The following is a 57671-nucleotide window of genomic DNA, read 5'->3' on the forward strand; positions in this document are numbered from 1 at the left end:
ACTGAGGTTCCTTTCGGCGGCCCATGCGTTGCGCCGCCGAGGAGAACAGAATGACTTTCCGATTTGCCGCGCTGACGATCGCCCTGGCCGGCGCGATGCTGGTTCCAACGAGCGCCTTTGCCCAGAGTGCGGGCGCATTCATGACCAATCCGGCCTATGCCGATCCGGCACCGGTCGAGTGCATCACTACCTTCGACATGCAGCATTGCGCCGCGCACGAACTGCGCACCGCCGATGCGCGGATGTCCGCGCTCTACGCCAAGCTGCGCGCACGGCTGAAGCCGGCCGCGCGCCAGCGGCTGCTCGCCGAACAGCGCAAATGGCTGGCCCAGCGCGACCGCGGCTGCATCGCCAAGGGCGATCGCTACCGCGGCGGGACCATGGCGGGGGTGGTGACGACGCAATGCTGGGTAGACGTCACCAAGGCGCGCGCGAAAGTGCTCGCCGGGCGCTGAGTGGGTCACATCCGGGACCCTTATTCTTTTTCGTCATCCCGGCGAAGGCCGGGACCCAGGGTCGCAGGCGACACGGCCTTTGGCTCTGGGCCCCGGCCTTCGCCGGGGTGACGGAGTAAATTTGCAGTCGAGGGGACTTGCTAAACCAGCAATTCCACCGCCATCGCAGTCGCCTCGCCGCCGCCGATGCACAACGACGCGAGGCCGCGCTTCTGGCCGTGCGTCTCCAGCGCCGACAGCAGAGTGGCGAGCACCCGTGCGCCGCTCGCGCCGATCGGATGGCCGAGCGCGCAGGCGCCGCCATGGACGTTGAGCACGTCATGCGAAATGCCGAGATCGTGCATCGCGATCATCGCGACGCAGGCGAACGCCTCGTTGACTTCGAACAAGTCGACATCGCCGATCTGCCAGCCGGCCCTGTCCAGCGCCTTGCGCATCGCGAACACCGGCGCAGTGGTGAAGCGGGCGGGGGCATGGGCGTGCGCGGCATGCGCCACGACGCGGGCGACCGGATTGAGCCCGAGCCGGTCGGCGACGCTCCGCCGCGTCATCACCAAAGCCGCGGCGCCGTCCGAGATCGACGAGGCATTGGCGGCGGTGATCGTGCCGTCCTTCGAGAAAGCCGGCTTGAGCGTCGGGATCTTCGCGATGTCGCCGCGGGCCGGCTGCTCGTCGAGGGTGACCGTGGTGACCCCCTTGCGACCCTTTACTTCCACTGGGACGATCTCGCGGTCGAATGCGCCCGATTGCTGCGCCTTTTGCGCGCGCTGGAGCGAGGCAATGGCGAAATCGTCCTGCGCTGCGCGCGTGAACTGATATTCCTGCGCCGTCTCCTCGGCGAAGCTGCCCATCAGCCGACCTGGCTCATAGGCGTCCTCGAGCCCGTCGAGATACATATGGTCCTTGATCACGTCGTGCCCGATCCGCGCGCCGGCGCGGTGGCGCAGCGAGAGATAGGGCGCGTTGGTCATGCTCTCCATGCCGCCGGCGACGAGCAGATCGACCGAGCCCGCGGCGAGCGCGTCGGCCGCCATGATCGCCGCCTGCATTCCCGATCCGCACATTTTGTTGATCGTCGTCGCTTCGATGTGGTTGGGCAGCCCGGCGTTGAGCGCCGCCTGCCGCGCCGGCGCCTGGCCGAGCCCGGCGGGGAGCACGCAGCCCATATAGATGCATTCGACGGCATCGCCCTTGAGCCCCGCGCGCTCGACCGCCGCGCCGACGGCGGTGGCGCCTAGATCGGTGGCGCTGGCATCGGTCAGGCAACCCTGGAAGCTGCCCATCGGGGTGCGCGCATAGGATACGATGACGATATCGTCGGCGGACATTGTTTTCCTCTCGATTGTTGGGGGCGATCTAGTGATCCTCGGCGCGGTTTGCAAAACCCCGCGCCCAGCCCCAAGGAAGCATCCGCATGGCGCTTGTCGACATCCTCAAATGGGCAGCCTCGATCAGCGGCATGATCGCCGCCTTCATGGTCTCGCTCGATTTCGGCCGGCGGATCACCGGCTGGGGCTTCGCCTTGTTCGTCGCCTCGAGCATCTGCTGGATCAGCGGCGCTTTGATGTCGGACGACGAGGCTCTCTGGACGCAGAACATCGTATTGTTCGGCATCAACATATTCGGAGTCTATCGCTACCTGATCCGCAAACGGCCGCCGCACGATGCCGACTGACGTCTGGCTCTGGCCGGTGCTGCTCGGCGTGCTGGGGCTGGTGTTCGGGAGCTTCATCGCGACGGTGGCGATCCGCTGGCCGCAGGGCCGCTCCCCGTTGCACGGGCGTTCGCAATGCGACGGCTGCGACAAGCCGCTCGCCGCGCGCGAACTGGTGCCGCTGGTCAGCTTCGTGTTCCAGCGCGGCAAATGTCGTGGGTGCGGCGCGCCGATCCACCCGAGCCATTTCGTCACCGAACTCCTCGGCCTGGCGATCGGCGTGACCGCGGGCGTGGCCATGCCGGGGATGGGCGGCGTGGCGGGGGCGGCGTTCGGCTGGCTGTTGCTCGCATTGGCCGCGCTCGATCTGACGGCGTTCTGGCTGCCCAATCTGCTCACCGGCGCATTGGCGGCGGCGGGGCTGGCGACCGGGCTGCTCGGCCTCTGGCCGCCGATCGAAGCGCGGCTGATCGGCGGGATCGGCGGCTATGCGGCGCTGGCGGCAGTCGCGGCCGGCTATCGGCTGGCGCGGGGGCGCCAGGGGCTGGGCGGCGGCGACCCCAAATTGTTCGGCGCGATCGGCTGCTGGCTCGGCTGGCAGGCATTGCCGCTGGTGCTGCTCGCCGCGGCGCTGATCGGGCTCGCGGCGGTGCTCGGCCTCTACATGGGCGGGCGAAAAGTCACCGCCACCGATCGGCTGCCGTTCGGCGTGATGCTTGCCGCCGCTGCATTCACGGTGTGGATCGGCCAAGCGTTGACGCCGCTGCCCGCGTCGGAACAGACTGTCGTCAGGGTTGAGCTTCCGGTGGAGGTCCGTTGATGCGCGAACTGCTCGATCGCCAGCGCGCCGCGTTCATGGCCGAACTTCCGGTGCCGCTGGCGGCGCGCAAGGACCGGCTCGCGCGCGCGATCGCGCTGGTCGCCGACAATGCCGATCGCTTCTGCGACGCGCTCAGCGAGGATTTCGGGCATCGCAGCCGCGAGCAATCGATGATCGCCGACATTGCCGCCTCGGTCGCACCGCTTCGTCACGCGCTCAAGCATGTCGCGCGCTGGTCGAAAAGCACGCGCAAACCGGTGATGTTCCCGCTCGGGCTGCTCGGCGGGCGCGCCTGGGTCGAATATCAGCCCAAGGGCGTGGTCGGGATCATCGCGCCGTGGAATTTCCCGGTGAACCTCGTGATGAGCCCGCTCGCCGGGGTGCTCGCCGCGGGCAATCGCGCGATGGTCAAGACCAGCGAATTCACCCCGGTGGTCGCCCTCTTGTTCGAGGAACTCGCGCCCCGATATTTCGCGGCCGAGGAAGTGGCGTTCGTCAGCGGCGGGCCCGAGATTGGCAAGGCCTTCGCCGGGCTCCCGTTCGATCACCTGCTGTTCACCGGCGCGACCGGGATCGCCAGGCACATCCTCCATGCCGCAGCGGACAATCTCGTGCCGGTGACGCTCGAGCTCGGCGGCAAGTCGCCGGTCGTGATCGGCCGCTCGGCGGACATAGCCCAGGCGACCGAGCGCGTGGTGATGGGCAAGATGCTCAACGCCGGGCAGATCTGCCTCGCGCCCGATTACCTGCTGGTGCCCGCAGAGAAGGAAGCGGAAGCCGTCGCCGGGCTGACCCGCGCGGCCTCGGCGATGTATCCGAATTTGCTCGCCAATCCCGACTACACTGCAGTGATCAACGATCGCCACCATGCCCGGTTGAACGATTGGATCGAGGACGCGCGGGTCAAAGGCGCCGAGGTGATCGCAGTCAATCCGGCGAACGAAGACTTCGCCGCGTCCAATTCGCGCAAGATGCCGCTCCACATCCTCCGCGGCGCGACCGACGAGATGACGGTGATGCAGGAGGAGATCTTCGGCCCGATCCTGCCGGTGCGGAGCTATCAACATATCGACGACGCGATCGCCGAAGTGAACCGCCGCGACCGGCCGCTGGCGCTCTATCATTTCGGCAGCGACCGCGAGGAGCGCCGCCGCGTGCTCGACCGGACGATCTCGGGCGGGGTGACGCTCGACGACGTGATCTTTCACGTCAGCCAGGAGGAATTGCCCTTTGGCGGCATCGGTCCGTCGGGGACCGGCGCCTATCATGGCGAAGCGGGCTTCCGCACGTTCAGCCACGCGCGCAGCATCTACCGGCAGCCGCGGCTCGACGTGGCCAAGTTCGCGGGGATGAAGCCGCCTTACGGCAAGGCGACCCGGGCGACGATCAGAAGGCAGATGAAGTAATCGGATTTGGCTTGGTCGTGGGGGAATGACGATGAGTACCGGTCTCTTGTTGGCGTTGGCGCTCCAGACGATTTCATACGATCCGGCGGTTCGCCGGCATATCCAGTGCATTCGGCTCGAATCGCGCGAACCGGATCGCCCGGGAGCGCCTCGCGAGGAGATGCCGCTTAAGGCTGGGCCTTCGCCGATGGTCGTCGAATATGGCCGCGTGATTCAATTTTGCCATCGCGAGCGGGCGCGTGCGATTTCCGCGCTTCATTCCGTCATCAAGGCCCGCCATCCGGATTGGAAGGACGAGGAAACGGCCCGTGTCGCCGAGCGCGTACTGAGTCGCGAGGAGCTCGAGATGCTTCACCACGGACTGGCGCGCACGTCGACGTCGCATGGGCCGCTGGATGATTTCTAGAATTTGCGGAAGCGCCAATCTTCTCCACGAAAGGACGAAAAAAAGGCCGCCCCGGAGGGCGGCCGTTTGAAAGTTTTAGGAGAGGATGCCTGAAAGGCCTGATCCTTCTGCAGCGAGACGGGTTATGCTGCAAGTGCGAAATGATAACGGTATCATTGCAGAAAATGCAATCGTACAGCGTTGTCGCTTGCAGCGACTGAAGGTTGGCAGCACGATGGCCGCATGCCCAACTCGCTGAAGCTCGACGAATTTCTGCCCTATCGGCTGTCGATCGCGTCGAACACGGTGTCGGACGCAGTGGCCAGCGCGTATCGCACCCTGTTCGGGCTGCGTATCCCCGAATGGCGGCTAGTGGCGGTGCTCGCCGAGGGCGGGGCGATGAGCCAGCAGGCGTTGTGCGGGCGAACGCGGATGGACAAGGTGACCGTCAGCCGCGCCGCGATCGCGCTGGCCGAACGCGGGCTGATCCAGCGCGCCGCCAATCCCGACGATCAGCGCTCGCATCTGCTGACCCTGTCGCAACAGGGCTGGGGCCTGTACGAGCAGGTCGCACCCAAGGCGCTCGAGTTCGAGAGGCGGATCTTTGAGACCTTGTCCGACGCCGAACGCGAGCAATTGCGCGCGATGCTCGAGCGGATTGAGGCCGCGGCGATCGCGCTTGATTAGCGGCGCGGCGCCCGATAGGTCGCGCAGGCCCTCCCCAGGCGTCGTACGATGCATGCCAAGGGAGTTGCTATGTCCGCTTATGTCGATCGCGCCGGGCTGAAGGTCGCCGAAACGCTCGCGCACTTCCTTGAGACGCGAGTGCTGCCCGAGCTTGCGATCGAAGCCGGGGACTTCTGGTCTGGCGCCGCGGATATCTTCGCACGCTTCGCTCCCGAAAACCGTGCGCTGCTGGCCAGGCGCGACGCATTGCAGGCGGAGATCGACGCATGGTGCGCGGCCGACCCCGATCGCTCGGCAGACCCTGCGGAGCAGAAGGCTTTCCTGCGAGAGATCGGCTATCTCGTTCCGGAGCCGGCGCCCTTCACGATCGGCACCGCGAATGTCGACGACGAGATCGCGCGGATGGCGGGGCCGCAGCTGGTGGTGCCGGCGCTCAATGCCCGCTTCGTGCTCAACGCCGCCAATGCGCGCTGGGGCAGTCTGTACGACGCCCTCTACGGCACCGATGCGCTGCCCGGCGCGGCGAAGCCCGGCGGTTATGATCGCGAACGCGGCGCGCAGGTGATTGCCTATGCCAAGGCGTTTCTCGCTGAAGCGGTGCCGCTGGCCGCCGGCAGCTGGACCGATCTGGCGGGGGCGCCGTTGCTTCGTGATCCGGCGCAGCAGATCGCGCCATGGATCTATTGCCACAATGGTCTGCGTATCGAAGTCCTGATCGACCGAAATCATCCGATCGGCCGCGACGATCCCGCGGGCATCGCCGATGTGCGGCTCGAGGCGGCGCTGACCACGATCGTCGATCTCGAGGATTCGATCGCCGCGGTCGACGCCGAGGACAAGGTCGCCGCTTATGCCAATTGGCTCGGGCTGATGCGCGGGGATCTGGAGGAGCAGTTCGACAAAGGCGGGCGGACGGTCATGCGAAAGCTCAACCCTGATCGCGGCAACCTGCCCGGCCGCGCGCTGCTGTTCGTCCGCAATGTCGGCCACCTGATGACCAATCCGGCGGTGCTGCTGGCCGACGGGCAGGAGGCGCCCGAAGGCGTGCTCGACGCGATCGTCACCAGCCTGATCGCGCTCTACGACCTGCGCGGGCTGGGCGCGGTCCGCAACAGCCGTGCCGGATCGATCTACATCGTCAAGCCCAAGATGCACGGCCCCGAGGAATGCGGCTTTACCGATCGGTTGTTCGACGCGGTCGAAGACCTGCTCGGCCTCGCGCGGCACACGATCAAGGTGGGGGTGATGGACGAGGAACGGCGCACTTCGGCCAATCTCGCGGCCTGCATCCATGCCGTGAAGGATCGGATCGCGTTCATCAACACCGGTTTCCTCGATCGCACCGGGGACGAGATCCACACCAGCATGCGCGCCGGCCCGATGGTCGCCAAGAGCGAGATGAAGGCGTCGGCCTGGATCAAGGCCTATGAGGATCGCAACGTCCGCGTCGGGCTTGCCTGCGGGCTGTCGGGCAGGGCGCAGATCGGCAAGGGGATGTGGGCCGCGCCGGACCGGATGGCCGACATGATGGTGCAGAAGAGCGCGCATCCGGAGGCGGGGGCCAACACCGCCTGGGTGCCGTCGCCGACTGCCGCGACGCTCCATGCGCTCCATTATCACCGCACAGATGTGTTCGCGCGCCAGCGGGAAATCGCGACCGAGGCCGTGCCCGGGCTGGCGCCATTGCTGACGGTCCCGGTGGTGCTTGGGCGCAACTGGTCGGCGGAAGAAGTCGCCCGGGAGCTGGACAACAATGCCCAGGGCATTCTCGGCTATGTCGTGCGCTGGATCGATCAGGGCGTCGGCTGCTCGAAGGTCCCCGACATCCACGATATCGGTCTGATGGAAGATCGCGCGACCTTGCGGATCTCGTCGCAGCACATCGCCAATTGGCTGCTCCACGGCGTGGCGAGCGCGGACGATGTCGAGGCCGCGCTTCGGCGCATGGCGGCCAAGGTCGATGCGCAGAATCAAAGCGATCCGCTCTATCGGCCGATGTCAGGCCGCGAGGCGCAGAGCCTGGCGTTCCAGGCGGCGCGTGCACTGATCTTCGAAGGCGCGGCCCAGCCGAGCGGCTATACCGAGCCGCTGCTTCATCGCTTCCGTGCCCGCGCGAAACTCGCTAGCTGCTGATTTTGTTCGCGAATCGCGCAATGGGGGAGCCAAAGCGCGAATGGGTCGTTACGGAAGCGAGAGGGCCGGGTTCGCGGCTCCCGAAGGAGGCGCGTGCGCATAGGGGTTGAAGCGGTGTGGCTTGCCGCGCTGGCAGGGACTGCGTTCCTGCCTGGCGTTGCGTATGCGCAAGTATCCGATCCCAAGCCGGGGCAGGGTGCGCCCGTTGCGCTGCCCAACCCCGATCCCGTCCAGATCGCGCCGCAGGACGAGACGATCGTGCCCGATGCGGAGTTCGAGGCGGCGCTCCCCAAATTGAGCGACGACATCAACGCGCCGCTCGAGCCGATCAAGGATTTCGGAAAGCCGGCGGTCACCCAGCCCGCAACCCCGGCCACGGTCGCCGATCAGATCGAGGGCTTTCCGCCACCCGCCGCGGAGGATCCCGCGCTCGCCGAGCCGCTGACTCCGCTCGCCCAGTTCAAGGTCGAGCCGGTCAAGATCGAAGGCCTGGACGACGAGAAGGTCGCTTCGATCCGCTATACCACCGCCGTCGAAGGGCTCGACAAGGTCGGACTCGAGAGCCGCTTCCGGGAGCTCTCGGCGCTGGAGGACGGCGACGGTAAGGCCGCGAACGCGACGATGGTCGCGGCACGCGCTCGCGAGGACGAGCGGCTGGCGATACGCCTGATGCAGTCGCTGGGCTATTATGACGGCACCGCGATCTCGACGCTCGAGCAGAGCCCGAAGAATTCGGGCAATGTCCGCGCGACGATCACTGCGACGCCGGGCAATCTCTATCGGCTCGGCCAGGTCAGGATCGTCGGCGATCCCACGGTTCCCGTCGGGCTGCTCGACAGGGAGCTCAACCTCAATCCCGGCGATCCGATCCAGGCGGAGCGCGTCCAGGGCGCCGAGGCCAATGTCAGCCTGCGCCTGCCGCAGCAGGGCTATCCGTTCATCAAGCTGGGCGAGCGCGACATCCTGCTCGACGAGGAGACCCAGCTCGGCGACTATACCTTGCCTGTCGATCTCGGCCCGCGCGCGTCGTTCGGCGCGATCGTCACCGAGGGCCGCCGTCCGGTATTCGATGTCGATCACCTCGAACTCCTTCGCCGCTACAAGCCCGGCCAGATTTACGACACGCGCGCGGTCGACGATCTGCGCGAGGCGCTGATCGCCACCAGCCTGTTCTCGACCGTCGCGGTCGAGCCGGTGCGCACCGGGCAACCGGGGCCCGAGGGCACCGAAGTCGTCAATCTGCTGGTCCGCCAGAATGCCGGACGCCCGCGCACGCTGGCCGGCGAGGTCGGCTACAGCACCGGCCAGGGCTTCCGCGCCGAGGGCAGCTGGACGCACCGCAACTTCTTCCCGCCCGAAGGCGCGCTGATCGGCAGCGCGGTGCTCGGCACGCAAGAGCAAGGTGTTTCGGCAACCTTCCGCCGCTCCAACGCTGGACAGCGCGACCGCACCTTCCAAGCCCAGGCGGCGGTAAACCATTCAGATTATGCTGCGTTCGAATCATACACCGGCACGCTCGCGGTGCGCTGGTCGCGCGATTCCACGCCGATCTGGCAGAAGCGCTGGACCTATTTCTACGGCGCCGAACTCGTCGGCTCGAACGAGGACCAGTTCAACTTCAACAAGGGCGCGCGCGATCGCGGCACTTGGCTGATCGCCGCGCTGCCGGGCTTTGTCGGCTATGACGTGTCGGACAATTTGCTCAATCCGACGCGCGGCTTCCGGATCAAGGCAAACGCCAGTCCTGAGACTTCGGTACGCGGGCGGGCGCGGCCTTATGCGCGGCTGATGCTGGAAGGCACGGTCTATTATCCGGCTTCGTCGAGCATCGTCGTCGCCGGCCGTGCGCGCATCGGCTCGATTCCCGGCATTGCGCGCAACGACTTGCCCCCTTCGCGGCGCTATTATGCCGGCGGCGGCGGATCGGTGCGCGGCTTCGGCTATCAGGAGCTCGGCCCCCGCTCCCCCGACGGGCGCCCGGTGGGCGGGCGCAGCCTCAACGAATTCGCGATCGAAGCGCGCTATCGCTTCGGCAATTACGGCATCGTGCCGTTCATCGACGCGGGCCAGGTCTATGAAGGGCTCTACCCGACGGGCAAGAACATGCGCTTCGGCGCCGGCATCGGCGGTCGGCTCTACACCAATTTCGGGCCGCTGCGCGTCGACGTGGCGACTCCGATCGCGCGCAAGCCGGGTGAGTCCAAGGTCGCGCTCTATATCTCGATCGGACAGGCATTCTGATGGCGTCCGACTTACCCGAGACCGAAATCGTCGACGATGGCCAGGCGCCGGTGACGCATGTCGTCGAGCGGCCGCCTTTGTGGCAGCGCGTCGTCAAATGGAGTGCGATCGCGGTCGGTTCGCTGGCGCTGCTCGCCGGCCTGCTGGTGATCGGAGTCAACACTCAGCCGGGCCGCAATTTCGTCGCGCAGCAGCTGGGCAAGCTGACGCTCGCCTCGGGACTCAATTTCCGCGTCGGCCGGATCGACGGATCGCTCTATGGCGCGTTGATCCTGCACGACGTCGAGGTGCGCGATACCAAGGGAATTTTCGCAACCTCGAAAGAGATCGCGATGGATTGGCGGCCGTTCGCCTATCTGCAGAACCATGTCGATATCCGCAGCCTGACCAGCCCCGAAGTGCGACTGCTGCGGCTGCCGGCGCTCAAACCCTCCACCGATCCGAGCGGACCTTTGCTCCCCGATCTCGATATCGACATCGCCCGGCTCGACATCGCCCGGATCGACATCGCGCCGGCGATCGACGGCCAGCGCCACATCGGCCGGCTGAAGGGAAGCGCGCATATCGCCGGCGGACGCGCGCAGCTCGCGCTGGACGGCGGGACGATTTCGGCGCCCGGCGTGGCGGGCGGCGACGCGTTGGTGCTCAAGCTCGACGCCGTGCCCGAAGCGAACAAGCTCGACATCGACGTGCGGCTCAATGCCCCGGCCAAGGGCTTCGTCACCGGCCTTGCCGGGCTCGACCGCCCGCTGGCAGTTAATGTCGGCGGGCGCGGCAGCTGGCAGAGCTGGCGCGGGCAGGCGACCGGAACGCTGGGCGGCCGGCGCCTCGCCGATCTGGCGGTGATCGCGCAGAACGGCCGCTTCCAGCTGCGCGGGCCGACCTGGCCCGGCGTCTACCTGCAGGGTCCGGTCGAGCGGCTGGCTTCGCCGCAGCTCGATGTCGAGGCCGACGCGGTCTGGAAGGACCGCACCGCGAACGGCGTGCTCAAGCTCCACTCGAAGGCATTGTCGGTCGAGGCCAAGGGGCTGGTCGATCTCGCGCGCAATCGCTTCGGCAATCTCAACGTCGACGCGATGCTGCTCACCCCGGGCGCGATCGCACCGAACCTCAACGGCCGCTCGGTGCGCGCTTCGCTGGCGCTCGACGGGCCGTTCAATGCGCCGGTCGTCGACTACAAGATCCGCGCCGCCTCGCTCGGTTTCGGCGAGACGGTGGTGGAGAATCTGTACGCGGAAGGCCGCGCGCGCGTCGATTCGGATCGGATCCTGATTCCGGTGCGCGCCCGCGCCGCGCGCGTTTCCGGCCTCAACGCCGCCGCCGGCGGGCTGGTCACCAACCTTACCGTCGCCGGCGATCTCGCCATCTCGGGCAGCCAGATCCTCTCCGACAATCTCCGCCTGCGCTCCGATCGTGTCGACGCCACCGCGATCATCGCCGCCGATATGCGCACCGGCCGCTACACCGGCGCGATCAAGGGCCGGATCAACGATTACGCGATCAACGGCGTTGGTGTCGTCAATCTCAAGACCGATGCCGAACTGTTCGCCGCGCCCGGCGGCGGCTGGGGGATTCGCGGCCACGTCGCCGCCGAGACACGCAAGCTGAGCAATACGAGCGTGCGCGATTTCCTCGGCGGCAATGCAGTGGCGTCGGCACGGGTCACGCTCGATCCCAAGGGCATCATCGCAGTCAACGACATCCGCATGCGCGCGCCGCAATTCCGCGTGCTGCGCGGCTCGGGGCGCTACGATCCCGCCGGCCCGATCCTGATCAACGCCGATGCGGTGTCCACGGTCTACGGCCCGCTCAGCGCGCGCGTGACCGGCACGATGACTGCGCCGCAAGTGCTGCTGCGCGCGGCGCGGCCCGGGCTCGGCGTCGGGCTGGTCAATCTCGAAGCGCGGGTGCGCGGGCGCGGCAACGCCTATGCGATCCTCGCCAGCGGCGGCACCGATTACGGCCCGTTCACTGCCGACGTGCTCGTCCGGAACGGCGCGGCGCTGGCGATCGACATCAATGCCGCCCGCTTTGCCGGAATGGACATCGCCGGCAAGCTCCAGCAGACCCGCGCCGGGCCGTTCGCCGGACGCCTGACCTTCGACGGCTCGGGCGTGACAGGCAGCGCCGCGCTCGCGGCGCAGGGCAGGTACCAGCGCGCCGACGTGCAGGCGCGCGCGCTCAACGCGGTGATTCCCGGCAATAGCGAGCTGACCATCGGCCGCGGGCTGGTGACCGCGAGCGTGGTGCTGACCGAAACCCCGCAGATCCTCGCCGACGTCCAGCTCGCCAATCTGCGCAGCGGGCAGTTCGTGCTCAAGACCGCGCGCGCGAAGATCGACTATCAGGGCGGCAGCGGCACCGCGCAGGCCGTCGCCACCGGATCGTCGGGGGTGCCGTTCCAGATCGCCGCCAATGCCCGTCTGTCGCCGAAGCAATGGCTGGTGGCGCTGCAGGGGCAGGGGAGCGGCATCCGCTTCCACAGCGTCAATCCCGCGCGGATCGACATTGCCAAGGGCGTCTACCGGCTCCAGCCGACTCAGATCGATTTCGACCAGGGCAGCGCCCGGCTGGCCGGCAGCTATGGCAACGGTATCGCGCTCCAGGCGCGGCTCGACAAGCTCGACCTCGCAGTGGTCAACGGCTTCGTGCCGGGCATCGGCATCGGCGGCACCGCGAGCGGCAGCCTCGATTTCGCCCAGCCCAATCCGAGCGCTTTCCCCAGCGCCGATGCCAGGCTCGAGATCGACGAGTTCACCCGCTCCAGCCTCGCGACGGTCTCGACGCCGGTCGATGTCAGCTTGGTCGGCAAGCTGCTTCCCGATGGCGGCGATGTGCGGGCACTGATCAAGCGCGGCACCACCACGATCGGCCGCGTCGTCGCGACGATGCGGCCGCTTGGGCCGGGTGCCGGCAGCTGGATGACGCGGCTGACCGGCGCGCCGCTCTCCGGCGGTATCCGCTATAACGGCCCTGCCGCGGTGCCCTTTTCGCTGGCCGGCCTGTCCAACCAGCATCTGACCGGGCCGGTCGGCATCGCCGCCGACTTTTCGGGCCGGGTGAACGATCCCCGGCTGGTCGGCGTCGTCCGCGGCGAGAATTTGACGTATGGCAACGAGACCTACGGCACCCAGATCACCAATCTGAAGATCGATGGCCGCTTCTCCGATAACGAACTGATCCTCGAGCAAGCCAGCGGACGCGCCGGCGACGGCACCGTCACTGCGCAGGGGCGTATCGGCCTGTCCGCGGTCAACGGCTATCCGATGAGCCTGACCGCCGACTTCAAGAATGCCCGGCTCGCGCGCAGTGACGCGCTGGGCGCGACCGCGACCGGCAAGATCACGATCACCAAGAACCCGGAGGTCTCGAAGATCGAAGGCCGGCTGACCATTCCCGAAGCCAAATACGAGATCATCCGCCAGGGTGCCGCCGAGATCCCCGAGCTGACCGGGATCCGCCGCAAGAGCCAGCTCGTCGACAATGCCCAGGCGGCGGCCAAGCCGGCGCGCGCGGCGGGATTGTTCGACTTGGATCTGCGCCTCGTCGCCGATAACCGGATCTTCGTGAACGGCATGGGCCTGGAGTCCGAATGGCGCGCGCGGATCACGGTGGGCGGCACCACTGCCGCACCCCAGGTACGCGGCACGATGGAAATCGAGCGCGGCACCTACAGCTTTGCCAGCCGCCGCTTCGAGATCACCCGCGGCACGATCAGTTTCCAGGGGAATCAGGTCTCCAATCCCTCGATCGACATCGCCGCGACGACGACGGCGGAGGGCGTGACTGCGATCCTCAACGTGTCGGGCACCGCGCAGCGCCCGCAGATTTCATTCACGTCAAACCCCAGCCTGCCGCAGGAGGAAGTGCTGGCGCGGCTGTTCTTCGGCACGAACGTGACCAATTTGTCCGCCACCGAGGCGATCCAGCTCGCGGCGGCAGTCAATTCGCTCAGCGGGTCGGGGGGTGGATTGAATCCGCTCGGCAAGCTCAAATCGGCCACTGGGATCGATCGGCTGCGTATTCTCGGCGCCGACGACGCCAGCGGCCGCGGCACGTCGCTCGCCGCCGGCAAATACATCACCGACGACATCTATATCGAGATCATCACCGATGCCCGGGGTTTCACCGCGACTCAGCTCGAGATCGCGTTGACCCGAGCTTTGAGCCTGCTCTCGCAGACCGGCTCGTTCGGCGGATCGAGCGTCAGTCTTCGCTATTCGCGCGATTATTGAGGGACTGGCCGAGTTACTTACATTAGTGTAAGCAGCGCACCAGGAGGGCCCTGATGAGCGAGCATTTCGACGTCGTGGTGGTGGGAGCTGGGATTTCCGGCATCGGTGCGGGCTATCACCTCCAGGCGAACAACCCGGACCGCAGCTATGTGGTTCTGGAACGTCGCGATCGGCTGGGCGGGACCTGGGACCTGTTCCGGTATCCCGGAATCCGCTCGGATTCGGATATGTACACGCTGGGGTTTTCGTTCAAGCCGTGGACGGAGGACGAGGCGATCGCCGCCGGGCCGGCGATCCTCCGCTATCTCGACGAGACTGCACGCGAATATGGCGTGGATCGCCACATCCGCTATGGCCATGGCGTCAAAAGCGCCGACTGGTCGAGCGCCGATGCGCGCTGGACGATCGTGGCGGACCGCGGCGGCGAGGAAGTCAGCTTCACTTGCGGCTTCCTGTTCATGTGCACCGGCTATTACAATTACGCCCGCGGCTACACGCCCGACTTTGCCGGAATCGAGGACTTCCGTGGCCGCATCGTCCATCCGCAATTCTGGAGCGACGATGTCGACTATGCCGGAAAGCGCGTCGTCGTGATCGGCAGCGGCGCGACGGCGGTGACCCTGGTCCCCGAACTCGCCAGGCAGGCGGCGTCGGTGACGATGCTCCAGCGTTCGCCCACCTATATCGTCGCGCGGCCGTCGCAGGACGGCATCGCCAACTGGCTGCGAGGCAAGCTGCCGGCCAAGACCGTTTATGGCCTGACCCGCTGGAAGAACGTGCTGCTGCAGCAATATTTCTTCCGGGCGATGCGCAAACACCCCGACAAGGCGAAGAAGACGTTGGTCGACATGGTGCGCAAGGAGCTGCCCGGGCACGACGTCGATACCCACTTCACCCCGCGTTACAATCCCTGGGACCAGCGGCTGTGCCTCGTGCCCGACGCCGACCTGTTCGCCGTGCTTCGGGAGGGCCGGGCCAGCGTCGTGACCGACACGATCGACCGCTTCACCGAGGCCGGCATCCGCCTCGCTTCGGGCAAGGAGCTCGAGGCGGATCTCGTCGTCACCGCCACCGGGCTCGAGATCCAGTTGCTCAGCGGGATGCCGATCAGAGTCGACGGCAAGCTGTTCGAGCCGGCGAAGCACCTGACCTACAAGGGCATGATGTTTTCCGACGTGCCCAATTTCGCGATTTCGTTCGGCTACACCAATGCGAGCTGGACGCTGAAGGCGGATCTGACTGCGAATTACGTGACCCGGCTGCTCAACGCGATGCGTAAGCGCGGCATGCGGCAAGTGACGCCGCGGCTGGCGGCGCCGGTCGAGGAAGTGCCGTTCCTCGAATTCACCTCCGGCTATGTCCAGCGCGCCGCGGCGCAATTGCCGTGCCAGGGTGCGCGCAAGCCATGGCGCTTGCACCAGAATTACACGCTCGACCTGATGGCGCTGAAATATGGCGGAATCGATCAGGAGATGGAGTTCTCCAATCCCGCGCCTGCCAAGCGCGCGGCCTAAGGTCTGTACTCAATACCGTCATCGAGCTGTCCGGGATCCACCGTGCAGCAAGCCCCCCGTGGAGAGGTGGATCCCGGACTGAAGACTGTCCAGCGGAAAACCTGCGGTTCTCCGGGAAAGCCTAACATCCGGGATGACGAAAACGGCTAATTGACTCCGGAGCATAGCGTTCCGCCAGCAGCGCCCGGGCGGCGTCCACCCCGGTCAGATAAGCACCGTGCGCGGTCGAGAAATTGTTCGGCGAGCATGCCTCGCCGGCGAAGCGGATGCGCGGATCGACCGGGGTGGCAAGCGTGCCGCGTGCCGCCGCCGCACTAGGCAAAGCGTGGCTGTAGCTGCCGAGGATGAAGTCGTCGCGGCCCCAGGCCGAGCCGGCGAGCAGCCGCAGCCGCTTGCGCCACGCGCTGCCGAGCAGCGCGCAGAGCTCGTCCAGCGCGAAGGCGGCGGCGCCGTCCAGCCCTTCGGCCTCCATCGAGCGCGCGCCTTCGCCGCCGAACATTGCCTCGATCACCGGCCGCCCCATTGGGCGCAAAGTATAGGTCGCGGTGATCGCCTCTCGCGGATTGCCGAGCAGATGCGCGTCGGCATCGATCTCGTCGTCGCCGTCGAGCGCGAAAAATAATTTGTCAGCGAGCCCGAGGGGCAATTGCGCTGCAGCGTGCAGCACCGGATCGAGCGCAGCATCGAAGCGGATCGCGCCGCGCGCCAACACATTGGTGGACACCGTGACGATCGCGGCGTCGGCCTCGACCGTGCCGCCGCGGGTTTCGATCCGCAGCCGTGTGCCGCTGCCGTCGACTGCGGTGACCGGCGTGGCAAGCGACACCCGCAGCCGCGCCCCATGCGCCGCGACGAGCGCGCCATAGCCTTCGGCCACGCGCCAGTCGGTCTCGGTCGCGGCGTCGTCATAAGCGAGATAATCGGCGATCGAGACCTCGGCGTTGCCGGCGCCGTTGATATAGCCGCTCAGCGCGTCGAGATAGCCGTTCCACTCGCATCGCGGGAGCAGCGCGTCGGCGGCGCGGTCGCTGACAGGCGGGTCCGCGCGCATGCGCTCGACGAACGCGGCGAATGCGGCTCCGGCGGCGGCCTGCTCGGCCTTGCCGAACCCCAATGCGCGCCATTGCTCGCGCCAGCGCGGCAGGGTGCGATCGACGGTGAAGCCGCTCGCCTCGGCGACGCCGACCCAGGGATTATGCTCGGCGGAATGCAGCCAGCCCGCGCCCAGATCGAGCGGCATGCCTGCAATGTGGATCGTATGCGCACGGCCGCCGAGACGGTCGCTCGCCTCGAGGGTCAGCGTGTCCACGCCGGCGTCGGCGAGCGTCCGGGCGGCGGCCACGCCCGCCGCGCCCCCGCCGATGATGGCAACTGGGACGTGATTCACTCGGCCACGCCCAAAACAACGAATTTCATATCGATACCGTCCACGCCGAGCGACTTATCAACACTGATCCTGGGGCTCAATCATTCTCCCGCGGCGCGGGCGGCGCAGGCGTCATTCTGTTTCTCTTCATGGACGTGGGCCGCGATGACGGCGGGACGGACGCGCACCGATCGCACCGCCTCGGCGCTGGCGACTGCGATTGGATCCGGCGCGGTTCGGCAGATTTCAGGCAAGTCACGGTCCGTCTTTTCGTCAACAATCCGGTTAAACATCCGATCCGGAGCTAACGTCATATTGGGCGGCGTTCCCGTTTGTCGAAGATGATGATACGACAACAAATGGAAGTTACTCCAGTGCCTGTTGCAGGTATCACGATAATAAAGTGAACGAGCGCTGTTGGCCTAGCAACTCTCCAAAGAGCTTGTTTGGCGCTGCATCGTCTACTTGCGATTGCGCGACACTGTTAAAAATTGTGACAGGAGTTGCTATGCGCATACGTGACAATGTCTTCGAGCGGTCGCCGCTTGACAGCATCTCCGGGCCGGTACCGAATGACGCCGTATTGGACGGGGCGCAAAGTGCGCCCGTCCAGGCGCGATGGAAGCCCTCCCGCTTCAACGTCCAGGCAACCACGGCCGAAGGCTGGCTGCTGCTGTGGAACACCTATACCGGCGCGATGAACGCGTTTCGGCCGGCGAAGCGCGAAACAATTCTGGGGTTGATCAGTCGGAAAGGCACGGCGGGTTCCGGCGGCATAAGCGGCTATTTCGCGCAACGCGGCTATCTCGTTCCGGCGGAGGCCGACGAACTGCGCCGGGTGCAATATGCCTTCGGGCAGGAAAATCATCGCAGCGACCGCCTTGAGCTGATCCTGCTGCCCTCCGAAGACTGTAACTTCCGCTGCACCTATTGCTACGAGAGCTTCCGGCGGGGCACCATGCGCCCGGAAGTGCGCGAGGGGATCAAGAAACTGGTCGAGAGCCGCGCGGGCTCGCTGCGCGAGCTGACGGTGGGCTGGTTCGGCGGCGAGCCATTGTACGGCATGGAAGCGATCGACGATCTCGCTCCCTATTTTGCCGAGATCGCCGAGCGCGCGGGCATCGACTATTTCAGTCACATCACCACCAATGCGTATCTGCTCACCGGCGAGGTGGTGGATCGTCTGCTGGCCTGGCGCATCACCGATTTCCAGATCACGCTCGACGGGCTGCCCGAGGACCATGACCGGCATCGGCCGAGGCGCGACGGCGGCACTACCTTTCAGACGATATACGACAATCTGGCCAGGATGAGCGAGCGCGACGACGAGTTTTCGGTCGTCATTCGAGTCAATTTCGCGCAATCCAATGTCCCGGGCCTGGAGAAATTCCTCGAGCTTCTGCGGGCGAGGTTCAGCGGCGACGACCGGTTCACGCTCTCGTTCCACGCGGTCGGCCGATGGGGCGGCGACAACGACGCCAATCTCGACGTCTGCGGCACCGGCGAAGCGCAAGCCGTGCGGATGCGGCTCAAGGCGGCCGCCCGCGCGCTGGGGCTGCGGGTCACCAGCGGCTGGCGGCCGGGCGCCGCGCTCGGCACCCAGGTCTGCTACGCGGTGCGGCCCTATAATTTCATCATCGGCGCGCACGGCGACCTGATGAAATGCACCGTCGATCTCGACAAGAAGGATCGCAATCTCGTCGGCAAGCTGCGTCCCGACGGCACGCTCGATCTGGACGTCGACAAGATGGCGCTGTGGACCGAGCCAGCCTTCGAGCGCGATACCGGCTGCCAGAGCTGTCACATGCTGCCGGCCTGCCAGGGTGTCCATTGCCCGCAGATCCGGATGGATCACGACAAGGCGCCGTGTCCTGGCGTCCGTCGCACCGCCAAGCGCGAAATGATCGATTATTTTCAGGCCAAGCAGGCGGCGGAGGCCGGGCCGGGGTCGGCGTTGCCGGGGGCGGGTATCGAAACCGCGGACGCGGCGCTCCGGTAATCGGTTCGAGACAGGGGAGGCAGGGGCTTGTGAATGCAATACCGCACTTCGCTGCAGACGCCATCGATTGCGACGACGATCCTGCTGGCCGCATGCCCCTGGCGCAGCTGCTCGCGCGGGGAGGCCGCGGCAAGCGCGAAGTCCTCGATGCGGTCCATGCGCTGAGCGATGCCGCGCTGATCCCGTTCGGGCTGCGCGCTTATCACATGAACCTGTTGTCGTTGTTCGGGGAAGACTGGCCTCTGGAAAAGATCGCGCGAACCGCGCGCGCCGCGGCGATCGGCAAGATGATCGGCGGCTGGGAATATCACCACCATTATCTTCCCGGCCTGACGCACACGGCGGAGGTCCCGCAACTCGAAGACTTGCCGCTCGGCCAGATAACCGAGATTTTGGCGCGCGGCCGCGGGCTGGCCATAGCCTCGTTTCATCTGGGGCCGATGCGCTACCTTCCCTCGGACCTGGCGCATGCCGGCATTCCGATCTGCGTCCCGCTGGCGCGCGACTCGCTCAACGATTATCAAACCGCGCGGACGGCAAACCCGGAGGCGGCGCTCTGGAAAAAGCTCCGGATCGTCAATGCCGAGGAGCATGGCGGCGCGCTTGCCCTGGCCAAAACCCTGGCGCGGGGCGGGTGCGTCCTGTCCACCATCGACGGCAATACCGGGCTGGACGGCCCACGCGGCGACCAGCGGCGCGCGACGGTACGGATCCTGGGGTCGACCGCGCGCGTCAAGACCGGCCTCATCGGCATGGCCGCGCGCTTCGGCGCGCCGATCCTGGTGATGATCGCCTATACAAGCGGCGAGAAGCGACATTGCCGGACGGCGCCGGTCATCGATCCCGGGCGCGCGCTCTGCGGCGACGCGCGCGGGCATTTCGTCGAGGCGGCGGTCCAGCGCGCATATTCGTTCTTCGGCGCCGCGTTGCGGGCACACGCGGAGGAATGGTCCGGCGGCGATCTCTTCCACCAGTGGCGCGTGCCCGGCAGCCTCCCCCAGCGCGATATCGCGGAGGTCGCGCAGATGCTCGGCCACAGTCTCGCGGCGGGTGGCCGCTTGACGATCAATCACCGTCGCATCGTTCCGCTGAGCGGCGAGGCCGACAGGATCTGGTCCGATGCGGTGAGCGGGCGATGCTATCGGCTGCCTGCGGAGATGGCGGCGTTGGCCGAGCAACTTTCCGCGCCGGACGGCATCGGCCGCGACTGGCTCGACCGACACGCCGGCACGGCGCGTTCGCGGATATGGGCGTTCCTGTGCCAGCTCGCATCCCGCGATGCGATCCGGCCAATGGAGCGCGCCGCCAATGACGGAACCAGACGCGAAAACCCGAAAGCAGTTCGAGAGATTGCTCATCCTCCGATGCATGGGACGGGCATGTAAGCAAGCAAGTGCATCACAGCGGGACGGGTAATTCGATCCGTTCCGAACAACTAGGGAGCTTTTGCCATGATTGAAAAAATCGAAACCAGCGATTCGCTGCTGATCGACGAGTTCGAGATCATCGAACTCGAAGACCGTCTGGAGCTGGCGGGCCGCTGCAACGGCCGCTGCGACGCGCCGACCGTGCCGATCAAGCCCGCCTGAGTTCTTCAGGTCGTCAAACGGCGGGATCGGGCAGTGTTCCGGTCCCGCCATTATCGCTCGCGCGATTACTGCAGCTTGCGGATCACCGTGCATGATTGAAGATCAACGCCCCTTCGCCAATCCTCTGCTGGAAGCGTCCGCCTTCGATTCGGACGCCGGCAAGCCGATGACGCTCTGCGTGGTGCCGAGCGCAAATGAGCCGGTCCGCTTCGCGATCCCCGCGCTCTACATGGATCTGGTGCGCCAGTTCGATGGCGAGCGCTCCGAGGAGGAGGCGATCCACGCCTTTCTCGGCCATCATCCCGGCAGCTTCGAGCCGGAGTGGCTGCGGCGGCTGATCCGGCAATCGCTGCTGCCCAAGGGCATCCTGATCTATGCGCATCAGGATCCGGCGCGCGTCGCGGTGAGCAGCCAGCCCAAGCGCGCTTTCCTGTTCCTCAAGCTGCCGATCTTCCCACCCAGCGTGGTCGATGTCGTGGCGCAATGGCTGAGTTTCATGTTCCAATGGCCGGCGCTGCTTTGCGGTGCCTTATTGTTCGTTGCTTCGCACGTCTATGTATACGGCGTGCTCATTCAGGAACGGCATGTCGACTTCAATCAGCTCAATGCGGCTGGCATTCTGCTGATAATGCTGCTCTCCACTCTGGGCACGATCTGCCATGAGTTTGGCCACGCCAGCGCCGCCGCCCATTACGGCTGCAGGAAAATGACGATCGGTTGGGGTCTGTACATCATCTATACGGTGCTGTGGACCAACGTGTCCGAAGCGTGGAAGCTGCCACGGCGCCAGAGGGCGATGATAGACATCGGAGGCGTGTACTTCGAATCCCTGTTCCTGCTGCTGACATTGGCGCTTTATTCCGAAACCGGCAATCTGGTCTTCCTTTTTGCATTCGTCATGATCGATTTGAACATCGTGATGACGCTCAATCCGTTTCTGCGCATGGACGGTTATTGGCTGATGAGCGACCTGTTCGGTATCGTCAATCTGCGCAAGCAGCAAACGGCGTGGCTGGAGGAGATCGCCGCGAAGCTCTTCGGAAACGGATCCGGCGCTCCGCGGAGCAGCCTGAGCGAAAGGGCCAAATGGGCGTTGGGCATCTATTCCGTGGCGGGCGCAATATTCCTGATCTACCTGCTTACGGTAATCTTCAAATTCGTGATCCTGAACGTGGCGGGCGCATATCCGGCGATGCTGCAGGCGTTCTGGCACGATGCCCTGGCGGGGATGACGGCGCTGGAGCTGCTCGGCGGCTTTTTCGAGATCTTCTGGCGCAGCCTGATGTTGCTCGGCGCCGCGGTTATGCTGCTGAGCCTGGGAAGGCGAGCCATCGGGATGGTGGCTCGAGTCGGCATGTTCAGAGCCGCCGCGCAGCAACGCGGCGTCTGACCGGAAATGGCTATTCTCGAGGCCTTTTGCGACGAAGCACCGGCGTCCGGGGGCGAATATCCGGCGGGCGACGCCAGGCATTCCGGTCCGCAGGGCGACCCCGCCGGCGCGGACCCGCTGCTGACGACGCGTCTCATGGTCTCCGACGACCTCGCGCTGGAAAGCCAGGACGACACCCATATCGTCGTCATCAACACGGCTTCATCCGCGCGGACGAAGCTGTCGCTTTCCGCTTATCGCTTGCTGAAGGCGTTCGCGCGCCCGTGTCGTATCGATCAGGTCGCGCCCGCGCAGGTCGCGGCTCAGATCCTGCCGCAGGTGCGAATGCTGGTCGACAAGCAGATGCTGGTCGACGCCGATGCGCCGGTGCCCGCGGATACAGTCAGGCTGCGCACTGCCGTCGCCTATAAATTCTGCGGCGCGCCGGCTTATGCAAAGTCGAAGATCCCGGATTTTGTCATACTCGGTGTTCCGTACGATCTAGCCGGGGAGACTGACAGTCGCCTGGCGCCCGCCCTGATCCGTCGGAAATCGCTCGATTATTCCTATCAACTGGATTTCGGCGATGGTCGTCCGCGCGGCTGGTTCGACGTGAACCGCGGTGTCTGGATGCTGCGGGGTGCGACGCTTGCCGACGCGGGCGATGTCCCGGTCGACTATGGCGAGAACCGGGCCTGCTGGGTCGAGCGGGTCGGGACCGCGCTCGCGGAATGCTGCACTGGTCACAGCGTGCCCCTCATTCTCGGCGGCGACCGTTCGGTAACCGGCGCCGCGCTTGGCGGGCTGCGCCACCCCGGCAAGCTGACGGTGGTGCAGATTACCGCTGATCCCGAACACGCGGCGGATGGTGCGGGCCGGCATCTGCTGCGGATGGACAAGGTCGAGCGCGTCGTCAGCCTCGGTGCCTGTCTGGACCGCCGACCGGAGACCGTTCGCGCGTGGGGCGACGCGCTTTCGATTTATTTGTCGATCGATCCGAGCATCGCCGGCGCGCGCTGGACGGCACCACCCGGACCGACGCTGCACGAACTGAAGGTGCTGATCGCCGCGATCGGCAAGGTCCATCGCATCGTCGGCATCGAGCTGGTCGGGCTCGACATGCGATCCCGCTCGCCGGAACTGGCTGCCATTACCGGATGCCACCTGGCCCTGGCCGCGATGAGCGCCGCGCATGACCGGTTCTGAGGCCCCGATGGACGTACCTGTCCCTCCCGCTTCGCTGTTCGGCTGGCCCGGCTGTCAACACGTCTCGCCGGAGATCGGAGCATTGTGCGCAATCGGGGCGCCGACCGATCACGGTAATGTGATATCGCGCGGCGCGTCGCGCGGCCCCGCCGCGATCCGTCGTGCCAGCCTGCAACTGCCTGAGCTGCGGCTCGATGGGCTGGACATCGGAGATGTGGACCGGTCGGATGGCCCCGATCCGCAACGGTATCTGGATCGCATCGCCGCCGTGACGCAGCGGATTCGTGAACGCGGCCTGTGCCCATTGCTTCTCGGCGGCGACCATTCGATCACCTACGCGCCGGTTTCGACGCTGCATCGCTCACGCGAACTGTGCCTGATCTGGTTCGACGCACACACCGATTTCAGTCCCTGGTCCGGACAGAATTTCCACAATCACAAGCAGGTTCTGCGTCGGATATCGAAACTGGGGGGCGTAAGCCGGATCGTGCAGATCGGGTATCGCGGGATCACTGCCGGCGACGAACGTTCGCTTGGTGCGAAATCGGTGGTGGTGACGACGAGCTGTGCGCGCGAACTCGACGCGCAGGCGCTGCTCGCGCTCGTTCCCTATGCGCTGCCTTGCTACATCTCGATCGACATCGATGTCATCGATCCGCTCTGGGCGCCGGGAACCAGTGCGCCGGTGCCCGACGGCCTGCTGCCGGATCAGTTGAAGGGCATGCTGCAGACATTGGTCCGGCATCGCGAGATATTGGGAGTCGACCTGGTCGAAGTGAATCCCGTTCTGGATCTGGAGGCGGCAACCAGCCGCGTCGCCGCCGACCTCCTCCACGGGATTGCGGAGCATTGGGTCCACCAGCGGTTGCGGCGATCGGCGCCGGCGGGAGATGCGGCTTTCGAGGCTTTCGCAGTAGCGCCCGTCGCTTGCGAAACGACCCGGCACGGCCACCCCGATCCGATTCAAGGCGCGCGCAATGCAATCTAGCGCGATCCCGGTCTACGAGCTCGACGCGTTCGAGCGGCTCGTGGCAACCTCTCCGAACGTGCTGGCCGAGCATCCCTGCGTGGTCCGTGGCTTTACCGCGCAATGGGCGGCCAGCCGAAGCTGGACCAGCCTGGAAAACCTGACCGGGGCCTTCGGCTCTTTCCCGGTCACCGCGGGCGCGCCGCAGTTCACCACGCACAAACACGCGAAGATGTGCCAGGTGAAAACCGATTTCGGCACCTATCTCCGCTACGTGCGGGATCCAGACCGGCTCGAGGAACTGTTCGAGGGGAAATGGTCCAAAGGCGACGCTTCGGTCCTGCGCGCGCTCGATCTGCCGCTCTATTGCGGAAACCTTCGCCTCGTCCGGCACTCCCGCGAGAAGGTGCTATCCCAGATCGATCCGCTGGTGCCCGATCCAATCGAGTATCTGAACGACGAAATTCCCTATTATTATCAGTCGGGCAACCATGTCTGGCTCTATGTCAGCCTGGCCGGCGCGCTTACGCCGCTGCATCAGGACAACAACGCCGTCATCGCCTATCTGGCGCAGCTTCAGGGGCACAAGGAGGCGATCCTCTACAGCCCCGCGGACAAACCGCATTATTGGCGCCGCGACCTTGGCTATATGGACCCGCTGAGCCCGAACGACGCGGAATTCCCGAGCTGGCGCGAGGCGCGGCCATGGACAGCCTCGCTCAATCCGGGCGAGTTGCTGATCTGGGGTCCGAACTGGGCGCACCACGTCGTGACACTCTCCAATTCGATCACCGTCAGCTTCGACATCGTCAACGCGCTGAATCTCGGCGCCTACACGCGATCGCATGATTGGCGTGTGGAATTGGGGCTGATCGCGCGCAAGAACGCCGATCTGTTCCGCGCCCGCATGCCGCACCCGCGCATCCGCGCAGCGTTCGACGACACCGAAGACGGGCACCTCGGGCGGGAAGTTATGCTTTGCGTGCTGCGGGATGCGCTCGCGGCGCCGTTGGCCGAGCGCTCTCGCCGGGTGAAGGCGGAAATGCTTCAGGTGCTGGAGAGCGCCTGAGCGATGGACCAACTCTCACCTTTGACCGACGAGCCATTTGGAGAGGCGGGCACCCCTGGCAGTCTCTCGGAGAAGCTGGTGATTTCTCCGTCGATGCAGATCGAACAGAGCGATCCACAGACCGTCACCATCTATCTGCGCTCCGCCGGAACGCGTCTTCGTATTCCGCGGGCACTCTACGAATTGCTTCTCAAATTCGAGATACCGCAGAGCCTGGCGTCGATCGCAGGGAGCAACTTGCGCGTGGCTTCGGCGATCGAAAGGCTGCGCGATAAGGGGTTTCTGCTTGGCGAAGGCGATGCTGAGCAGTCTCCGCACAGGCTCGTCACCGACCCCCCGGTGCGGCTGTTCGATTGCCCTGCTCATAAGCTGGCGCCCTCCGCCACCGATTTGGTCGTGGTCGGCATACCCTATGACCTGAGCGATCGCGCCGCGGCCGGTGCGCGGCAGGGCCCGTCCGCGCTTCGCGAGACGTCGCTGCAGCTCTTGTACGGGATCGACCGGCGTACCGGGCAGCCGCACGGCTGGTTCGACGCCGATCTCGCCCGGCCGATCCTGCGCGGCGTGACGATCGGCGACTGCGGCGACGTGTTCGTCGATCCCGGCGAACGCCAGGCGCAGTTGTTCGCGCGGATTGCCGCGATATTGGGCAAGGTGACCGGTGGGGGGAGCTTGCCGGTACTGCTGGGCGGCGACGCGGCGATCGGTTTTCCGGCGATCGAGCTGCTGCAAGCGCGCCTGCCGCTCGCGGTGATCCGGATCGGCGGCGCGGCTCCGCATATCGCCGCTCCGCACGCCTCTTTCGTATCGCCATCGACCTTGCCGGCGCGCGTCCTGGCGCTGCCGGGGGTGCGCCGCTACGTGCATGTCGGTGCCGGCGAACGGCCCGGCGGCATCCAATCCGGGCTGGCGACGGTTACCGCGCCGCGGTTCAGGCGCGAGGGCATGGCGGCGCTCGAACAATGTCTCGATGACGGCATGCGCGTCTATGTCGGCCTCGACCTCGACGCACTCGTCGCGCCCGGCGATGCCGACGGACCCGAAAGCGCGCATTTCGCTTATGCCGAGCTGCACGCGCTGCTGTGCGGTATCGGCGAGCGATACACGATTGCGGGCTTCGATCTGGTCGGAGCGAACCCGCTGAGGCCGGGCTGGGGCGCGACTGCCATGACCGCGGTCCATCTCCTGCTGACGGGGCTCAGCGCGGCGAAAGATCGACGGGGAGCGGAGGCGCGGTCATGACCGTCGCATCCTTGTTCGGATGGCCGAATGCGGCCGGGGAGCCGGCGGGAGACGCCATCGAGATCGTCGGGGTGCCGAGCGATTCCGGCAACAGCATCGCCTCAGGCGCGCGTTTCGGCCCCGATGCGATCCGCCGGGCCAGCCTGGTCCTGCGGCCCGACGCCAATGGAATCGATCGCGGCGACATCGGCGACGTCCATGACGGCGACTGGCAGGACGTGCTCGAGCGCGTCGAGAACGCCGTGAACGCCATCGTCCGCCGCGGGTCGCGGCCGGTGCTGCTGGGCGGCGACCACGCCATCTCCTATGCCGCGGTGGCGGCACTGCGCGAGTGCCGTCCGCTCAACATCCTGTGGTTCGATGCGCACACCGATTTCTGCGCGTGGCCGAACGCGCATTGGCACAACCACAAGCAGGTGCTCCGGCGGATCGCAGGGCTCGATCATGTCGCCCGGATCGTCCAGGTCGGGCATCGCGGCATCACCTATTTCGACGAGGCCAGCCGTTTCGATCGCATGACGGTGGTGACCGCCCGAGCGGCGCGCGAAGCACCCGCGGAAACCATTCTCGAACATCTCCCCCGGGACGAGCCGGTCTATATGTCGATCGACATCGACGCGGTCGACCCGCGCTGGGCGCCCGGGACGGGGCACCCGGTGCCCGGCGGATTGAGCGTGGCGCGATTGCGCCGATTGGCGCGCGTCGTCGCCGACAACCGGGAGGTCGTCGGCCTCGATATGATGGAGGTCAATCCTTTGCTCGATGATCGGGACAGGACCAGCGCCGCCGCGGCGGCGATCCTCGCCGAGCTGGTGCCCGCCTTGATGCGCCGCAGCCACCATTGACCCCGGAGCGAGGTATCGGCGCATGGAAACCAAACAGATCCCGATAGTGTCGAGCGCGGAGTTCGGGCGGATTGCGGATCGAAACCCCAATTTGCTGCACGAGAATCCCTGGGTGGTCGAAGGGTATATCCATAGCTGGCCCGGCTATCGGCAATGGCAGGATCTGGACTATCTGCGCGAACGCTTCGGCGATCTGCAGGCCTTCGCCAAGGCGCCCAATTTCATCACCAACCGAAACCAGAAGCTGGTCAGCGTGGAAACCAGCTTCGAGCAATATATCAGATACATCCGGCAACCGGACGACGTGCGGGAAATCTATCGGAATTGCTGGCTCGAAGGGGATCATGAGCAATTCGTCGCTCTGGGCATGCCGCTATATTGCGGCACGCTCCGGATCGTCCATCACGCGAACGACGCGATATTCGCGGATGTCGACCCGTTGCTTCCGGCACCCTTGCGCGCGTGGAATCACGCGCTTCCTTATTATTACTCGCTGTTCAACCATTTCTGGTTGCTGGTCAGCCTTCCCGGCGCATTGACGCCGCTGCACGTCGACAACAACGGCACGATCGCGACGATCGCCCAGCTCAGCGGCCGCAAGCGCGCGACGCTGTATTCGCCGGCGGACCTTTGCCACGTGCGCAATAGCGAAATCGGCTTTCTCGACCCCGAGCAGCCGGACGACCGCGATTTCCCGACTTGGCGGCGCGCCGTCAAATGGGTCGCCGATCTCCAGGTCGGCCAGGTGCTGTTCGTCGGCACCAACTGGGCGCATCACGTCAGGACGCTGGACACTTCGATCTCGGTCAGCTTCGACTTCGTCGACCACAGCAACCTCGCGGCCTACGCCACCTCGGCCGGCTGGGCCGCCGCGCTGGGTAATCGTTGCAAGCGCAACCCCGAGCTGGTCGCCGCCAGGACGCACGGGCAGATCAGGCGGGAAGACATCGACGAACTGTCGGCGGTGACGCTGGGCCGGTGCGTCATGGCGCATGTTCTGCGTTCGACATCCGCCGCCGCGGAAACGCCGGAACTGACGTCGATCCGCCGACTTTATTTGGCCCACCTGGAGCAATGCCTGGCGTCGAACGAAGAATTGGCGGCGTGATCGCGCTTCGGCGACAGTTTTTCGTTTGTCTTGCTTGGATTATCAATTCATCTTCGTGAAGGGTCGGGAAAGGGGGGCGTATGTGGCGCAATTACCTGATTGTGGGCCTGCGGGCACTGGCCAGGAACAAGACCTACGCCTTCATCACCATTGCCGGGCTGGCGATCGGCATGGCGGCGTGCCTGACGATCCTGATGTATGTGCGCCACGAAACCAGGTTCGACCGCGACACCCCCGGCGCCGAACGCGCGTTCCAGTTCCAGCTTCACGTCAAGGGAACCCAGACGGGCAACGCCTATTGGTCGCAGAACGCGCCGTACGTCGCCTTGCAATATCTCAAGGCCGACTTCGCGCAGGTCGATCAGATCCTCTACGTCGGCGAGAATGCGGCGCTCGTCCTCAAGGACGGCGCGCCGTACGCCCCCGAGCGCTCGGTTCAGGTCAGCGGCAATTTGTTCAGGATCGTCCGCTTTCCCTTCGCGCACGGCAATCGCGAGACGGCGCTCGACTCGGTCGGCGCGGTGGTCCTGACCGAGAGCGAGGCGCGGAAGCGGTTCGGCCGCACCGATGTCGTCGGCGAGACGATCACCCTGCTGGAGGGCGGCCGGCCCGAGGATCACCCTGTCACGGGAGTCGTCCGCGACCTGCCGGAGAATTCGCACCTCGCGCTCGGCATGATCACGCGGATCGATCCGCAATCCTATTTTGCCAGCTATCCCGCCTTTCTCGAATCCTGGGGCGAATTCAACGGCCACATCTATGTCTCGCTGAAGCCGGGTGCGGACGTGGAGAGCCTCAATCGGCAACTGCCCTCGTGGGAGCGGCGTCATCTTCCCGCCGAGATGCGCGATCAAGGCGAGTTCAAATTCGTCAACATTCGCGACATCCATCTCGGCACGGCCAAATGGGGCTTCAAGCCCGGCGGCGATGCCCGGACGATCGCCGTCTTCGCAGTCGTCGCACTGCTCATCCTCGTCATGGCCTGCGTCAATTTCATCAACCTCGCCACCGCGAGAGCCAGCCAGCGCGCGCGCGAAGTGGCGCTGCGCAAGGTGCTGGGGGCCAGCCGCAGGCAGCTTGTCGCGCAGTTCCTCGCCGAATTCCTGCTGATGGCCGGCGTCGCCATGCTGCTCGCGGTCGCGCTGTTCGAACTGGCAATGCCGCCGCTCGGCGCGTTTCTCGGCGCTGACCTGACGGTCGCCTATTTCGGCCGCGACGGCATCCTGTTGCCGCTTTTCCTGATCGTGCTCGCAGTCGGGCTGATCGGCGGGCTCTATCCGGCGCTTTTCCTGTCGCGCTTCCAGCCCGCGACCGTGCTCAAGGCGAACCAGTCGGCAAGCGACACGCCGGGTTCGGCGCGACTCCGCGGCCTGCTCGTCATCGGCCAGTTCGCCATCTCGATCGGCCTGACCGTCTGCACGGCGGTGGTCTATCAGCAGACGGTCTACGCACGCAGCGCCGATCCCGGCTACGCACGCGACGGCATCCTCCAGGTCCAGGAGATCGGTCGCGACGCGGTCAGGCCATCGATGGATGCGATGCTGCGCGAGATCGGGCAGGTCCCCGGTGTGACCGCCGTCGGCCGCACCGAAATCGGCGTGAACACCGACCAGAGCTCGAGCGCCGCGGTCAGGCTGACGGCCAATGCGGAACCGGTGCGCGTCGGCACGTACGCCGTCGACACCGGCTATTTCAGGGCGATGGGTATCGATCTTCTTGCCGGCGCCTTGTTCCGGGAAAACCAGCCCCTGAGCGACTCGATCCCGGGGGAGCAGAACACCAGCGCGCCGAGCATGCGCGACGTCGTGCTCAACGCGCTAGCAGCGCGCAGCCTCGGCTTCACTGAGCCGAGCCAGGCGGTCGGCAAGCGGCTTTTATCCGACGATATGTCCCTGACGATCATCGGCGTGGTCAGGGATTCGCGCTTCCGCTCGGTTCGCGAGCCGATCGAGCCGATCATGTTCCACCTGGACCCGGGCGACGCACGATGGATGATCGTGCGCTACAAGGCGGCGAATCCTTCCGCCGTGCGCGATCGAGTCGAGGCGATCTGGAAGCGGTTCGCGCCCGACGTGCCGTTCGAGGCGCGCTTCAGCGAAGAGATCGTCGGCAAGCTCTACGCAGCGGAGTCGGCGCGCGGGAAGATCTTCGCGGCGTTCGCCATGCTCGCCATCGTCATTGCCAGCCTCGGCCTGTTCGGCCTGGCCGCCTTCACTGCCGAGCGGCGCACCAAGGAAATCGGCATCAGGAAGGTGCTGGGCGCCCGCACGCACGACATCGTGCGGCTGCTCGTCTGGCAGTTTTCGAAGCCGGTGATCCTCGCCACTCTCATTGCCTGCCCGGTCGCCTGGTGGGTGATGCGCGACTGGCTCAACACGTTCGACGCGCGCGTCGATCTCGGCCCGGCTCCCTTCGTGTTGGCCGCCTTGATCGCGTTCGTCATCGCGCTGGGCACCGTCGCCGGGCACGCGATCAGGGTCGCGCGCACCAATCCCGTCCACGCCCTTCGCTACGAATAGCAGGCCGGTCCCCGAATCGTCGGCGAACGCGGCGCGGGTCATCTTCTCGGACAAATGGGTTCCCTGGCCGTCGATATTCGGTAGGCTGACCATCACCGGAGTCGTGCGCCTGCGAAAGCGGGGGCAAAGGGTCGCAGGCGAACCGGCCTGTAGCTCCGGGGGTCTGCTTCGGCAGGTGCACGCGATGGGAGAGCGAAGAATGAAGATCACGCCGAGGGACGCCATCATTGCGAGCATGGCGGCGCTATCGGGCTGGGCAGTCGCCGCGGCCGCGCAATCCGCACCCGCAAAGCTCGGCCCAGCCGTGTTCGACTGGGCCAGGATGGAGGCGAAGGTCACCGATGTCGGCGCGATCCGCAACCTTGTCCGCCAGCCGACCGCGACGCTCGACGAGCTCGAGATGCACGTCACCACGCTCAATCCCGGCCTGGCCTCGCACCCGCCGCACCAGCACCCCAATGAGGAGCTGATCGTCGTCCGCGAGGGCACCGTCGAAACGCTGAGCGGCGGCAGCTGGAAGCGGCTCGGCCCGGGGTCGGTGATCTTCAACGCGTCGAATTCGCCGCATGCGCTGCGCAACGTGGGCGCCACGCCGGCGACCTATCACGTGATCAACTGGAAGACCGCCGCGACCCCGGCGAACTGAGGAGACCGCCATGCACCGTCGCACGATGCTCACCGGCGCCGGACTGGCCGGAATCACCGCCGCGATACCGCCCGAGTTGCTCGCCGCGCAGTCGCAGAACCAGGGTAACGCCGTCGCCGCCGATGCCGCGCCCGCTGGTCCCGAGCCGACCGCGAAGCACCGCATCCAGTTCGGGGTGATCGGGCTGGATCACGCGCACATCTACGGCATGACCGACGCGATGATCCGCGGCGGTGGCACCCCCGTGGCCTTCTTCGCCACCGACCCCAAACAGATCGAGACCTTTGCCAGGCGCTACGGCAATGGCGTCCAGCTCGCCAGGAGCGAGGATGCGATACTCGGCGACAAGCGTATCCAGCTGATCATCGGCGCGCCGATCCCCGATCTGCGCGCGCCGCTCGGCATCCGTGCGATGCGCGCCGGCAAGGATTATCTCGGCGACAAGCCCGCGATCACCAGCCTCGAACAGCTCGCCCAGGTCCGCCGCGCAGTGAAGGAGACGGGGCGCAAGTTCGCGATCATGTATTCCGAGCGGCTCGAGGTCCGCGCCGCGGTCCATGCTGGCGAACTCGTTGCGCAGGGCGCGATTGGCAAGGTGATCCAGACGGTCAACCTCGCCCCACACCGGGTCAGTGCGCCGAGCCGTCCGGACTGGTTCTGGGACAAGGCCCGATATGGCGGCATCCTCACCGATATCGGCAGTCATCAGGCCGATCAGTTCCTGTTCTACACCGGCTCGACTTCGGCGCAGGTCGTCGCCTCGCAGACCGGCAACCTCCACTGGCCCGACAGGCCGAAGTTCGAGGATTTCGGCGACATGATCGCCACCGGCAACGGGGGGACAGGCTATATCCGCGTCGACTGGTTCACCCCCGACGGGCTGCCGACCTGGGGCGATGGCCGGCTGTTCCTCGTCGGCACCGAAGGTTCTATCGAACTGCGCAAATATGTCGACGTCGCCGGACGGCCGGGCGGCAATCACCTGTTCCTCACTGACAAAAAGGGCGTGCGCTACATCGACTGTTCGAAGGTGCCGCTGCCGTTCGGCCCGCAATTCGTCACCGACGTGGTCGAACGCTCGTCGATCGCGCAGGATCAGGCCCAGGCACTGCTCGCCGCCGAACTGGTGCTGACCGCGCAGAAGAACGCGACGCGGCCGGTGATCGGCTGACAAATCCTCCCTCGCGAAGCGGGGGAGGGGGACCACGAAGTGGTGGAGGGGGCTTGGCCGCGCGCCACGCATCTGCGGAGAGGCCCCCTCCGTCGCCTTCAGCGCCACCTCCCCCGCTTCGCGAGGGAGGAAAAATAGGAGAGAGACGATGGCCCAGCCAACCACCCGCCGCAACATCCTGAAGACCGCCGCCGCGCTCACCGCGCCGACGATCGTCCCCGCCAGCGTGTTCGGCCGGAACGCCCCTTCGAACCGAGTCGTGATCGGCGCAATCGGCGTTGGCCGCATCTCGCGCGGCCATGACATGAAGGAAATCCACAAGCACAAGGACGCGCAGATCGTCGCGGTGTGCGACGTCGACACGATCCGTCTCGGCGCGGGCAAGGAACTGGTCGACGCGCGCTATGCCGCCAGCACCGGCAAGCCCTATTCGGGCACGCGGATGTACCATGACTATCGCGAATTGCTCGCCAACAAGGAGATCGACGCGGTCCTGATCTCGACGCCCGATCACCAGCACGCCCCGCAGGCGGTGCACGCGGTGCGCGCCGGCAAGCATGTCTATCTGCAGAAGCCCGCTGCGCTCACCATCGCCGAAGGCCGCGCGATGGCCGATGCGGTCAAGGCGAGCGGGCGCGTCGTCCAGATCGGCTCGCAGCAGCGCGGGCAGGACCCCTGGCCGCAATTCCACCGCGCCTGCGAATTGGTCCGCAACGGCCGCGTCGGCGCGCTCCGCCGTGTCGAGGTCGGCCTGCCGGGCGACCCGTCGGGCCCGGAGGCGCCGCCGATGCCGGTGCCGCGCAACCTCAATTACGACGCCTGGCTCGGCACCACTCCCGAAATTCCCTATACCGAGATCGGGGTCCACCGGCAGGACTCGTTCGAGAACCGCCCCGGCTGGTTGCGCGTCGAGCAATTCGGCGCGGGCATGATCACCGGCTGGGGCTCGCACCATATCGATACCGCGCATTGGGGGATGGACATGGAACATTCGGGCCCGGTCGAGATTTGGGGCAAGGCCGAATTCCCCAAGAGCGGCCTGTGGAACGTCCACGGCGCTTTCGAGACCCACGCACGCTACGCCAATGGCGTGACGATGACCGTGTCGGGCGCCTTGCCCAACGGCGTGAAGTTCATCGGCGACAAGGGCTGGATCTTCGTCACGCGCAGCGGCGCCGTCACCCCTTCGGACCCGGGCGGCCCCCAGATCGACTCGCTTCAGGCGAGCGATCCGAAGATCCTCACCAGCGTTATCGGTCCCAATGAAGTGCATCTGCTCAAGGTCCCCGAGCAGCACCGCAACTGGCTCGACGCGATCCTGACCGGCGTGCCGGTGAGCGCGCCGGCCGAGATCGGTCACCGCGCTTGCTCGACCTGCCTGCTTCACTGGACCGCGATGAAGACCGGGCGGCGGTTGAAATGGGATCCCAAAGCCGAGCGCTTCGTTGGCGACGACGAGGCCAATGCGATGCTTTCCCGTCCGCAACGCGGAACATACGCGATCTAGCCGTTTTGCACTTGTTCCGCTTTTGGTGGAGAAGTGCGCAAACATGGGTACGGGCGGTGTCAACTTCGGCGTTAACATGTTCCGCGTTTTCTCTATGCCCGCCTGAATTGCATAACCGCCTAAAGGACCCCCATGATCCGCACCGGACTGATCGGCTACGGCCTCGGCGGCATGGCTTTTCACGCCCCGCTGATCGACGCCGTCCCCGAACTGGAACTCGCCGCGATCGTCACCTCGCGCGCCGCCTTGGTGCACGAACGCTACCCGCAGGTGCAGGTGGTGCCCGATGTCGCGACATTGCTCGCCGACCCGACCATCGAACTGGTCGTCGTCTCGACTCCCAACGACACGCACTTCTCCCTCGCCAAGGCGGCGCTCGAGGCGGGCAAGCATGTCGTGGTCGACAAGCCCTTCGCCAACACGGTGGCCGAGGCCGAGGCGCTGACTGCCCTGGCCGAGGCGCAGGGCAAGGTATTGAGCGTCTTCCACAACCGCCGCTGGGACAGTGACTTCCTCACCCTGCGAACCCTGCTCGATCAGGGAAGCCTCGGAGACATAACGCTTTATGAAGCGCGGTGGGATCGCTTCCGTCCCGGGCTGCGCGGCAATTGGCATGAAGATGCGGGTCCGGGCGGGGGCAATCTGATCGACCTGGGGCCGCATTTGATCGACCAGGCGCTCGCGCTGTTCGGACCCCCCGAATGGGTGACGGGAGACCTCATCGCCCAGCGCCAGGGTTCGCTGGTCGACGACTATTTCGAGCTGACGCTGCATTACGGCCGCATGCGCGCCGTGCTCTCCTCCGCTTCGATTGTTCCCGCCCCGCGGCCGCGCTTTGCCGTCCATGGCACGCTGGCGAGCTTCGTCAAGCACGGCCTCGATCCGCAGGAGGCACAGCTCCGCGCCGGGATGCGCGCCGACGATCGCGGCAGTGGTGTCGAGGAACCGGCGCAGCACGGCGTGCTGATCGCGAGCGACGGAACGAGACGACCGGTCCCGTCGGAACGGGGGGACTATCGCCGCTTCTATTCGGGCGTCGCGCAAGCGGTGGCGGAGCGGCGCCCGCCGCCGGTGTCGCCGACTGACGCGCTGGGCGTGTTGCGGATCATCGAACTGGCCCGCCAAAGCGCTGCGGAGCGCCGGTCGTTACCGTTATGATACCTGCATCCTCGGGCATTTCCCTTAGGTGGGCGGGGCGCTCGAAACGCCTATACCGAGCTGTTTCCGCGGCTCCAGATCGCAGGTTAGGAGTTTGAATGCTTAGCCTTTTGGCTGCGTTGTCGAACGGCGCCTACGTGCCGCATGGCGCGTCGATGGCTTGGCGTCCCGGTCTGCTATGGGCGAACGTCGCCACCGACGCGGTCCTCGCGATCGCCTATTTTTCGATCGCGCTGGGCTTGGCGTTGCTGATCCAGCGCCGCCGCGATTTCGCCTTCAGCTGGATATTCTGGTGCTTCGCGCTCTTCCTGACCGCGGACGGGCTTAATCACCTGATGAGCATCGTGACCTTGTGGTATCCAGTCTACGGCGTGCAGGTCACGATCAAGGCGTTGACCGCTGCCGCGTCGATCGCGACCGCAGCTGCCTTATGGCCTCTCGTCTCGAAAATGCTCTCGATGCCCTCGCGCGCCCAGCTCACCGCCGCAAATTCCAAACTCGAAGCCACGATCGAGGAGCGCGACGCGGCGCTCGCCCAGTTGCGTGAGCAGATGGCGCGGCGGCGCGACCTGGAAGCTGCATTGGTCCAGTCGCAAAAGCTGGAGGCGGTGGGCCAGCTGACCGGGGGGATCGCGCACGATTTCAACAACCTCCTGCAGGCGGTCGCCGGAAATCTCGAACTGATTGCGCGCAAGCCCGACGATATCGATCGCGTCGTGGGGTGGAGCGCCAGCGCGCTCAATGCGGTCGAACGGGGCCGGACGCTGACGGGCCAGCTTCTCGCTTTCTCGAGCAAGCAAGGTGTCGAACTCGATTCGGTACGGCTCGTCGAGCTGCTCGGCGGCGTGAAGGACCTCATCGAGCGTGCAGTCGCGCCGCTTGGTCAGGTACGCGTCGAGCGGATCGATCCCGGGCTCAATGTCGAAGTGGACGCGCTCCAGCTCGAGCTGGCGCTGCTCAACCTCGCGTTCAACGCGCGGGATGCCATGCCTCAAGGCGGGATGCTCACGATTGCCGCCGAGCATCGCAGCGGCGGCGTGGCGCCTGATCTTCCCGCGGGCGACTATGTCGCGCTCAGTTTGACGGATACCGGAACCGGCATGTCGCCCGAAGTACGCGCGCGCGCGACCGAGCCCTTCTTCACCACCAAGGGCGTGGGGAAAGGCACTGGCATGGGCCTGTCAATGGCGCTCGGCGTGGCACGACAGTCGGGCGGATCACTGGCGATCGAAAGCGAGGAAGGGCAGGGCACGGCGATCACGTTGTTCTTGCGCGTCGCGGCCGGCCAGCCGCGCCGGATTGTCGGCGACGATGCGCGCTCAGACGTGCGCGTCGATCTATCGGGCTGCACCATCGCCCTCGTCGACGACGATGCCCAGGTTCGCGGCTCGCTTGCGGATACGCTGACCTCGGCTGGCGCGACAGTCTGTCAGGCATCTGACGGCAGGGCCGGCATCGAGCTCGTCCGCAGCGCCCGCCCTGATCTGCTCGTGGTCGATTTCGCCATGCCGGGGATGACCGGCGCCGAGGTCGTCCAGCAAATGCGAGGGGATCACCCCGATCTGCCGGTCGTCATCGTCACTGGCTTTGCCGACACCGACAAGCTCAATGCGGTTACTGGCGCGAGTGTGGCGGTGTTGTGGAAACCGTTCGAGGCGCAGGAATTGCTTCGAAAGGTGGCCGGGCTGCTTCGCCGCTAGGGCAGCGCGCGGCGCAGCTCTTCGATCCACGTCGTCGCGACGCTGTCCGAGGGCGCACGCCAGTCGCCGCGCGGGCTGAGCGCGCCGCCGGCCGAGACCTTGGGACCATTGGGCAGCGCCGAGCGCTTGAACTGGCTGGTCTGAAAGAAGCGGAACAGAAACTCCTCCAGCCACTTGGCGATGGTCTCGAGATCGTATTCATTGCGCTCCGCCGCCGGAAAATCGATCGGCCACAAGCCTGCGCTGCGATCGCGCCAGGCGTGCCACGCCAGGAAAGCGATCTTCGACGGCCGCAGGCCGTGCCGGACGGTGTAGTGCAGGAAGAAGTCGTGGAGTTCGTACGGGCCGATGCGGTCCTGCGTGCTCTGGATATTGCCCGCCGCGTCGGCTGGGACGAGCTCGGGCGAAATCTCGGTGTCGAGGATCGACGTCAGGACGCGCGCGGCCTCGCCGGTGAACTGGCCGCTGCGCACCGTCCAGCGGATCAGATATTGCATCAGCGTCTTCGGGACGCCCGAATTGACATTGTAGTGACTCATGTGATCGCCGACGCCATAGGTGCACCAGCCGAGCGCGAGCTCGGACAGGTCGCCGGTACCGACGACGAAGCCCTGGCGCTGGTTGGCGAGGCGGAAGAGATAGTCGGTACGCAGGCCCGCCTGGACGTTCTCGAACGTCACGTCGTAGACCGGCTGGCCCTCGGCAAAGGGATGGCCGAGATCGCCGAGCATCTGCCGCGCGCTGGGCCGGATGTCGATCTCCTCGCCGGTGATGCCGAGCGCGCGCATCAGCGCCCAGGCGTTGGCCTTGGTCGCATCGCTGGTCGCGAAGCCGGGCATGGTGAAGCCGAGAATGTCCGAACGCGGCCGGCCGAGGCGATCCATCGCCTTGCATGCGACGATCAGCGCGTGGGTGGAATCGAGCCCACCCGAAATGCCGATGACGAGATGCTTGCTGCCGGTGGACTCGAGCCGTTTGCGTAGCCCCTCGACCTGGATGTTGAACGCTTCGTAGCAATCCTCCTCGAGCCGTGCCGGCGTGTTGGGGACGAACGGAAAGCGACGCAGGGGGCGAAGCAGCCCGCGGTCGGCCATGTCGGGCTGGTGCTCGAAGCCGATGCGGCGAAAGCGCGTCTCGGGATGATTGGCGTAGCGGGCGCTGTCGTTGAACGTGCCGTTGCGCATGCGCTCGAGCCGGAGCCGCTCGAGATCGACATCGGCGCAGACCACTTCCGTGGTCAGTTCGAAGCGTTCGGAGCGGGCGAGCAATTCGCCGAACTCATAGATCAGCCCCTGGCCGTCCCAGGCGAGATCGGTGGTGCTCTCGCCGGGGCCCGAGGCCGAGTACAGATAGGCGGAGAGCGTTCGCGCGGCCTGCGACGCGCAGAGCAATTCGCGCTCGCGGCCCTTGCCGATGACGATGTTCGAGGCCGAGAGGTTGCACAGCACCAGCGCGCCCGCCAGCGCGCCGTCGGTCGAAGGCGGAGTGGGCGCCCAATAATCCTCGCATATCTCGATGTGGAAGACGAAGTCCTCGAGGTCCGAAGCGGCGAAGATGAGGTCGGGCCCGAAAGGCGCGGATTGGCCGGCGACGGTGATGTCGAGACCAGTGAGCCCCAGTCCCGAGGCGAACCAGCGCTTCTCGTAATATTCGCGATAATTGGGCAGGAACTGCTTGGGCACCACGCCGAGAATGCGGCCGCGCGCGATCGCAACCGCGCAATTGTAAAGCCGGCCGTTGCGGCGCAGCGCCGCGCCGACCAGCAGGACCGGCGTGAGCTTCGCGCTCGCCGCAACGATCGCGGCGATGCCGGCTTCGGTTGCGTCGAGGATGGCCTCCTGCAGATGGAGGTCGTCGATCGCATAGGTCGTGACGTTGAGCTCGGGAAAGACGAGCAGATCTGCGCCCTCGGCGTCGCCTTGCTGCGCCAACGCGATCGTCGCGGCGGCGTTGGCGGCGGGATCGCCGACGACCACTGAGGGCGTGCACACCCCCGCACGGATCATTCCCTGGCGATGAAGCGAGAAAAAGGGATGAGTCTTGGCCATCAAAGCGACTCCGAACGCATTTCCGGGTCGAAGCGCACGACCCGCTCGGTCGCAATGACGTTTGCCTCAAGCGGGAGGGCCGGCGAAAGCGTTTCGATCATGAAAGGGTCGTAGTCGGCGGCGGGGGGTTAGCCAACCCGGCGCGGCAAGCACAGACGGTTGCTCGTAGCTTTGGTCTGAGGACGTCGCGCAATCAGACCTTGGCGGAGTAGATCATCCGGCCGGGCCCGAGCCGCTCGAACACCTTGGCGAGTTCGTTCTCGCCCACCGCGAAGCAGCCCTGGCTGCGGCCGAGCTTGCCGTGCTTAGCGATCATGTCGGCGTTCGAATACCAGGCCGAGTGGACGACGATCGCGCGATCCAAGGCGTTATTGTTGGTCGGGTCGAGCCCGAGCAGGCGCTGCGAATCGCCGTGTTTGCCGACATAATAATCGGCGGTGAGAAAGGCGCCCTCGCTGGTCGCTTCCGAATTCACGACGTTCGAGAAGCTGTGGAGCAGCCCGGTGTGCTCGGGATCCGAACCCACGCCGTGCGCGACGAGGAAGCTCTGCACTTCGCCGCTGCCGAGGTTGACGATGTGAAAACGTGGCCGCGAGGACGGCGTTGCGAAATCGGCGATGGCGATGCGATCGTGCGACTGCACGCGGATCGAGTGCCGGTCCAGCGCGGCGACCGCGCGCTTGAACAGTTCGGGACGGATGTTGCCGGGCACCTTCGCCGCAGCCTTTACCGGCCGCGGTGCCAACGGGATCGGTGCCGGCAAGGGGACGATCGGCGCCGGCGCGCTCGCCAGCTTCAAGGTTCGCGTGGCGCAGGCGGAAACCACCGCACCGCTAGCCATCACAAGCGCCGACCGCATCAGCGCACGGCGCGTATGCGCCGAATCGAGATTTTTCGTCACTGGTTACCCGCTACCCGCTATTATGCCCGGTCTTTGTATCAGGCTTAGCCTTGATATGGGGTGAAGACCGGGCCTTTGCCGGGCAACTCACCGCAATCGCTACCCATTTCACCGAGTTCCGCAGCAGTTCTGGAACAAAACCTTAGCGCGGCCAGCATGCGGGACGCGTGATTCGCCGTTGGCACCGAAATGGGTTAACAATGTTTAAGAAGGATGCGGGCGCCTCCCGCGGCTTGAGGAAACGACGATGATGCAATCCGCGCGTGCGCTGTTCGTAGTGGCGGTACTGGCGCTCGTGCCTGTCGCAACGGCCAGTGCTGGTACGCTCGCGGCGGATCAGCCCGCAATTCCACAACTCGGGCCCGGCCAGTCGATCTGGTTCGAAGCACCCGAAATGGTGAAGGCCAGTAGCGGCGCCAGCGCCCCGATCCGGGTCGTCGTTGCGATCCGGCAACAGCAGGCCCTGGTATATCGGGGCAACCGGCTCGCCGGGGTTACCACGGTTTCGACCGGGTCCCCGGGCTATGAGACGCCGCTGGGGGAGTTCACCATTCTCGAAAAGAAGGTGTTCCACCGCTCCAACCTCTACAGCAACGCGCCGATGCCCTATATGCAGCGGCTCACCTGGGGCGGCGTCGCGCTCCACGCCGGCATATTGCCGGGCTATCCCGCCTCGCATGGCTGCATCCGGCTCCCCAAGGCATTTGCGCGCCAATTGTTCGAGCTGACCGCGATGGGCGGGACCGTCCTGGTGGTCGACGATATCACCGATGCGCCGCTCTACCTTCCGTTGGAGCCCGTGCTCATGGCGGACATCGGGAGCCTGCGCACCTCGGTGACCAGTTACACGCCGCCCGCGCCGCGGCTCGCCGCGGAGACGCGCGATCTGGTCGGCGGCCCCTATGAGGTCCTGACGATGGGCGGCGATCCACCTGCCGGCCAGCGGCCGGCTTCATGGGTTGCCGGGCCCGGTGAAGCGTTAGTCACCCGCGGCTCGCGCTAAAGCAAATCCTTCTGCAATCCGTCACAGTCGTACGCTAGAGAGGCGGCATGAGCGGAATCCCCCTTGCCGAGGCCGTGCCGGCGCTGATCGAACTGGGCCGAAGGTTCGACACACGCGGCTGGGCGCCGGCGACATCGGGCAACTATTCGGCACGGCTCGACGATGGCAGTTTCGCCATCACCGTGTCGGGCACCCACAAGGGGCGCTTGAAACCCAACGGCATCATGCGAGTCGATGCGGCGGGGCAGGGGCTGACGCCCGGCAGGCCTTCGGCCGAGACCGCGCTGCACCTTGCGATCTATCGGCTTTTTCCCGACGCCGGGGCGGTTCTCCACGGCCATTCGCCACAGGCCGTCGGCCTCAGCCGCGCGGCGAGCGCGGGCGAATGGGTGTTTCGCGGGCACGAGATGCTCAAGGCGTTTCCCGGGGTGGCATCGCACGAAGGCGAGATGCGATTGCCGATCGTCGAAAACAGCCAGGACATGGCGGCGATCGAGGCGGCGGTGCATCCGGCGCTCACGGAGCCGGGCACGGCTCCGGCCTATCTCATCCGGAGCCATGGGCTATATGCCTGGGGCAAGGACATCGACGAAGCCGAGCGCGTGCTCGAAGCGACCGAATGGTTGATCGCCGCGGAGCTCGCCGAACAGAATTTTAGAGGGGCCTTGGCGCGATGACCCGGCTGACCACTTACACGTCCGATGGCCAACCTCTGCTGGAGACCGAGGATCCGGCGCAGATTGCCCAAGCGCTTGGCGCCATCGGGGTGCGCTTCGAGCAATGGCCGGCGCGGTCGCTGCCGGCCGAAGCCGATCAACCGACGGTGCTGGCCGCATTTGCGCCCGAAGTTGAACGACTCAAGGCGGAGAACGGCTATCGCACGGTCGATGTGATCCGGATGACGCCAGACCATCCTGAGCGCGCGGCGCTGCGCACCAAGTTCCTTTCCGAGCATCGCCATTCGGAGGACGAAGTGCGCTTCTTCGTCGAAGGGGAAGGGCTGTTCACCCTGCGCGACGAGGACCAGGTCTATGCGGTGCTGTGCCGGGAAGGCGACCTGATCTCGGTGCCCGCAGGGATGCGGCACTGGTTCGACATGGGCCCGAGCCCGCGCTTCACTGCGATCCGGCTGTTCATCGATCCAGCGGGTTGGGTGGCGGACTTTACCGGCGATGCAATCGCCGATCGCTTTCCGCGGCACCAGCCGGCGTGAACGTACCGCAGGCGATTCTCCTCGATATCGAGGGGACGACGAGCAGCATCGCTTTCGTCGCAGAGGTGCTGTTTCCGTATGCGCGGACACATCTGCGAGATTTCGTCGCGGCGCATCCGGACGCCGTGGCCCCGATTCTCGCCGAAGTCCCCGGCGATGATCCCCTGGCGACGCTGCTCCAGTGGATCGACGAGGATCGTAAGGCCACTCCGCTCAAGACGCTGCAGGGGATGATCTGGGCGCAGGGCTATGCCGATGGAACGCTCAAGGGCCATGTCTATCCCGACACGCCCGAGGCGTTGCGACGCTGGCGGGGGGCGGGGATCCCGGTGCACCTCTATTCTTCGGGCTCGATCGCCGCGCAGAAGCTGCTGTTCCGCAATTCGGAGGCGGGGGATCTGACGCCGTTGCTGTCGGGCTATTTCGACACGACCAGCGGGCCCAAGCGCGAGGTTGAATCCTATGCGACGATCGCCGCGACTTTGGGGCTGCCCCCCGCCGTGATGCTGTTCGTCTCGGACATCCGGGCGGAAACAGACGCCGCACGCACCTCAGGGATGGATGCGCTGCTGATCGCCCGCGACGGGGGCGGCGACGTCAGCAGCCTTGCGGAGGTGCTGCCATGATCCTCGAAGGCGCGCACCACCGCTCGATCACGCGCACCGCGGACGGAGAGGGCGTGTGCATCCTCGATCAGCGCTTACTGCCGTGGGAAGTCCGCTGGGTCGAGCTCAGAAGCGCGGAAGCGGCGGCGACGGCGATCCGCGAGATGTGGACGCGCGGCGCGCCGATGATCGGGGCGACCGCGGCCTATGGACTGGCAATGGCGCTGGCGGTCGATCCAGACGATGCGAGCCTTTCGCGCGCCTATCAAGCATTGCTCGCGACGCGGCCCACCGCAGTCAATCTGCGCTGGGCGCTCGACCAAGTTCGTACTGCCGTCGCCACGCTACCGGAACTGCAACGTGCCGACGCCGCCTTCGCGCGCGCTGACGCGATCTGCGACGAAGACGCGTCGCTGTGCCGCGCAATCGGCGAGCATGGGCTTGCACTGCTCCGCAGCCTGCACGCGGCCAATCCGGATCGCCCGCTCAACATCCTCACGCATTGCAACGCCGGCTGGCTGGCGACGGTGGACTATGGCACCGCGACCGCGCCGATCTATCTCGCGCACGATGCCGGCATTCCGGTCCATGTCTGGGTCGACGAGACGCGGCCGCGCAACCAGGGCGCGCTGCTCACGGCGTTCGAGCTTGCCAATCACGGCGTGCCGCACACCGTGATCGCCGACAATGCCGGCGGGCTGCTGATGATGCAGGGAAAGGTCGACGCGGTGATCGTCGGAACCGACCGAGTCACCGCCAATGGCGACGTTTGCAACAAGATCGGGACCTATCTCAAGGCGCTCGCGGCTGCGGACAACAATGTGCCCTTCTATGTCGCGCTGCCTTACACGACTTTCGATCCGGCGACCCCGACTGGCGCCGACGTGCCGATCGAGGAACGTTCGCCAGAAGAACTGACGCGGCTGACGGGGCCATCGGCGGACGGGATCGTGACGATCAAGGTCACCGATTCACCAGCGTCCAACCCGGCCTTCGACGTCACCCCGGCGCGGCTGGTGACCGGGTACATCACCGAGCGCGGCGTGCTGGCCAGCGTCGGCTAGGGCGGCCTATCGGTCGAATGTGTCGCGGGCTGCGGCGATGCGCGCGATCGCTGCGTCGAGCGTCGCGTCTTCCTTGACGAAGCAGAAGCGGACGACGTGATTCACCGGCGCCTCGGCATAAAAGGCCGAGACGGGGATCGCGACTACGCCGGCATCGATCAGCCGATCGCAGAAGCCCAAATCATCGAGTGCGATTCCCGAGGCGGCGAGATCCACCGACAGGAAATAAGTCGCGGTGCTCGGCAGCACGGCGAGCCCCGCCGCGGACAGGCCGGCAGAAAGCCGGTCGCGGCCGGCCTGGAAGCGGTGGCGTGCGTCCTGCACCCAGGCGTCCTGCGTGGTGAGCCCCTCGACCACCGCCCATTGCAGGTTGGGCGGGGTGGTGAAGGTGAGGAACTGGTGCGCGCGGGAGAGGACGCGGGCGAGCGGCGGCGCGGCGCACATCCAGCCGACCTTGAACCCGGTCAGCGCGAAGATCTTGCCGGCGCTGCCGATCTTGACGGTGCGCTCGCGCATGCCGGGAAAGCCGATCAGCGGCAAATGGCGCGCACCGTCGAAAGTGACGTGCTCCCAGACCTCGTCGCATATCGCGACCAGATCGTGCGCGACGCAGAAGTCCGCGAGCATCGCCAGATCTTCCGCACTGGCCATCGTCGCCGCTGGGTTCAGTGGGTTGTTGAGCAGCAGCAGCCGCGTGCGCGGGGTGACCGCTGCTTCCAGCGCCGCAGCGTCGATCCGCCAGTGCGGCGGCTCGAGCCGGATGAAGCGCGGGACTCCGCCGGCCTGGCGGACCAGCGGTACATAGGCATCGTAAAGCGGCTGAAAGAGCAGCACCTCGTCCCCGGGCTCGATCAGTGCGAACAATGCGGCGGCGAGCGCCTCGGTCGCGCCCGAAGTGACGATCACTTCCTCAGGCGTTAGATCGAGCCCCTGATGGCGGACATAGTGGTCGGCGACCGCGTGGCGCAGCTCGGGCAGCCCGGCCATCGGCGGATATTGATTGGATTTCTCGAGCACCGCGTGCGCCGCGGCTTGGAGAACCGCTTCGGGGCCGCGACCGTCGGCAAAGCCCTGGCCGAGATTGATCGCGCCGGTCTCGCGGGCCCGCGCTGACATCGCCTCGAAGATCGTCGTGCCCATTTGCGCGTATAGCGGATTCATGCCCGGCTTGTGACGGCTTGCAACCAACCACGCAACCGCCGCATTAGCGGCTCGTTGATGCGTGGCGCATCAGTAAGGAAGATCATGAGCAAGAAGCCGCCTGTACCCGCCCAGAACCAGTCTCCCTATCCGATCGAGGAGCCGCCGCACGATCACGCTCCGGACAATGAAACCGTGGCGATCGTGCGCGAAATGGCTGCAGCGAAGCAGCGCCGCGCCGCAGGCCCCAATGCGCGCCAGCTGGGAATCGGTGCCGCTGTTGGTGTCGGCTCCGCCGCGATCGTCGCGGGGCTGCTATACTGGCGGGGCAACCGCAAGGACGGAAAGTAAAGGCCGGGCGAGGGACACCCTCGCCCGACATATTTTATCCCAAATCGCGCTCGCCACGCAGCTTTCGTTCTGTTACGGGCGCCCCATGCTTCGAAAACCGCGAACTACCACGCGAATTAGCAAACGCGCCTGAGCGTCGGGCGCGCGAAGCAGCGCTTTGCTTCGAAGCAATGGGAATGCACTGGCATTCCGCACCATTCACCACCAATGAACCGTTCGTCGCCCCAAATGCGACGATCCTGATGGAAGGACGAAAATGGGCTACCGTGTCGTGGTCGCAGGCGCCACCGGCAATGTCGGACGCGAAATGCTGAACATCCTCGCCGAGCGCGAATTTCCGATCGATGAACTTGCCGTACTCGCCTCCGGGCGCAGCCAAGGCGACATGGTCGATTTCGGCGAGACCGGAAAGCAGTACAAGGTCCAGAACATCGAGCATTTCGATCCCACGGGCTGGGACATGGCCTTGTTCGCGATCGGTTCTGAAGGCTCGAAGCTGCACGCCCCGCGCTTTGCCGCAGCGGGCTGCACGGTGATCGACAATGCGTCGCTCTACCGGATGGACCCGGACGTGCCGCTGATCGTCCCCGAAGTGAACCCCGAGGCGATCGACGGCTATACCCGGCGCAACATCATCGCGAACCCCAATTGCTCGACCGCGCAGATGGTGGTGGCGCTCAAGCCGCTGCACGACGTGGCGCGGATCAAGCGCGTCGTCGTCGCGACCTATCAGTCGGTCTCGGGCGCGGGCAAAGCGGGGATGGACGAATTGTTCGAGCAGAGCCGCAACATCTTCGTCGGCGATCCGGCGACTCCGAGCAAGTTCACCAAGCAGATCGCCTTCAACGTGATTCCACATATCGACAGCTTCCTCGACGACGGCTCGACCAAGGAAGAGTGGAAGATGGTGGTCGAGACCAAGAAGATCCTCGATCCCAGGATCAAGGTGACGGCGACGTGCGTGCGGGTGCCGGTGTTCGTCGGCCATTCCGAAGCGATCAACATCGAGTTCGAGAACGAGATTTCCGCCGCGCAGGCGAAGACCATCCTGCGTGAGGCGCCCGGCGTGATGCTGATCGACAAGCATGAGGACGGCGGCTACATCACGCCGATCGAATGCGTCGGCGAATATGCCACCTTCATCAGCCGCGTGCGCGAGGATTCGACCGTCGAGAACGGCCTTTCCCTGTGGTGCGTGAGCGACAACCTCCGCAAGGGCGCGGCGCTCAACGCCGTGCAGATCGCCGAGCTGCTCGGCCGGCGGCATTTGAAGAAGGCGGCCTAGGAGTGGGGGCGGGCGGTGCCGTTGCGGTGCCGTCCGCTACACGCTCACGGTAGAGGCGATGCCGGGAACCTGTGCGTGCACCGCACGATCTGCCAGCGCTCGACCGGCGCTTCCTTCGCGCACCAGATGCCGGTGCGCGAGGATGCGCTGGCGGTGACCGGTGGACCCTGGGGAGGAATTCCAACGACTGCTTGCTCGAGGCGTCGGGGCGGGCGCTTGACTCGCTGGCGGTTTTTGCGAGCCGACGGATTCGGTAACAATCTAGTTTGTAACGATAAATTGCGAGGCGCGGTTGACTCGGCGGGCAGCTTCGCGCCCGTAACGCGGCACCTACGCGGCACCTACGCGGCACCTACGCGGCACCTACGCGGCACCTACGCGGCACCTACGCGGCACCTACGCGGCACCTACGCGGCACCTACGCGGCACCTACGCGGCACCTACGCGCCATGTGCGTTGACTCGGGTCTTGCAGGGGGATCGATCGAACGATGTCAAAGAGCGGGTCGGCAATGCCGACCGCTCGAGGCAAGCAGACGAAATCCTACATTGCAAGGGCGGATGTCCCGACCTCCAGCGGCGAAACTCCCCTCCTTTGCAGGGAGGGGGATCTCCTAGTGACCCGCCGCCGAGGCATCGGGCTTCTCGATCGGGCCCTTGGCCCGGCGCAGGAACACCACCAAAGGTATCGACAATGCCGTGACGATCGCCATGCCCCAGAAATCGTTGAGATAGCCGATCATCATCGCCTGGCGGTTGATCTCGGCATTGGCCATTGCATAGGCGGTCTCGCCGATTCCGCCGAGCGCCTGGAGCATGATTGGGTCGATCCCGTCGAGCGTCTGTGCCGAGATGTGCGGAGCCAGCGCGGCATGGCTGGTCTGGATGCTGCGCGATAGCATTGTCGTCACCAGCGAGATACCCACCGAAGCACCGATGTTGCGCGTCAGGTTCATCAGGCTTGAGCCCTCGGTGCGATACTTCGGCGGGAGCGTGGCGAAGGCCATGCCCTGCAGCGGCATGAAGATCAGCCCCATACCGAGCCCTTGGACGAAGCCCGAAACCACCACCGGCGTCGAATCCATCTCGAGCGACCATGCGGTCATCTGCCACAGCGAATAGGCAGCGATCACGAAGCCCACGCCGACCAGCCAGCGCGGATCGAGCCCGCGCTGGATCAACTGCGCGGACAATGCCATCGTCAAGACCACGCCGAGCCCGCGCGGCATCAGCAGCAGCCCGGTGTCGAACACCGAATGGCCGTAGAGCGTCTGGAGCATCGGCGGGAGCAGCGCCATCGTCGCCATCATCACCACGCCGATCACCAGCATGAACAGCACCGCGGTAACGAGGTTGCGGTTCTTCCACAGATCGCGTTCGAACATCGGGTTCTTCGCCGTGAACATGTGCACCGTGAACATCCAGAATGCGATGACGCAAACCAGCATCTCGATCCACACTTCGTTCGACTGGAACCAGTCCTCGGTCTGACCGCGGTCGAGCATCAGCTGAAGCCCGGCGATGCCGAGCGAGAGCATCGAGAAGCCGAAGATGTCGAATTGTCGTTTTCGCACCGGCCGCGAAGGCAGTAGCCACCACAGGATCGCGATGCAGATCACGCCGAGCGGAAGGTTGACGTAGAATACCCATCGCCAATTGAAATTGTCGGTCAGCCAGCCGCCGATCACCGGGCCCATGATCGGCCCGACCATGATCCCCATGCCCCAGATCGACATCGCCTTGGCCTGGCGCTCGGGCGGGTTGATGTCGAGCATCACCGTTTGGCTGAGCGGGTTCATGAATGCCGCCGAGACGCCCTGGAGCAGGCGGAACAGCACCATCTGCTCGAGATTCTGCGCCAGGCCGCACAGCGCCGAGGCGATGATGAAGCCGATGGTGGAGATCAGGAAGAGATTGCGGGATCCGATCCGGTCCGACAGCCAGCCGGTGATCGGAATCGCGATCGCCGACGCGACGATATAGCTGGTCAGCACCCAGGTGACGGTGTCCGCGGTCGCTCCGAGCGACGTCTGCATGTGCGGCAGCGCGACATTGGCGATCGTGGTGTCGAGAATCTGCATGATCGTCGCCAGCATCACCCCGAAGGTGAGCAGCCCGCGATTGGTGACGGGTAGCGCGGCGACGCCGGGCGTCGGCATTGGCTGGGCGGTGGCCATTCGATCACTCTTCACTGGTTTGAGTGGGTGCCGCGCCGATACGCTACGGGACTCGGCACCCACCCGCATTCCCCTTCCCGCAGGCGGGAAGGAGGATGTTCAATTCACTTGCACTGGTTTTGCAGATCGACCTCGACATCGGACGACAGGCCGGCGATCAGCGCGCGCGGGCTCTTCTCGTCGATGAGGATCCGCACCGGTACGCGCTGGGTGACCTTGACCCAATTGCCGTTGGCGTTCTGCGCCGGCAGCACCGAGAATTCGGAGCCCGTGCCGGCGCCGATCGAGCCGACATGGCCCTTGAGCCTGAGCCCGGGATAGGCATCGAAGCTCACCTCGGCGCACTGCCCGACTCGCATCTTGTTGAGATCGGTTTCCTTGAAATTCGCCTCGACCCACGAAAGATCGCTGGTGACGATCGTGACGGCGGGAAGCCCGGTCATCATCTGCTGGCCGACCTGCAGGCGATCGGCCTGGCTGACCACGCCGTCTGCGGGCGCATAGACCCTGGTGCGGCTGAGGTTGAGCAACGCCTGCTCGCGCTGGACGCGCGCCGCGGCGATCTGCGGGTTCTCGCCCGGAACCGCGCCGCCGGTGGCGAGCTTCGAACGCGCCTCGGCAGCATCGGCCTCGGCGCTCTGGAGCGCAGCGCGGGCCTGCTGGACCGAATGCTCGGCGGCCTGGAAATTGACTCGCGTGGTGAAGCCGCGCTTCATCAGCGCCGCCTGCCGCGCATAGTCCTCCTGCGCCTGCGCGATGCGGTCGCGCGCGGCGCCGATATCGGCGCCGGTGCCGGCATAGGAGGTGCGCAGCGTCTGGAGCTCGACCTGGGCGTTGGCGATCGCGGCATCGGCCTGGGCCACGGCGATGCGATAGGGCGCCGAGTCGATCTCGAAGAGCAAGTCGCCCTTCTTGACGCGCTGGTTCTCGCGGACCGCGACCTTGACGATGCGGCCGGCAACCTCGGCGGAGACCGAAACCTTGTCCTGCTGGACATAGGCATTGTCGGTCGACGCGAAGCGGCCCGAGGTGAGCCAGAAAAACCCGACCACGCCGAGGATGAGGAGCGGTACGCCGAACAGCATCAGCGGCCGCAGCCAGTTTCGCTTCGCCTTGGGCTCGACAATATCCTGCACGGGTGTCCCGTGCGCGGTGGAGTCGATGGTAATCGCCTCCGCGGGCGCCTTTTCGATCTTCGGATCAGCGTCAGCCATTTGCGGCCTCTTTGGTCTCGTGGGAGAGAGTCATGTTGGATCGAACGACATTGAGCGACGCGATCAGTGCGTCGCGCTGCTGCGCGTCCAACCCGTGAAGTGCGGCTTCGAGCATCGCGCCGGCGATGTCATGAAGCTCGGCGAGCATCGGGCGCGCTTTGTCAGTGAGATAGATACGCCAAGCGCGGCGATCGGCAGGGTCGCGGCGACGCTCGACCAGCCCGGCCTCCTCGAGCCGATCGATCATGCGGCAGCAGGTGATGGGCTCGACTTCGAGCAACTCGGCGATCTGCCCCTGGTTCAGGCCTTCATGCCGTTCGAGGATCTTGAGCGTCCGCCATTGCGGGCCCGTCGCACCACTTTTACGCGCGCGCTCGTCGAACCGGCGGCGCATAAGGCGCGAGACATCACTCATCAGGAAGCCGAAGATTTCGGTCATAGCACACTTATAGTAAGCAGGCTCATAGATTGCAATCCAAGACCGGGTTGCGTTGTGCGGTGCAGCAATTGCAGGAAGGACAATCGTGGCTGAGGAAATGACCGGTGGGTGCCAGTGCGGGCGGATTCGCTACCGCGCCACAGTGGATGATGACGAGGCCTATCTCTGCCATTGCCGGATGTGCCAGCGTGCCACCGGCGGCGTTTCAATCGCATTCAAAAGTATCGCGAAGACCAGGGTGGCGTGGGAGCGCGAGCCGGATCTCTATCGCTCCTCGCCGATTGCCGAACGCGGTTTTTGTTCTACCTGCGGAACGCCGCTGACCTTCTGGTTCCCCGATGCCCCGCACATGGACCTGACGGTGGGGAGCTTCGACGATCCCTGGCGGTTCAAGCCGACCTCGCATTCGGGATCCGAAAGCTGGCATCGCGACTGGCTTGACACCAGTCCCTTGCCCGCGTCACGGACCGACGAGAACCCGAACGTCGTTCGCCGCTGGATGGATAAAGTTGGCAAGCTTCCCGATTGAGACGCATCGCTTCAAGAGCTTCGACGGCGTAGAGCTTGCGTGGCACGAAACCGGCCCGACGGATGGACCGCCGGTGGTGCTGATCCACGGCTATTTCTCGACCGCGGAAGTCAACTGGATCAAATACGGCCACGCCGGAAAGCTCGCCGCGCGCGGCTTCCGGGTAATCATGCCCGATCTGCGCGGGCATGGGCAGAGCGCCCGGCCGCACGATCCCGCAGCCTATCCTCCCGACGTGCTGATGCGCGATGGTTTCGCGCTGATCGAGCAGCTCGGGCTGACCGATTACGACCTTGGCGGCTATTCGCTCGGCGGGCGGACGGCGCTGCGGATGCTCGTCAACGGCGCGCGACCGCGGCGGGCATTATTATGCGGCATGGGGCTGGCCGGGCTCACCGATACCCATGGGCGCGGCACCTATTTCAGGCGCGTGCTGACCAACCTCGGCAGCTTCGAGCGCGGCAGCTCGGAGTGGATGACCGAGGCCTTTCTCAAGACCACCAAGGGGGACCCGGAGGCACTGCTGCTGATCCTGCAGACCTTCGTCGACACTCCGGAAGAAGAAATCGCGGGCATCGACGTGCCGACGCTGGTGGTTACCGGCGCCGAGGACTTCGACAATGGCTCGGCGCAGGAAGTGGCAGAGCTGTTGCCGCAAGGTCGTTTCGTCGAAATTCCCGGCAATCACATGAGCGCGGTGAGCCGGCCCGAACTGGCGGATGCCATCGGCGATTTTCTGGCCGCTTGACGCCCGGGGGGCGGCGCGCGAGTGTCGCGCCATCCAAGAATCTGAGGGGTTCCTCCACATGATCCGTACCGGCATTTCGATGCTCGCGCTTGCCGCGTTGCTCGCCACACCCGCCGTCGCGCAAACCGCGGCGCCCGCCGCGCAGGCCGCACCCACCGCCGCCGAGGCGCAGGCATTCATCGACCGCGTCCAGAAGGAATATACCGAGTTCAACCTGGTCGCGTCGCGCGTGGCCTGGATCAACGCGACGTACATCACCGACGATACCGACGCGCTCGCCTCCGATTATGGCGCGCGCGGCACCGAAATGGCGGTGCGCTATGCGCTCGAGGCGGCGAAGTACCAGAAGGCGCCCGGCCTGACCGCCGAGCAGCAGCGCCAGCTCACCATATTGCGCAGCGCGATCACGCTCCCGGCGCCGACCATGCCGGGCGCCGCGCAGCAGCTGGCCGATATCTCGACCAAGCTCGGCTCGATGTACGCGAAGGGCAAGGGCACGCTGAACGGCAAGCCGATCAGCGGCAGCGACATCGAGGCGGCGATGGGCGAGAGCCGCAACCCGCAAGAGCTCCAGGAGATGTGGACCAGCTGGAACGACAATGTCGGCGCGCCGATGCGCGGCGATTATGCCAAGATGACCGGCATCGCCAATGCAGGCGCCACTGGGCTCGGCTTCCCCGACACCGGCACGATGTGGCGCTCGGCCTATGACATGCCACCGGAAGAGTTTGCCAAGCTTACCGACAAGCTCTGGAACGACGTCAAGCCGCTCTACGTCGCGCTCCACACCTATGTCCGCGCCAAGCTCAACGAGAAATATGGCGATGCCGTCCAGTCGAAGACCGGCCCGATCCGCGCCGATCTGCTCGGCAACATGTGGGCGCAGGAATGGGGTAACATCTACGACGTCGTCGCCCCCACGGGCGCCGGCGATGTCGGCTACGATGTCGGCGAGCTGCTCAAGGCCAAGAGCTATGACTGGCGCAAGATGGTCCAGACCGGCGAGGGCTTCTACTCCTCGCTCGGCTTCGCGCCCTTGCCCGAGAGCTTCTGGCAGCGCTCGCTGTTCCTCAAGCCCGCCGACCGCGAAGTGCTGTGCCACGCTTCGGCCTGGGATGTGGACGAGAAGGACGATCTGCGCATCAAGATGTGCATCAAGGTGAATTCGGACGATTTCGTCACGATCCACCACGAGCTCGGCCACAATTATTATCAGCGCGCGTACAAGGATCTGCCGCAGCTCTATCGCAACGGGGCGAACGACGGGTTCCACGAGGCGATCGGCGATTTCGTCGCGCTTTCGATCACGCCCGAATATCTCGTCCAGATCGGGCTGCTCGACAAGAATGCGGTGCCGGGCGCCGACAAGGATACCGGGCTGTTGCTGCGCCAGGCGATGGACAAGGTGGCGTTCCTGCCGTTCGGCCTGCTCGTCGACAAATATCGCTGGCAGATCTTCTCGGGCGAGATCAAGCCCGACGGCTATCAGGCCGGGTGGGACAAGCTCCGCCTGCAATATCAGGGGTTGAAGCCACCCGTCGCGCGCGACGAGACGCGCTTCGATGCAGGCGGGAAATACCATGTCGCGGGCAGCGTGCCCTATACGCGCTACTTCCTCGCGCGGCTGCTCCAGTTCCAGTTCTTCAAGGCGGCATGCGATCAGGCCGGCTGGAAGGGCCCGCTCCACCGCTGCTCGTTCTACGGCAACAAGCAAGTCGGCGCGCGGCTCGCCAAGATGCTCGAAATGGGCGCGTCGAAGCCCTGGCCCGACGCGCTTCAGGCGTTCACCGGCACCCGCGAAATCTCGGGCAAGCCGATGATGGAATATTTCGCACCGCTCAAGAAGTGGCTCGATCAGCAGAACAAGGGGCAGCCGGGCGGGTGGTAAAGCAACTGCTCGCGCTGGCGCTCGCCGAGCGGCGGGCGCTGCCGATGGCGGATTGCCCGGGTGTACGGATCAGCTTAGGCGAACAGCGAAACAGGGAGATTAGGACATGATGAAATATGCACTTGCGGCGGTGCTGCTCGGCGCCCCCCTCGCAGCCCAGGCACAGACCGCGACCGGGCCCGTTTCTGTCGAGATCGTCTCGAACGGCCAGGTCAGCGTGCCGGCGCAGCGCTTTCGCATGTCAGTGACGCTCACCACCAAGGGCAAGGACGAAGCCGCCGCCGGCGCGGCGCTGGCTGCCAACAAGGCCAAGCTGACGCGGGCGCTCGCGGCGCTCAATATCGGCGAAGCGAAGGGCGATATCGGCACGACCAACTCGCTGGTGGGCCTGATCTCGACCTTTGCCGGCACCAAGTCGAAGCCGAGCTTCAGCCTCGAGACGCTCGACGACGACAGCACGGAAACGCCGCAATCGACCGCTACCGAGACGCTGGGCTTCGACGCGCCGACTCGCGCTGCGATCGAAAGCGCCAAGGCGCCGATCGAGGCGAATGGCGGCAAGCTCGACGACGACGTGCTGCCGCTGCTCAACGACTATGTCGCGCCGACGCGGGCGGCGAAGGCGGCGGCGATCAAAAAGGCGCAGGGCGAGGCGGACGCCTATGCCACCGCGCTCGGCCTCAAGCGTAGCGCGATCGTCAAAGTCAGCGAGAAGCAGGATCCCACCGCCGGTGCGCTGGCGCTTATCGGCGAGCTGGTGACGATCGTCGCGCCCAAGAAGGAGGGCAGCGTCGACCAGGTCACCGTCAACGCCAGCCTGGTCGTGGAATTCCAGCTCAGCCGCTGAGGCTCACTCGGGCATTTCGTCGGGGATCGTGTTTTCGTCCGCGATCCCCGCTTCGAATTCGGCAGAGGAATCGGTGCCGTCCGGCTGATGCGCGTGCGCGTCCTCGGTTTCGGGCTGGTTTTCGGGGTCGGTCATTGCGCTCTCCTTTGCGCGTACAACGCGTCACCCCGCCTCTGGTCTCAACGGAACGGCGGCTCGTTGAACGCGCGCAGCTTGCGGCTGTGGAGCTTGGCGCCTTCGCGGCGGAGTTCCTCGACGGTCTCGATGCCGATGCGGAGATGCTCGTTGATCGCGCGTTCGTAGAAGCGGTTGGCCTGGCCGGGCAGCTTGAGCTCGCCGTGGAGCGGCTTGTCCGAGACGCAGAGCAACGTGCCGTAGGGGACGCGGAAGCGATAGCCCTGCGCGGCGAGCGTCGCCGATTCCATGTCGACCGCCACCGCGCGGCTCAGCGAAAAGCGCAACGCCGTCGCCGAATAGCGCAGCTCCCAGTTGCGGTCGTCGGTGGTGACGATCGTGCCGGTGCGCAGCCGCTGCTTGAGCTCGTCGCCCGACTGGCCGGATACCGTCTCCGCGGCGCGGGCGAGCGCGACCTGGATCTCGGCGATCGCGGGGATCGGGATTTCGGGCGGCAGCACGTCGTCCATGATGTGATCGTCGCGCAGATAGGCGTGGGCGAGGACATAGTCGCCGATCCGCTGGCTCGGCCGCAGCCCGCCGCAATGGCCGATCATCAGCCACGCCTCGGGACGCAGCACTGCGAGGTGATCGGTGATCGTCTTGGCGTTGGACGGCCCCACCCCGATATTGACGAGAGTGATGCCGGTGCGGCCGGGGGCCATCAGGTGATAGGCCGGCATCTGGTGCCGGCGCCACGCGCTGTCCGAGATCAGCCGGTCCATGTCGTCGGCGCTCTCGACGACGATGCCGCCGGCGCCCGAGACCCCGGTATAGCGGCTTCCCTCGCCCAGCTGGCTGCACGCCCAGCGGACGAACTCGTCGACATAGCGGTGATAGTTGGTGAACAGGATATATTGCTGGACGTGCTCGATCGGCGTGCCGGTGTAATGGCGGAGGCGCGCGAGCGAGAAATCGGTGCGCAGCCCGTCGAACAGCGCCAGCGGGCGGGTGCCGTCCTGCGACACCCACAGGCCGTCGGCGATTTCGTCGCCGATATGCGCGAGCTCGGTCGCCGGGAAGTGGCGCGCAAGCTCGGTCGCCGACACCTCGTCGAGGCTGAGCGCGTGACCCGGATCGAGGACATAGGCGAACGGGATTTCCTGGCGGCTGGTGGCGGCGTCGACCTCGACGTCGAAATCCTCGATCAGGAAAGTCAGCTGCTCGATCAGATAATCCGAGAAGATCGCCGGCTTGGTGACGCTGATCCGATATTCGCCGGGATCGACCAGCCGGCCGAACGAACGCGGCGGGGCAGGGCGATCATTGCCGCCGCGGTACGTGAGGCGGATCTCGGGATAGGCGAACGATCCGTCGCTTCGGCTCGACGGCGCCGGCGGCGTGCCGTCGGTCAGATAGCGGTTGAGCGCGGTCTGCAGGCGGTCGACCGAGGCGCGATAGAGGCGGTCCAGCTCGGCGACGATGTCGGATGCTTGAGTCATCTTGGATCGCTAATGCGCGAAGATGACTCTGGCAAGACTTCGGCTCCCCTCCGCCGGAGGGGAGCCTGACGCCTTATTTCTTGGTCGACGGCGACTTGGCAGCGGGCGACGCCTTTTCTGCGCCGCCCAGCTGGGTAGCGGCATAGACTGCCCCGCCGACCGCGGCTGCGGCGCCGGCAGCTACCGCTGCCGCGGCGACCGGATGCTCCTTCACTGCCTGCACTGTCGCATCGACGGCATCGCCGAGCACTTCCTGCGCAGTCGCGATGAACGACTTGTCGCTGCCCGAGCCCTGGCTCGCATTGTTGGTGGCGTTATCGTTGGTGCTGTTGTTGTTGGTATCGGCCATGATGCTTCCCTTCGCACAAAGTCATGTCGATCAACTCCCGCACCCGCGCCGCAGTTCCGTTACGCCTCCGGTCCTTACAGCCGACCGAGCAGATAATCCGCCGAGCTGACTTCGAATGCGCCGGGCGCCTCGACATTGAGCTGCTCGACCACGCCGTCGTTGATCACCATCGAATAGCGCTTGCCGCGCGCACCGAGCCCGAAGGCGCTGCCGTCCATCTCGAGGCCGACGGCCTTGGCGAAGGTGCCGTTGCCGTCGGCGAGCATCGTCACCTTGCCGTCGACGCCCGAAGCCTTGGCCCAGGCGCCCATCACGAAGGCGTCGTTGACGGCGGTGCAGGCGATCTCGTCCACGCCCGCGGCCTTCAATTCACCGGCCTTCTCGACAAAGCCGGGGAGGTGCTTGGCCGAGCAGGTCGGCGTGAACGCGCCCGGGACCGAGAAGAGCGCGACCTTGCGGCCGGCGAAAAATTCATCCGAACCGATCTGGTCGGGGCCTTCTTCGGTCACCTTGACGAGCTGGGTGGTGGGAATGCGGTCGCCAACCTGGATGGTCATTGTCTTCTCCTGATCCGTTCTGCCTGAGCTTGTCGAAGGCCCGTTCTGCATCCGCCCGCCGGTAGAAGAAGAACGCCCCTTCGACAAGCTCAGGGCGAGCAGCGGAAATGCCGCTCGATTTTCAAGCGTGACGGACCCGAAACCGACGCGATAAGTTGACCCGGCATGGATTCGACACCGTATCTCACTGGCCAGTTCCTCCTCGCGATGCCGGGGATCGGCGATCCGCGCTTCGAGCGCGCGGTGATCGCGGTGTGCGCGCATGATGACGAAGGTGCGCTGGGCATCGGCATCGGCGAGACGATCGAAGGGCTGGGCCTCCACGAGTTGCTCGACCAGTTCGAGATCGATCCCGGCGGGGTGCCCGATGCACCGGTGCACTTTGGCGGCCCGGTGGAACCGCGCCGCGGCTTCGTGCTGCATTCGACCGATTGGGGGGGGCAGGACACGATCGACGTCGGCGGACGCTGGGCGCTTTCGGGCACGATCGACGTGCTCAAGGCGATCGCCGAAGGCAAGGGCCCGAGCCGCTGGTTGGTCGCTCTCGGCTATGCCGGATGGGGCGAGGGCCAGCTCGACGAGGAAATGTGCCGGCACGGATGGTTCAGCACCAGCGGCGACACGAAACTGCTATACGATGTCGATGCGCCGCGGCGCTGGAGCCAGGGTTTCGAGATCGCCGGGATCGATCCGCGACTGCTGGCGAG

Annotated in this window: 52 protein-coding genes (2 of these 52 cut by a window edge); 39 read left to right on the forward strand and 13 right to left on the reverse strand. The window is 65.8% G+C overall.

Going from position 1 to position 57671, the window contains the following annotated elements; all coding sequences use genetic code 11:
* A protein-coding gene (locus E5A73_RS16640; RefSeq protein WP_135964958.1) for an SH3 domain-containing protein crosses the window boundary here: on the forward strand, window positions 1–5 show its 3' end. Its footprint begins 490 nt before the window's first position; the window shows 5 of its 495 coding nt (coding positions 491–495); its start codon lies beyond the left edge, outside the window; it ends in the stop codon at window positions 3–5.
* Between the two features lie 45 nt (window positions 6–50).
* Complete coding sequence (locus tag E5A73_RS16645) at window positions 51–455, forward strand: lysozyme inhibitor LprI family protein (protein WP_168355962.1); 405 nt, start codon at window positions 51–53, stop codon at window positions 453–455.
* A gap of 140 nt (window positions 456–595) precedes the next feature.
* On the opposite strand, the gene E5A73_RS16650 is transcribed toward E5A73_RS16645, so the two are convergent.
* A complete protein-coding gene (locus E5A73_RS16650) occupies window positions 596–1783 on the reverse strand; it encodes an acetyl-CoA C-acyltransferase (RefSeq protein ID WP_135964960.1) in 1188 nt (395 codons plus the stop codon).
* 86 nt (window positions 1784–1869) lie between these two features.
* Between E5A73_RS16650 and E5A73_RS16655 the strand changes: the two genes are divergently transcribed.
* The 9 genes from E5A73_RS16655 to E5A73_RS16695 all read left to right on the forward strand — a co-directional run bounded on the left by E5A73_RS16655 (window position 1870) and on the right by E5A73_RS16695 (window position 15530).
* Window positions 1870–2130, forward strand: coding sequence for a hypothetical protein (locus tag E5A73_RS16655; protein ID WP_240700229.1), 261 nt, complete (start codon window positions 1870–1872; stop codon window positions 2128–2130).
* Entirely contained in the window at window positions 2120–2929 is an 810-nt protein-coding gene (locus tag E5A73_RS16660) for a prepilin peptidase (RefSeq protein WP_135964961.1), read from the forward strand. Before E5A73_RS16655 ends, E5A73_RS16660 begins: the two co-directional genes overlap by 11 nt.
* Window positions 2929–4335, forward strand: a complete 1407-nt coding sequence (locus tag E5A73_RS16665; RefSeq protein WP_135964962.1) for a coniferyl aldehyde dehydrogenase — start codon at window positions 2929–2931, stop codon at window positions 4333–4335. The genes E5A73_RS16660 and E5A73_RS16665 overlap by 1 nt, the downstream gene beginning before the upstream one ends.
* Before the next feature lie 31 nt (window positions 4336–4366).
* Window positions 4367–4741 carry a hypothetical protein gene (locus E5A73_RS16670; protein WP_135964963.1) on the forward strand — a complete coding sequence of 125 codons (375 nt, stop codon included), beginning with the start codon at window positions 4367–4369 and terminating at the stop codon, window positions 4739–4741.
* 222 nt (window positions 4742–4963) lie between these two features.
* Window positions 4964–5407: a MarR family winged helix-turn-helix transcriptional regulator gene (locus E5A73_RS16675; RefSeq protein WP_135964964.1), complete on the forward strand. Its 444-nt coding sequence runs from the start codon at window positions 4964–4966 to the stop codon at window positions 5405–5407.
* A gap of 69 nt (window positions 5408–5476) precedes the next feature.
* Window positions 5477–7540, forward strand: coding sequence for a malate synthase G (locus E5A73_RS16680; RefSeq protein ID WP_135965031.1), 2064 nt, complete (start codon window positions 5477–5479; stop codon window positions 7538–7540).
* Between the two features lie 93 nt (window positions 7541–7633).
* Window positions 7634–9781: an autotransporter assembly complex protein TamA gene (locus tag E5A73_RS16685; protein WP_135964965.1), complete on the forward strand. Its 2148-nt coding sequence runs from the start codon at window positions 7634–7636 to the stop codon at window positions 9779–9781.
* Entirely contained in the window at window positions 9781–14016 is a 4236-nt protein-coding gene (locus tag E5A73_RS16690) for a translocation/assembly module TamB domain-containing protein (RefSeq protein ID WP_135964966.1), read from the forward strand. The genes E5A73_RS16685 and E5A73_RS16690 overlap by 1 nt, the downstream gene beginning before the upstream one ends.
* A 53-nt stretch (window positions 14017–14069) precedes the next feature.
* A complete protein-coding gene (locus tag E5A73_RS16695; protein ID WP_135964967.1) occupies window positions 14070–15530 on the forward strand; it encodes a flavin-containing monooxygenase in 1461 nt (486 codons plus the stop codon).
* Between the two features lie 121 nt (window positions 15531–15651).
* Here the strand turns inward: E5A73_RS16695 and E5A73_RS16700 are convergent, their stop codons facing one another.
* Both E5A73_RS16700 and E5A73_RS21465 read right to left on the reverse strand, forming a co-directional pair.
* Entirely contained in the window at window positions 15652–16917 is a 1266-nt protein-coding gene (locus E5A73_RS16700; RefSeq protein ID WP_135964968.1) for a flavin monoamine oxidase family protein, read from the reverse strand.
* Between the two features lie 80 nt (window positions 16918–16997).
* Window positions 16998–17210 (reverse strand): hypothetical protein, encoded by a 213-nt coding sequence (locus tag E5A73_RS21465; protein ID WP_168355963.1) that lies wholly within the window; start codon window positions 17208–17210, stop codon window positions 16998–17000.
* A 194-nt stretch (window positions 17211–17404) separates the two neighbouring features.
* On the opposite strand from E5A73_RS21465, the gene E5A73_RS16705 reads away from it, so the two are divergent.
* The 16 genes from E5A73_RS16705 (at window position 17405) to E5A73_RS16775 (ending at window position 36991) form a co-directional block, all read left to right on the forward strand.
* Window positions 17405–18895: a radical SAM/SPASM domain-containing protein gene (locus E5A73_RS16705; protein WP_135964969.1), complete on the forward strand. Its 1491-nt coding sequence runs from the start codon at window positions 17405–17407 to the stop codon at window positions 18893–18895.
* Window positions 18896–18987: 92 nt separating this feature from the next.
* Complete coding sequence (locus E5A73_RS16710; protein ID WP_135964970.1) at window positions 18988–20280, forward strand: lysophospholipid acyltransferase family protein; 1293 nt, start codon at window positions 18988–18990, stop codon at window positions 20278–20280.
* 66 nt (window positions 20281–20346) lie between these two features.
* Window positions 20347–20484 (forward strand): hypothetical protein, encoded by a 138-nt coding sequence (locus E5A73_RS21470; RefSeq protein WP_168355964.1) that lies wholly within the window; start codon window positions 20347–20349, stop codon window positions 20482–20484.
* 229 nt (window positions 20485–20713) lie between these two features.
* Window positions 20714–21874, forward strand: a complete 1161-nt coding sequence (locus E5A73_RS16715; protein WP_135964971.1) for a hypothetical protein — start codon at window positions 20714–20716, stop codon at window positions 21872–21874.
* 6 nt (window positions 21875–21880) lie between these two features.
* Window positions 21881–23059, forward strand: coding sequence for an arginase family protein (locus E5A73_RS16720; RefSeq protein ID WP_135964972.1), 1179 nt, complete (start codon window positions 21881–21883; stop codon window positions 23057–23059).
* Complete coding sequence (locus E5A73_RS16725; RefSeq protein WP_135964973.1) at window positions 23046–24047, forward strand: arginase family protein; 1002 nt, start codon at window positions 23046–23048, stop codon at window positions 24045–24047. The genes E5A73_RS16720 and E5A73_RS16725 overlap by 14 nt, the downstream gene beginning before the upstream one ends.
* Window positions 24037–25095 (forward strand): cupin-like domain-containing protein, encoded by a 1059-nt coding sequence (locus E5A73_RS16730; RefSeq protein WP_135964974.1) that lies wholly within the window; start codon window positions 24037–24039, stop codon window positions 25093–25095. The genes E5A73_RS16725 and E5A73_RS16730 overlap by 11 nt, the downstream gene beginning before the upstream one ends.
* Before the next feature lie 21 nt (window positions 25096–25116).
* Window positions 25117–26337 carry an arginase family protein gene (locus E5A73_RS16735; RefSeq protein ID WP_206366523.1) on the forward strand — a complete coding sequence of 407 codons (1221 nt, stop codon included), beginning with the start codon at window positions 25117–25119 and terminating at the stop codon, window positions 26335–26337.
* On the forward strand, window positions 26334–27182 hold the full coding sequence (locus tag E5A73_RS16740) for an arginase family protein (RefSeq protein ID WP_135964976.1): 849 nt from the start codon (window positions 26334–26336) through the stop codon (window positions 27180–27182). The genes E5A73_RS16735 and E5A73_RS16740 overlap by 4 nt, the downstream gene beginning before the upstream one ends.
* 22 nt (window positions 27183–27204) lie before the next feature.
* On the forward strand, window positions 27205–28290 hold the full coding sequence (locus E5A73_RS16745; RefSeq protein WP_135964977.1) for a cupin-like domain-containing protein: 1086 nt from the start codon (window positions 27205–27207) through the stop codon (window positions 28288–28290).
* A gap of 80 nt (window positions 28291–28370) precedes the next feature.
* Window positions 28371–30809: an FtsX-like permease family protein gene (locus E5A73_RS16750; protein WP_135964978.1), complete on the forward strand. Its 2439-nt coding sequence runs from the start codon at window positions 28371–28373 to the stop codon at window positions 30807–30809.
* A 199-nt stretch (window positions 30810–31008) separates the two neighbouring features.
* Complete coding sequence (locus E5A73_RS16755) at window positions 31009–31455, forward strand: cupin domain-containing protein (RefSeq protein WP_135964979.1); 447 nt, start codon at window positions 31009–31011, stop codon at window positions 31453–31455.
* A gap of 10 nt (window positions 31456–31465) precedes the next feature.
* Complete coding sequence (locus E5A73_RS16760) at window positions 31466–32626, forward strand: Gfo/Idh/MocA family protein (RefSeq protein WP_135964980.1); 1161 nt, start codon at window positions 31466–31468, stop codon at window positions 32624–32626.
* A 148-nt stretch (window positions 32627–32774) separates the two neighbouring features.
* Entirely contained in the window at window positions 32775–34133 is a 1359-nt protein-coding gene (locus E5A73_RS16765) for a Gfo/Idh/MocA family protein (protein WP_135964981.1), read from the forward strand.
* Window positions 34134–34265: 132 nt separating this feature from the next.
* Window positions 34266–35291 (forward strand): oxidoreductase, encoded by a 1026-nt coding sequence (locus E5A73_RS16770; protein WP_135964982.1) that lies wholly within the window; start codon window positions 34266–34268, stop codon window positions 35289–35291.
* A 98-nt stretch (window positions 35292–35389) separates the two neighbouring features.
* Window positions 35390–36991, forward strand: a complete 1602-nt coding sequence (locus tag E5A73_RS16775) for a response regulator (RefSeq protein WP_135964983.1) — start codon at window positions 35390–35392, stop codon at window positions 36989–36991.
* On the opposite strand, the gene E5A73_RS16780 is transcribed toward E5A73_RS16775, so the two are convergent.
* Together E5A73_RS16780 and E5A73_RS16785 are read right to left on the reverse strand one after the other, a co-directional pair.
* Window positions 36988–39039, reverse strand: coding sequence for an NAD(+) synthase (locus E5A73_RS16780; protein WP_135964984.1), 2052 nt, complete (start codon window positions 39037–39039; stop codon window positions 36988–36990). The genes E5A73_RS16775 and E5A73_RS16780 overlap by 4 nt on opposite strands.
* 193 nt (window positions 39040–39232) lie before the next feature.
* Window positions 39233–39898 carry a murein L,D-transpeptidase catalytic domain family protein gene (locus E5A73_RS16785; RefSeq protein WP_240700230.1) on the reverse strand — a complete coding sequence of 222 codons (666 nt, stop codon included), beginning with the start codon at window positions 39896–39898 and terminating at the stop codon, window positions 39233–39235.
* Between the two features lie 289 nt (window positions 39899–40187).
* Here E5A73_RS16785 and E5A73_RS16790 point away from each other — a divergent pair, with 289 nt between their 5' ends.
* Genes E5A73_RS16790 through mtnA form a run of 5 tightly spaced genes read left to right on the forward strand, consistent with a single transcriptional unit; the run spans window position 40188 to window position 43825 of the window.
* Entirely contained in the window at window positions 40188–40943 is a 756-nt protein-coding gene (locus E5A73_RS16790; RefSeq protein WP_240700231.1) for a L,D-transpeptidase family protein, read from the forward strand.
* A gap of 47 nt (window positions 40944–40990) precedes the next feature.
* Window positions 40991–41620: a methylthioribulose 1-phosphate dehydratase gene (gene mtnB, locus E5A73_RS16795; RefSeq protein ID WP_135964986.1), complete on the forward strand. Its 630-nt coding sequence runs from the start codon at window positions 40991–40993 to the stop codon at window positions 41618–41620.
* On the forward strand, window positions 41617–42156 hold the full coding sequence (locus tag E5A73_RS16800) for a 1,2-dihydroxy-3-keto-5-methylthiopentene dioxygenase (RefSeq protein WP_135964987.1): 540 nt from the start codon (window positions 41617–41619) through the stop codon (window positions 42154–42156). The genes mtnB and E5A73_RS16800 overlap by 4 nt, the downstream gene beginning before the upstream one ends.
* A complete protein-coding gene (mtnC, locus tag E5A73_RS16805) occupies window positions 42153–42782 on the forward strand; it encodes an acireductone synthase (RefSeq protein ID WP_135964988.1) in 630 nt (209 codons plus the stop codon). Before E5A73_RS16800 ends, mtnC begins: the two co-directional genes overlap by 4 nt.
* The gene (gene mtnA, locus E5A73_RS16810; protein ID WP_135964989.1) at window positions 42779–43825 is read left to right on the forward strand and encodes an S-methyl-5-thioribose-1-phosphate isomerase; all 1047 of its coding nucleotides are present in this window, start codon (window positions 42779–42781) and stop codon (window positions 43823–43825) included. The genes mtnC and mtnA overlap by 4 nt, the downstream gene beginning before the upstream one ends.
* A 6-nt stretch (window positions 43826–43831) precedes the next feature.
* Here mtnA and E5A73_RS16815 read toward each other — a convergent pair whose 3' ends face one another.
* Entirely contained in the window at window positions 43832–44986 is a 1155-nt protein-coding gene (locus E5A73_RS16815) for an aminotransferase (protein WP_135964990.1), read from the reverse strand.
* A gap of 84 nt (window positions 44987–45070) precedes the next feature.
* Here E5A73_RS16815 and E5A73_RS16820 point away from each other — a divergent pair, with 84 nt between their 5' ends.
* Together E5A73_RS16820 and E5A73_RS16825 are read left to right on the forward strand one after the other, a co-directional pair.
* Entirely contained in the window at window positions 45071–45316 is a 246-nt protein-coding gene (locus E5A73_RS16820) for a hypothetical protein (protein ID WP_135964991.1), read from the forward strand.
* A 256-nt stretch (window positions 45317–45572) separates the two neighbouring features.
* Window positions 45573–46601 carry an aspartate-semialdehyde dehydrogenase gene (locus E5A73_RS16825; RefSeq protein WP_135964992.1) on the forward strand — a complete coding sequence of 343 codons (1029 nt, stop codon included), beginning with the start codon at window positions 45573–45575 and terminating at the stop codon, window positions 46599–46601.
* Window positions 46602–47214: 613 nt separating this feature from the next.
* Here E5A73_RS16825 and E5A73_RS16830 read toward each other — a convergent pair.
* The 3 genes from E5A73_RS16830 to E5A73_RS16840 all read right to left on the reverse strand — a co-directional run bounded on the left by E5A73_RS16830 (window position 47215) and on the right by E5A73_RS16840 (window position 50430).
* Window positions 47215–48777 carry a DHA2 family efflux MFS transporter permease subunit gene (locus E5A73_RS16830; protein ID WP_135964993.1) on the reverse strand — a complete coding sequence of 521 codons (1563 nt, stop codon included), beginning with the start codon at window positions 48775–48777 and terminating at the stop codon, window positions 47215–47217.
* 104 nt (window positions 48778–48881) lie between these two features.
* On the reverse strand, window positions 48882–49991 hold the full coding sequence (locus tag E5A73_RS16835; protein ID WP_135964994.1) for an HlyD family secretion protein: 1110 nt from the start codon (window positions 49989–49991) through the stop codon (window positions 48882–48884).
* Complete coding sequence (locus E5A73_RS16840; RefSeq protein WP_135964995.1) at window positions 49984–50430, reverse strand: MarR family winged helix-turn-helix transcriptional regulator; 447 nt, start codon at window positions 50428–50430, stop codon at window positions 49984–49986. The genes E5A73_RS16835 and E5A73_RS16840 overlap by 8 nt, the downstream gene beginning before the upstream one ends.
* Before the next feature lie 85 nt (window positions 50431–50515).
* On the opposite strand from E5A73_RS16840, the gene E5A73_RS16845 reads away from it, so the two are divergent.
* The 4 genes from E5A73_RS16845 to E5A73_RS16860 all read left to right on the forward strand — a co-directional run bounded on the left by E5A73_RS16845 (window position 50516) and on the right by E5A73_RS16860 (window position 54442).
* Window positions 50516–50959, forward strand: a complete 444-nt coding sequence (locus E5A73_RS16845) for a GFA family protein (protein WP_135964996.1) — start codon at window positions 50516–50518, stop codon at window positions 50957–50959.
* Window positions 50940–51707: an alpha/beta fold hydrolase gene (locus E5A73_RS16850; RefSeq protein WP_135964997.1), complete on the forward strand. Its 768-nt coding sequence runs from the start codon at window positions 50940–50942 to the stop codon at window positions 51705–51707. Before E5A73_RS16845 ends, E5A73_RS16850 begins: the two co-directional genes overlap by 20 nt.
* Before the next feature lie 58 nt (window positions 51708–51765).
* Complete coding sequence (locus tag E5A73_RS16855) at window positions 51766–53595, forward strand: M2 family metallopeptidase (RefSeq protein ID WP_135964998.1); 1830 nt, start codon at window positions 51766–51768, stop codon at window positions 53593–53595.
* 106 nt (window positions 53596–53701) lie between these two features.
* Window positions 53702–54442: an SIMPL domain-containing protein gene (locus E5A73_RS16860; RefSeq protein ID WP_135964999.1), complete on the forward strand. Its 741-nt coding sequence runs from the start codon at window positions 53702–53704 to the stop codon at window positions 54440–54442.
* Window positions 54443–54445: 3 nt separating this feature from the next.
* On the opposite strand, the gene E5A73_RS21925 is transcribed toward E5A73_RS16860, so the two are convergent.
* From E5A73_RS21925 to E5A73_RS16875, 4 genes are all read right to left on the reverse strand, one after another.
* Window positions 54446–54577, reverse strand: coding sequence for a hypothetical protein (locus E5A73_RS21925; RefSeq protein ID WP_276605816.1), 132 nt, complete (start codon window positions 54575–54577; stop codon window positions 54446–54448).
* A 44-nt stretch (window positions 54578–54621) separates the two neighbouring features.
* On the reverse strand, window positions 54622–56058 hold the full coding sequence (locus tag E5A73_RS16865; RefSeq protein WP_135965000.1) for an AMP nucleosidase: 1437 nt from the start codon (window positions 56056–56058) through the stop codon (window positions 54622–54624).
* 73 nt (window positions 56059–56131) lie between these two features.
* Window positions 56132–56407 carry a hypothetical protein gene (locus E5A73_RS16870; RefSeq protein ID WP_135965001.1) on the reverse strand — a complete coding sequence of 92 codons (276 nt, stop codon included), beginning with the start codon at window positions 56405–56407 and terminating at the stop codon, window positions 56132–56134.
* Between the two features lie 74 nt (window positions 56408–56481).
* Window positions 56482–56964: a peroxiredoxin gene (locus E5A73_RS16875; protein WP_135965002.1), complete on the reverse strand. Its 483-nt coding sequence runs from the start codon at window positions 56962–56964 to the stop codon at window positions 56482–56484.
* A 165-nt stretch (window positions 56965–57129) separates the two neighbouring features.
* Between E5A73_RS16875 and E5A73_RS16880 the strand changes: the two genes are divergently transcribed.
* Window positions 57130–57671 carry the 5' portion of a YqgE/AlgH family protein gene (locus E5A73_RS16880; protein WP_135965003.1) on the forward strand. Its footprint extends 19 nt past the window's final position, so 542 of the gene's 561 nt are visible here — the first part of the coding sequence; its start codon is at window positions 57130–57132; the stop codon falls past the right edge of the window.

The sequence above is a fragment of the Sphingomonas gei genome, from assembly GCF_004792685.1.
Taxonomy (GTDB): domain Bacteria; phylum Pseudomonadota; class Alphaproteobacteria; order Sphingomonadales; family Sphingomonadaceae; genus Sphingomonas; species Sphingomonas gei.

Bases quoted from the DNA above. Each gene is read 5' to 3' on its own strand.
- E5A73_RS16815 (WP_135964990.1), bottom strand. From the start codon at position 44,986: ATGAATCCGCTATACGCGCAAATGGGCACGACGATCTTCGAGGCGATG.
- E5A73_RS16670 (WP_135964963.1), top strand. From the start codon at position 4,367: ATGAGTACCGGTCTCTTGTTGGCGTTGGCGCTCCAGACGATTTCATAC.
- E5A73_RS16655 (WP_240700229.1), top strand. From the start codon at position 1,870: ATGGCGCTTGTCGACATCCTCAAATGGGCAGCCTCGATCAGCGGCATG.
- E5A73_RS16770 (WP_135964982.1), top strand. From the start codon at position 34,266: ATGATCCGCACCGGACTGATCGGCTACGGCCTCGGCGGCATGGCTTTT.
- E5A73_RS16840 (WP_135964995.1), bottom strand. From the start codon at position 50,430: ATGACCGAAATCTTCGGCTTCCTGATGAGTGATGTCTCGCGCCTTATG.
- E5A73_RS16800 (WP_135964987.1), top strand. From the start codon at position 41,617: ATGACCCGGCTGACCACTTACACGTCCGATGGCCAACCTCTGCTGGAG.
- E5A73_RS16825 (WP_135964992.1), top strand. From the start codon at position 45,573: ATGGGCTACCGTGTCGTGGTCGCAGGCGCCACCGGCAATGTCGGACGC.
- E5A73_RS16780 (WP_135964984.1), bottom strand. From the start codon at position 39,039: ATGGCCAAGACTCATCCCTTTTTCTCGCTTCATCGCCAGGGAATGATC.
- E5A73_RS16830 (WP_135964993.1), bottom strand. From the start codon at position 48,777: ATGGCCACCGCCCAGCCAATGCCGACGCCCGGCGTCGCCGCGCTACCC.
- E5A73_RS16715 (WP_135964971.1), top strand. From the start codon at position 20,714: ATGGATCTGGTGCGCCAGTTCGATGGCGAGCGCTCCGAGGAGGAGGCG.
- E5A73_RS16835 (WP_135964994.1), bottom strand. From the start codon at position 49,991: ATGGCTGACGCTGATCCGAAGATCGAAAAGGCGCCCGCGGAGGCGATT.
- E5A73_RS16865 (WP_135965000.1), bottom strand. From the start codon at position 56,058: ATGACTCAAGCATCCGACATCGTCGCCGAGCTGGACCGCCTCTATCGC.
- E5A73_RS16760 (WP_135964980.1), top strand. From the start codon at position 31,466: ATGCACCGTCGCACGATGCTCACCGGCGCCGGACTGGCCGGAATCACC.
- E5A73_RS21470 (WP_168355964.1), top strand. From the start codon at position 20,347: ATGATTGAAAAAATCGAAACCAGCGATTCGCTGCTGATCGACGAGTTC.
- E5A73_RS16680 (WP_135965031.1), top strand. From the start codon at position 5,477: ATGTCCGCTTATGTCGATCGCGCCGGGCTGAAGGTCGCCGAAACGCTC.
- E5A73_RS16675 (WP_135964964.1), top strand. From the start codon at position 4,964: ATGCCCAACTCGCTGAAGCTCGACGAATTTCTGCCCTATCGGCTGTCG.
- E5A73_RS16860 (WP_135964999.1), top strand. From the start codon at position 53,702: ATGATGAAATATGCACTTGCGGCGGTGCTGCTCGGCGCCCCCCTCGCA.
- E5A73_RS16710 (WP_135964970.1), top strand. From the start codon at position 18,988: ATGCCCCTGGCGCAGCTGCTCGCGCGGGGAGGCCGCGGCAAGCGCGAA.
- E5A73_RS16660 (WP_135964961.1), top strand. From the start codon at position 2,120: ATGCCGACTGACGTCTGGCTCTGGCCGGTGCTGCTCGGCGTGCTGGGG.
- E5A73_RS16855 (WP_135964998.1), top strand. From the start codon at position 51,766: ATGATCCGTACCGGCATTTCGATGCTCGCGCTTGCCGCGTTGCTCGCC.
- E5A73_RS16875 (WP_135965002.1), bottom strand. From the start codon at position 56,964: ATGACCATCCAGGTTGGCGACCGCATTCCCACCACCCAGCTCGTCAAG.
- E5A73_RS16740 (WP_135964976.1), top strand. From the start codon at position 26,334: ATGACCGTCGCATCCTTGTTCGGATGGCCGAATGCGGCCGGGGAGCCG.
- E5A73_RS16790 (WP_240700231.1), top strand. From the start codon at position 40,188: ATGATGCAATCCGCGCGTGCGCTGTTCGTAGTGGCGGTACTGGCGCTC.
- E5A73_RS16725 (WP_135964973.1), top strand. From the start codon at position 23,046: ATGACCGGTTCTGAGGCCCCGATGGACGTACCTGTCCCTCCCGCTTCG.
- E5A73_RS16645 (WP_168355962.1), top strand. From the start codon at position 51: ATGACTTTCCGATTTGCCGCGCTGACGATCGCCCTGGCCGGCGCGATG.
- E5A73_RS16785 (WP_240700230.1), bottom strand. From the start codon at position 39,898: ATGCGGTCGGCGCTTGTGATGGCTAGCGGTGCGGTGGTTTCCGCCTGC.
- mtnB (WP_135964986.1), top strand. From the start codon at position 40,991: ATGAGCGGAATCCCCCTTGCCGAGGCCGTGCCGGCGCTGATCGAACTG.
- E5A73_RS16665 (WP_135964962.1), top strand. From the start codon at position 2,929: ATGCGCGAACTGCTCGATCGCCAGCGCGCCGCGTTCATGGCCGAACTT.
- E5A73_RS16720 (WP_135964972.1), top strand. From the start codon at position 21,881: ATGGCTATTCTCGAGGCCTTTTGCGACGAAGCACCGGCGTCCGGGGGC.
- mtnA (WP_135964989.1), top strand. From the start codon at position 42,779: ATGATCCTCGAAGGCGCGCACCACCGCTCGATCACGCGCACCGCGGAC.
- E5A73_RS16765 (WP_135964981.1), top strand. From the start codon at position 32,775: ATGGCCCAGCCAACCACCCGCCGCAACATCCTGAAGACCGCCGCCGCG.
- E5A73_RS16755 (WP_135964979.1), top strand. From the start codon at position 31,009: ATGAAGATCACGCCGAGGGACGCCATCATTGCGAGCATGGCGGCGCTA.
- E5A73_RS16775 (WP_135964983.1), top strand. From the start codon at position 35,390: ATGCTTAGCCTTTTGGCTGCGTTGTCGAACGGCGCCTACGTGCCGCAT.
- E5A73_RS21465 (WP_168355963.1), bottom strand. From the start codon at position 17,210: ATGACGTTAGCTCCGGATCGGATGTTTAACCGGATTGTTGACGAAAAG.
- E5A73_RS16870 (WP_135965001.1), bottom strand. From the start codon at position 56,407: ATGGCCGATACCAACAACAACAGCACCAACGATAACGCCACCAACAAT.
- E5A73_RS16745 (WP_135964977.1), top strand. From the start codon at position 27,205: ATGGAAACCAAACAGATCCCGATAGTGTCGAGCGCGGAGTTCGGGCGG.
- E5A73_RS16695 (WP_135964967.1), top strand. From the start codon at position 14,070: ATGAGCGAGCATTTCGACGTCGTGGTGGTGGGAGCTGGGATTTCCGGC.
- E5A73_RS16750 (WP_135964978.1), top strand. From the start codon at position 28,371: ATGTGGCGCAATTACCTGATTGTGGGCCTGCGGGCACTGGCCAGGAAC.
- E5A73_RS16820 (WP_135964991.1), top strand. From the start codon at position 45,071: ATGAGCAAGAAGCCGCCTGTACCCGCCCAGAACCAGTCTCCCTATCCG.
- E5A73_RS16705 (WP_135964969.1), top strand. From the start codon at position 17,405: ATGCGCATACGTGACAATGTCTTCGAGCGGTCGCCGCTTGACAGCATC.
- E5A73_RS16730 (WP_135964974.1), top strand. From the start codon at position 24,037: ATGCAATCTAGCGCGATCCCGGTCTACGAGCTCGACGCGTTCGAGCGG.
- E5A73_RS16690 (WP_135964966.1), top strand. From the start codon at position 9,781: ATGGCGTCCGACTTACCCGAGACCGAAATCGTCGACGATGGCCAGGCG.
- E5A73_RS16650 (WP_135964960.1), bottom strand. From the start codon at position 1,783: ATGTCCGCCGACGATATCGTCATCGTATCCTATGCGCGCACCCCGATG.
- E5A73_RS21925 (WP_276605816.1), bottom strand. From the start codon at position 54,577: ATGACCGACCCCGAAAACCAGCCCGAAACCGAGGACGCGCACGCGCAT.